The sequence below is a fragment of the Croceicoccus sp. genome (genome assembly GCF_983967925.1).
Genome location: NZ_CFETID010000001.1, coordinates 55396 through 113066, shown reverse-complemented (window position 1 = coordinate 113066; position 57671 = coordinate 55396). Strand labels below are relative to the sequence as shown.

The following is a 57671-nucleotide window of genomic DNA, read 5'->3' as shown; positions in this document are numbered from 1 at the left end:
TCCGGTCAACTTCGCGGATACCCCCGAAGGCGCGTCGGAGCGTTACGAGTTCCCCAACTTCTTCCGCGGCAAGGTACCCGGACCTCCGGGCGCCTATTACTACAGCGGCGATCTGATCGACGATTACGACGGTTCGGTCGACTTCTTCCAATCGATCCAGGACATCACGCGCGAACGCGGCGGTTCGCCCACCTGGAACCCGCTGGCGGCGCGTGCTGGTGCGATTGACGGAACGCCCTATCTGCCGTCGGATATCCAGACCGTTAAGCAGGACGATTATGCCCTCTACGGCATGCTGGTGTTCGGCTCTGACGATCTGTTCGGCGGGGTCCGCATGTCGGGTAACATCGGTGTTCGCTATGTCCGTACCGACCTGCTTTCTGCAAGTTCGCGCGGTCCCGGCGACGTCGGCAGCCTGAACATTGCCGATCCCTATGACGTGCGCTGCGCAGCGCAGGCGCGTCCGCCGGCAGCGGGCGGCGGTACGGCTCGGCCCGGCGGCATCTGTAACGTCGGTCCCGAGGCCTATGCCGAACTGCAGGATTTCGCAGACGGAAGCTTCACCTATACGCCGGTCAGGAACGACTACGATTATTTCCTGCCGAGCTTCAACTTGCGCCTGGGTCTGACCGATGATCTGATTTCGCGCTTCGCGGTGTCGAAGGTGCTGACGCGGCCCGATAACGGCTACATCCGCAACTACTTCACCTCCAGCATCGACGACTCGGGTAACTTCACGGGTACGGCGGGCAATCCGCTGCTTGTGCCCGCGACGGCCTGGCAGTTCGATGCCAGCCTCGAGTGGTACTTCTCGCGGGTCGGATCGTTGACCTTCAACGCCTTCTACAAGAGCATCGACAACTTCTTCTATCAGTCGGTGCGGCAGGAGACGATCAGCAACGGTTCGGGCGAAACGCGCGAGGTTACCGTTCGCGGCCCGGAGAATTTCGACGGAACGGGCAAGATCAAGGGCTTCGAAGTTGCCTATCAGCAGACCTTCGAATTCCTGCCGGCTCCGCTGGACGGTTTCGGTGTGCAGGCCAACTACACCTACATCGACAGCTCGGGTCTTCCGAACACGTTCCTGAATGGCGGGGAAGTGCCGAACGATTCGCCGGTGCCGCCTGGAAACCTGCCGCTTGAACAATTGTCCAAGCACAATGTGAACGTGGCGGGCTTCTATGAAAAGGGACCGATCTCGCTGCGCGCCGCGTATAACTGGCGTTCGCGTTTCCTGCTGACCGCGTCGGACGTGATCTTCCCGTATTACTCGATCTTCAACGAGGCGACGGGCCAGCTTGACGCTTCGCTGTTCGTGAATGTCAGCGACAATATCAAGGTCGGCGTCCAGGGTGTGAACCTGCTGAACGAAGTGACCGAGACGTCGCAGGCTTATACGGGCGATCCGTCCCTGTTGGCACCGCGCTCGTTCTTCATGAACGACCGCCGCTATTCCTTCATCATCCGAGGGAACTTCTAAACACGGTAATTACGTGCTTGCTCCAACTGGGCTGCCTCGATCCGATCGAGGCGGCCCATTTTTTTGTGAGGCAGGCCGGACAGGGATGCCAAGGCCGCACACCTTCACAGGCCATGGAAAAGGGCGCGGAAAACTCTTTCCCGCGCCCTTCTTATGCCGGTCCCTTGGCAGAACCGGGTGTTTTTCAACGCCCCGTCAGACGGCGGCCTGACGCAGCGATTCCGCGATCGCATCGCGCATCGGCTTCGCGCGATAATTGCTGTCATAGGGCGCGCCGCGCACTTCAAGACCATCCTCTCGCCGCGCCTGGTCAAAGCCCTGCAGCCAGTTGAAGCGGTCTACCATGCCCCAGACGAGGATGTCGTCGAGGTGGTCCGAATATTCCAGCATCACGTCGAAATAGCGGCGCGCAAAATCCGCAACGCGCGCATCGCGAACCGCGATGTCGGCCGGTAGCGCCTTGTCCTTGACGTCGAACTCCGTGATCAGCAGCCGATAACCCATGCCCGTCACCTCGTCGAGAAAGCGGCGCCATTCCCTGTCGTCATAGGGCCCGATGCCGGTCGCCGGGTCGATCTCGAACATCTCGATATGCGACTGGATGCCAAGCGCATCGACCGGCGTTCCTCGCTTGCGAAGACCTTCCAGCAAACGAAGCACGTCGGCGCGATGCTCGGCATGCTGCGGCTCCCAGCTCATGTAGTCGTTATAGACCAGCTGGGCCGTCGGCAGTTGTTCGCGCGCGGTATGGAAGGCCAGGTCGATGACCGCTTCCGGACTGCCCATCGCCTTGCTCAGGCTGGTTTCGATGGGGGCATTGGTGTCGTGGTCGATCGCCTCGTTCACCACGTCATAGCTGGTGATGACGCCGCGATAGCGGTCGGTCACGGCGCGAATATGCTCGGTCAGCAATCGCTCGGCTTCGACCACCGGATTGGCGCCGAAGTCGTAATCGTTCAGCCACTTGGGAAACCACTGCGGCCGGTGCCACAGCAAGGTGTGGCCGCGCATGTCGAGGTTCTGGGACTTTGCCCACGCCACCATCGCATCCATGCGGGAGAAATCGTAAGTGTCGCGGGAAGGGCGGATCGCCTGCCACTTCATTTCGTTTTCGGGGACGACCAATCCGCATTCGGCGGTGACGACGGCCGCATAGGACGGATTCTGAAACGATCCGGCGTCGACATTGCCGGGGGTCGAGGCCACCGCACTTCCGAAGCGCCGTCCGCCCATCATGGCGAGCTCGTCAAGCGATGGAGGTGCCGAAACCGGCGCGTCCAAACCGCCCATGCCGCCATTGGTACATCCTATCAGCGGCAGGGCAGCCATGCCCGCAAGAGCGCTGCGGCGATTTATGATCGGGCCGTTGGTCATGTTCAGACAATCTCCACTTCGATGGATTTGAGCGCGTTGCTGCCCGGTCCGCTCGATAGTGTGACCGGGCCGGGTTCGTTCACTTCCTTCATGTCGCGGTTCCAGAACGCGAGCTGCCGCGGCTCGATCGCGAACCGCAGGCTGCGGCTCTCGCCGGGTGCCAGCTCCACGCGTTCGAACGCCTTCAATTCGAGCACCGGGCGCGTGACGGATACGTCCTCGCGCGTGATGTAAAGCTGCACGACTTCGCTGCCTGCGCGCGTGCCGATGTTGGCGACGTCCACCGTCACCGGTATCGTTTCGTTGGCACCATAACGCGTCTTGGCGGTGCGAGGCTCGGACACGGAAAAGCGGGTGTATGACAGGCCGTGCCCGAACGGAAACAGAGGGCTTTCATCGTCGAACAGATAGCCGCGCCGCGCGCTGGGCTTGTGGTTATAGAAAGAGGGCACCTGACCGGCATTGCGAACGACCGTCACCGGCAGCTTCGCGCCCGGATTGATGTCGCCCAGCAGCGCTTCCGCCATGGCGATCCCGCCTTCCTGCCCGGGATACCAGCATTCCAGCATCGCATCGGCCCTGGCCACGACATTGGGCCAGCTTGGCGGGCGGCCGTTGATCGCGCACACGACCAGCGGCATGCCCAGCGCGGCCATCGCATCGACCAGCGCGTTTTGTTCGCCGACGATGTCGATATCGGTCCTGTCACCCAGATGGTTGGCCGCAAAGCCCTCGCGGCTCGTCTGTTCGGTATCGCCTATGGCGAGCACGATGACATCGGCCGATTTCGCCACTTCGACCGCTTCGGCGATCAGGCGCATGTTCTCTTCGCGGTCGGCCAGCGTGATCTCGTCCTGCGAGCGGTCTTCGCTGGTGGTGATGAAGACGCCCTGCGCCGTCACGAAATCGGCATCCGGGGCAATCGCCCGCAGCCCTTCGATCAGGCTGATCGCCTGTTTGGGCACCGAGGAATAGCCGCCGAGCCGCGCGATCGCGTGATTGGGTCCGATCACCGCCACCCGCCCCATCGCCGCGCGGTCGAGCGGCAAGACGCCCCCGTCATTCTTCAGCAGGCACATCGACTTGCGCGCCGCCTCCAAGGCGAGCGCGCGGGCTTCCTCGTTACCGGTGATCGCGGCGGCCAGCGCCGCATCGCCAAAGGGGTTTTCGAACAATCCGGCGCGCATCTTGAACGCCAGCATCCGCGCGCAGGCCGTGTCGATCAGGCTGACCGGAATACGGCCAGCCTCGACCGCGTCCTGCAGCGCGGCGAAGGCCATGCCTTCGGGCAGTTCGCTGTCGACGCCCGCGACCAGCGACTGGTGTGCGGCTTCTTCCAGATCGGCCGCGACATGATGCAGCGTATCGAGTTCGTGGACGCCGCCATAATCGCTGACCACCACGCCGTCGAAGCCCCATTCCCCGCGCAGCACGGTGCCCAGCAGCCAGGCATTGCCGTGGCTGGGCACGCCGTCGATCTCGTTATAGCTGGGCATCACCGCGCCGACCGACGTTCGGCGCACGATCTCGCGGAAAGGCGGAAAGAAATTGTCGCGCAATTCCCGCTCGGAAACCTCGGCGGGCGAGACATTATTGCCGCCTTCGGGCTGACCGTGGCCGGTCATGTGCTTCAGCGTCGCGAAAACCTTGCCCTCGCGCAGCTTCTCGAACTTGCCCGGTCCCTGCAGGCCTTCCACCGCGGCAACGCCCATTTCGCTGACGAGGTATGGATCCTCGCCCCACGTCTCCTCGATCCTGCCCCAGCGCGGGTCGCGCACGATGTCGACGACGGGGCTCAGCACCAGCGGCACACCGCGGGCACGGGTTTCGCGCGCTATGACCGACTGGATCCGCCGCATCAGATCGGTATCGAAGGTTCCCGCCAGCGCAATCGCCTGCGGGAACATGGTCGCCTCGGTCGCCATATAGCCGTGCAGCGATTCCTCGTGCAGCAGGACCGGAATGCCAAGGCGCGTGTCCTGTGTCGCCCAGCGTTGCAGCGCATTGATGAACTCGACCGTCTGGGCGGGCGTGCGCCAGCGCGCCGCGGTTCCGCCCGCCGCGCCCGCAACGCCCGGAACGCCGCGCTTGTCGGACGGGCGGGTGATGTGGCCGATATTGTCGGGAAAGGCGGCGCTGGCCCTGGCCGGGTCGAAGGCTAGCCCGTCGATCATCTCGCCCTTGCCCTGCCACGCGGTGCGGATCTGCTGGATCTTCTCGTCCAGTGTCATGCGCGCCATCAGGTCCGCGACGCGCGCCGGGATGGGCGCGCGCGCATCCTTGTAGAGCGGCGAGGCCTGCGCGAAAGCAGCCGGTGCCTGCGCACAGGCGAGGGCACCCATGCTGGTACCAGCAACGAGCCTGAGGGCCGTGCGGCGGTCCATCGTCATGGCACCACCTCTAGCGTGACGTCCTGAAGCTCGCTGGAGTTCGGGCCCACCATGATCGTGAAATCACCCGGTTCGACCACGCGCTTCATATCGCGGTTCCAGAGGGCAAAGGCATCGGCGCGGATGGGGATGTCGACATTGACCTCCTCGCCCGGTTGCAGCGTCACGCGGCGGAAACCGGCCAGTTCCTTGACCGGGCGCGTGACCGAGCTGACATTGTCGCGCAGATAGACCTGCACCACCTCGTCGCCGGCAATGGCGCCAATGTTGCGCACCGGAACGCGTACGGTGACGCCCTGTCCGGCACGGATGCTGGAAGCCGACACTTGCGGCGTGCCAAACGCGAAATCCGTATAGGAAAGTCCGAAGCCGAATGGATAAAGCGGGGTCACGTCGCTGAACAGATAGCCCCGCCGCGCGCTAGGCTTGTAATTGTAGAAGTTGGGCACCTGCCCGACATCGCGGGCCACGGTGACGGGCAGCTTGCCGCCCGGATTGATGCGCCCGAACAGCGCATCGGCGATCGCATTGCCCTGCTGTTCGCCCGCGTACCACGTCTCGACGATGGCATCGGCCCCTTCGGCAAGCGCCGGATAGCTGGGCGGCCTGCCATTGACGAGCACGGCGACGATGGGCTTGCCCAGAGCCTTCAGCGCCTCGAACAATGCGTTCTGCTCACCGACAAGGTCGAGGCTGGTCCGGTCGCCCAGATGCGCGTCGGCCCATGCCTCGCGGCTCGTCTGTTCGGTGTCGCCGACGAACAGCAGGATCGTGTCGGCGTCTTTTGCCGCCTCGACCGCCTGTGCGATCAGCGCCCGGTTGTCCTGCGGGTCGGCAAGCTGGACCTCATCCTCCCACCAGTCGTCGTTCAGCGTGATCCTGACGCCGGGCGCATGAACGATCTCGGCCCTGTCGCCCACCAGCGCGCGAATGCCTTCGAGCGGGCTGACGGTCTTTCGCGGAATGCCATAGTAACCGCCCAGACGCGCCACATCGGCATTGGGACCGATCACCGCGATCACGGGCCTTTCGCCCTCGGGCATGGCGAGCGGCAATATGCCATCATTCTTTAGCAGAATAAGCGACTTCCCGGCCGCCTTTCGGGCCAGAGCCACCCCTTCCGGACCGTTGGAGGCGAGGGCAGGGGCCATGTCGCTGACAAAGGGGTCCTCGAACAGACCTGCATTGAATTTCATCGTCAGGATGCGCGCGACCGCCGTATCGATCTGCTGCTGCGTGATAAGCCCCTGATCGAGCAGGTCGCCCAGATTGCGATAGGATACGCCGTCGGGAAAATCGACATCGACGCCCGCGTCGAGCGCCAGCTTCGCCGCGGCGGGCACGTCGCTGGCGATCCTGTGGCGCGAGACCAGTTCCTCGATCGCGAAATAGTCCGACACCACCGCCCCGTCATAGCCCCATTCGCCGCGCAGGATGTCATGTAGCAGCCAGCGGCTCGAATGGCTGGGGATGCCGTCGATCTCGTTATAGCTGGCCATAACCACGTCGATGGCGGTGCGGTCCACGACCTCCTTGAAGGGCGGAAAGAACATCTCGCGCAAGGTCCGTTCCGAGATCTGCGCCGGGCCGGTATTGGTGCCGCTTTCGGGCTGTCCATGGCCCGTCATGTGCTTGAGCGTGGCCAGCACCTGTCCTTCGCCCAGCTTGGGGTTCGTGCCGGTGCCCTGCAGGCCCTCGACCGCGGCGACGCCCATTTCGCTGACGAGATAGGGATCCTCGCCAAAGGTCTCCTCGATCCGGCCCCAGCGCGGATCGCGGGCGACATCGACCACGGGGGACAGCACCTGGTGCACTCCGCGTGCGCGAACTTCCGAAGCGATGTGGTCGTTGACCTCGCGCACCAGATCGGGATCCCACGTCGATGCCAGCCCGATCGACTGCGGAAAGCTGGTCGCATCCCGCGCGGCAAAACCGTGCAGCGATTCCTCGTGCATCAGGACCGGTATGCCAAGCCGCGTATTCTCGCGCGCCCAGCGCTGCACGGCATTGGCATATCCCACGCTTTCCTCGATCGAGCGCGGCGGGTTGATGCGGGGGCTGCCCGGACCCGCCCGGTCGGACGGGCGCGTGAAGAAACCGATGCCGTCGGGATAGAGTGCGCTGGCCTTCGCGGGATCGAAGCTGTCGCCATCGCTCTGTACATGGGCCTTCGTCGTCCAGAGGCTGATCATCTGCGCCAGCTTTTCCTCGACCGTCATCCGCGCCATCAGGTCGGCGACGCGGCGTTCGACGGGAAGCGATGCGTCCCAATAGGGCGCGTCGGCAACGGGCCGCGCGATGTCCTGCGACTTGGTCAGGTCCTGCGATTGGGCTGATGCGATCGGCGCGCCGACAGCCGAGAACGCGGCAAGCGCCGCGCCGGCGATCAGGGCGGCACGCAGGCTGTTCAACATCGAAAATACTCTCCCGAACGCCGCGGCTTGACAGCGCGGATCTTTGTGTTAGCGCTACCATGATGGGAGAGAACATGCTTGTCAACCGGCTGGCCGCGGCGCTGCTGGCGGCCCTTGGCGCGATTTCGCTGTCGCCCGTCGCGCATGGCGAAGACGGCTATGATCTGTGGCTGCGCTACCCGCAGCTGGAGGGTGCCGCCGCCGAAAAGTTGAATGCATTCAATCCCGTAATTGCTACTCCTTCGACGCGCGGCGAAACCGTCGATGTCGCGTTGGACGAGCTGGAGGCGGGCCTGTCCTCGCTGCTGGGCCGTCCGCTCGGCACGGGTAGCGGCGGGCGGATCACGCTCGATTGCGGCGCGCCCAATGCCGATCCCTCCGGCCGGTTCCGCGTTACCGGCAGCAGCGCGGAAATCCGCATCGTCGCCGACGAACCTGTCGGATGTCTCTATGGCAGTTTCGCGCTGCTTCGCGAATTGTCGCTGGGCAGGGCGCCCGATCAGATCGCGCTGGACGAGGCACCGGCGATGGATCTGCGCATGCTCAACCATTGGGACAATCCCGACGGCAGCGTGGAGCGCGGCTATGCCGGACGTTCCATCTTCGACTGGTGGCATCTGCCCCGGCGCGTCGATACGCGCATGATAGATTATGCGCGCGCGAACGCATCGCTGGGCATCAACGGCACGGTGGTGAACAATGTCAACGCCAGCCCGCTGTTTCTGACGCCGCGCTACCTTCCCAAGCTTGCCGCGCTGGCCGATGCGTGGCGGCCCTATGGCATCCGGATCTATATCTCCGCGCGGTTCAGCGCGCCGCGCGATGTCGGGGGGCTGGACACGGCCGATCCGCTGGACCCGCAGGTAAGGGCATGGTGGAAGGCCAAGGCGGATGAGATCTATGCCGCCATTCCCGATTTCGGCGGATTCCTTGTAAAGGCCAATTCGGAGGGCCAGCCCGGCCCGCAGGATTACGGCCGCACCCACGCCGACGGCGCCAACATGCTGGCGGACGCGGTGGGCGGGCGCGGAACGATCATCTGGCGCGCCTTCGTCTATTCCGCCGAGGACGAGACCGACCGCGCCAAGCAGGCCTATGAGGAGTTCGTTCCGCTGGACGGCCAGTTCGCGGATAATGTGATCGTGCAGGTCAAGAACGGCCCCATCGATTTCCAGCCGCGCGAGCCGTTTCACCCGATGTTCGGCGCAATGCCGAATACCAGGCTGATGCTGGAAGCGCAGCTGACCAAGGAATATCTCGGCTTTGCGAGCCATCTGGCGTTTCTGGCCCCGATGTGGACCGAAGTGCTGGATGCCGAAACGGGGCGGGGCGGGGACGTTGCCGATATCATCGCGCCTGCCGGCATGGCGGGCGTCGCCAATACCGGGTCGGATCGCAACTGGACCGGATCGGATTTCGATCAGGCGAACTGGTATGCGTTCGGCAGGCTTGCATGGGATCCGGCGCTGACGGCGGACGGCATCGCCCGCGAATGGGCGGCGCTGACCTTCAGCCGCGATCCCGCGTTTCTGCAGGCGGTCGTGCCGATGATGATGGAAAGCCGGCAGGCCGTCGTCGATTACATGACGCCGCTGGGCCTTGCCCATCTGATGGGTACGGGACACCATTATGGTCCCGCGCCGTGGGTCTGTGATCTGGCACGGCCTGAATGGAACCCATGCTATTATCACAAGGCGGATGCGCGGGGCATCGGCTTTGACCGCACCGCCGCCGGGACCGATGCGCTGGCGCAATACGCGCCCTCTGTCGCATCTGGCTGGTCCGATCCCCGCACCATGGATCAGGATTACCTGCTGTGGTTCCACCATGTGCCGTGGGATTTTCGGGTGCAGTCGGGCCGCACGCTGTGGCAGGAACTGGCCGCGCGCTATGACCGCGGCGTGGCAACCGTGTCGGATATGCGCGCGACATGGCGGACGCTTGCGCCATTCGTCGACCGGCAGCGTTTCAAGGCCGTTTCCGACATGCTGGAAATTCAGCAGGAAGAGGCGCAATGGTGGCGGGATGCATCGCTGGCCTATTGGCAGGATCTGAACGGCCTGGCCCTTCCGGCCGGTAGTGCGGCGCCCGCCATGACGCTGGACGAATATCGGGCCCTCGAATTTCCCGAGGCTCCGGGTGAATGAGCGTGCTTGCCGGAAAAGCTGAAGCGGGTCTATGTCAAGGCGATGAAGATGCAGGACAGTGACACGAAGCTTCCGCGCAGGCGCGCCGCACGTCGGGGTAATTCCGCGCCCACCATCGGCGACGTAGCGCGCGAGGCGGGCTGTTCGCCCATGACGGTCAGCCGCGTGATCAACGGCGAGGCGAATGTCCGCGAACAGACGCGCGAACTGGTGCTCGAGGCGATCCGCAAGCTGAACTATGCGCCGAACCGGGCTGCCCGCAGCCTCGCCGGGGGCGAGCAGTTGCGTATCGCGCTGATGTTCGACAACCCGTCGGCGTCCTATCTCAGCGAGTTCCTGATGGGCGCGCTGGAAGAAGCGAGCCGCAACGACATCCATCTGGAAGTGCAAAGGTGCGAGAGCGCCGAGGAAGCCCTGTCGATCATGGGCAAGCTGGCGAAGGAAGGCATCGACGGCTTCATCCTGCCGTCGCCGCTTTGCGACGACCAGAAAGTGCTCGATCTCGCCCGCGAACTGGATGCGGTTTCGATCGCGGTGGGCCCGGGCAAGGCAGAGGGGTTGCACGGCGCCGTCATGATCGACGAATTCCAGGCCGCCTATGACATGACCAAGCATATCATCGACCTGGGGCACGAGCGGGTCGGCTTTATCATCGGAAACCCGGAACAGATCGCCAGCGGCCGCAGGCTCAACGGTTTCCGCGCAGCCATGCTCGACGCTGGCCTGACACCGGATGAAGAGCTGATCGTGCAGGGCCGCTTTACCTATCGTTCGGGTATGGCCGGGGCGGAGAGATTGCTGTCCGTCCATCCGCAGCCGACCGCCATCTTCGCTTCCAACGACGACATGGCCGCCGCAACGGTCGCCGTCGCGCATCGCAAGCATCTCGACGTGCCCAACGACATCACCGTATGCGGTTTCGACGACACGGCCATGGCCAGCACGATCTGGCCCGAACTGACCACGATCCGCCAGCCCATTCGCGAGATGACGGCCTGGGCCGTGACCGCCATCGCGCGGATCATCCGGTCGAAACGCACCGACGGCAGGGCCAAGCCGCAGCAGAAGATCCTGCCCTATACGCTGGTGCGCCGCGAGTCCGACGCCGCGCCAAGCCTTGCGCGCGGGTCGGCGAACTCTCTGCTGAGCGATCGCTAAGGGCTGGCGTGTACCGTCAGGCGGCGGCGATTAACGCTCGACCTTGAGTTCAAAGCCCGGCACTGGCAGACCGCGACCGTCATAGAGATTGACGATGGGCGCGTCCGACCATGCATGGCGCACCCGCGTCACAGCCTGCCCGTCCGCCGCGATCAGCATGGCATCGCCTTGCAGGGCCGGAAGCACATAGCGGCAGCTTTCCTGCGTTTCGCCGCATAGTTCGACGCCCAGCGCATAAGGCCCGCCATGGGCCCGAAGGCCGCCTTCGATACCGGAAAAGCGGACGGTGACCGTCTCGCCCGCCAATGTCGCGGCCACCGGCATCGGCATGGGCGCACGCTCTGCGGCCATCGCAAGGCGCTTGCCCAGTACGTTCTTATTAGCCGGGTGGATATCGCTCGGCTCGCCAATGTCGATCGCCGTGACCAGCGCGGCATTGCCGTCCGCCGCCACGGCATCGAGCTGCTCCTGCCGCAACTGCGCCCATCCCGAAGCGGTCGGCTGCGACACTTCCTCGCCGTAATTGGCAAGCTGCACGACAATCATGCGCGCCTGATCGCCGAACTGCTTGCGCCATCCCTTGAAAAGCACGTCCAGCTTGCCGTCGTAATCAGGCTGGCCGACATCGGCTTCACCCTGATACCAGGCCACGCTGGCCAGCCTCATCGGCCCAAGTGGTGCGATCATGGCATTGTGCATCACGCCCATGCCGGCATTGGCATCCCATGGCGCACGCGGCGGCACACCGTCGATATCGGAAATCGAATAGCGCCAGCCGCTCCCCATCGGAATCGTCGCACCGCCGCCCGTTTCGAAGAAAAGGCGGTCCGGACCGGCGAAAAACCCGCCCATGTCCCACATATTGTTTGCGGCGATGAGGATCTCGTTCTTCCCCTCGCGCAGATATTCCGCCGGAATGCGATAGTGCCGCTCGACACCCCAGCCGAAGGTATAGCCGACCGGATGGCCGTTGACCCACGTCATGTCGAGGTCGTCGATCGCCCCGATCGAAAGCGTGCCGTCCTGTCCGGCCTGTTCGGCGGAAAGCGTCAGATCCTGCCTCAGCCAGACATTGGCGATCGGATCCGTGTCCAGCCCGGTGCCCTTCCATTCGTTCCAGAAGGAAACTTGCGGCACGTCGGTCCATTCCAGCATGTCCGGATCGGTCCAGGGTTCGCGGTTCGTGTCGTTCTGGCGGTACCAGTCATACCATTGCGGCGCGAAACTCTGTGCGGCGGCCATCGGATCGCGGTCGTAGAGCATGAGCTGCGCGACCGCGTCCTTGCCAAAGCGCGCCTCCACGCCCTGCGGATCGAACCATGCGCGCGCGGCGCTGCCGCCCCAGTTCGAATGGATAAGGCCGACCGGCACGTCTGGCCGTTCTTCGCGCAGCTGCTTCGCCATGAAATAGCAGGCAGCCGAAAAATCCGCGACGCTGTCGCTGTCCGCAGCCTTCCAATCGACCGGCGCGGCAAAGGAGTCCTGCTCGGTCGAGGCGGTCGCTTGCGGGATCATCAGCAGGCGCATCGCTTCGTCGCCGGCCTGACGCAGTTCGTTGAAGGTGTTCAAGGCGCGCGTGACCGACAGTTCCATGTTCGACTGTCCCGAACACAGAAAGACATCGCCGATCAGCAGGTCGTTCAAGGTCGCGGTTCCGGTAGGGCCGCTGACCGTCAGTTCCACGCCGTCGACGCTGGCCGAACGCGCCGGGAAGGTCAGGGTGAATGCGCCATCCTCCGCAGCCGTCGTTCGCGCGTTCGTTCCGCCAAACGTCCCTCTGACCTCTGCGCCAGGAGCAGCCTTGCCCGCGATCGTGACCGGCTCGCCCCGCTGCAGGACCATGCCATCGCCATAGGCCGGGCCGAGAACGGGCGCAGCATTGGCGGCGAAGGGAAGGGCGGCGCAGGAAGAAAGCGCGGCAATGGCGATCGCGCGGCGCATCACAGCTTTGCCCGTGCCTGTTCGAACCCTTTCACCGGGGCCTCGAAAGCCAGCAGGCTTCCCGCCAGCGGAAAATGCTTCATATCCTCATCCGTCATGTTTTTCGTGGCCGTCGTGACATAGGCGGTCGAAAGATCGCGTCCCCCGAATGCCATCTTGGTAATGTCGCGCGCAGGCATGTCGATCGTCGCCACCAGCCTGCCATCGGGTGAGAAACGCGCGACCTTCGCCCCCATGTAAAGACCCGTCCAGACGTGATCCTCGGCATCGACGACCGGCCCGTCCGGGAATGCATCGGGGAACAGCGCGGCGGTATCCGCAAAGGGCCGCGCTTCGCCAAGGCCGTCCTTGGACAGATCGGCGACCATGATCTTCTGGCCGCCGGTGTCGGTGAAATAGATCCGGTCGCCCTGCGCATTGACCGCGGGACCATTGGTGATCGTGATGCCCGAAGGCCCGGCGGGCGTGATCTCGCCGCGGTCGAACACGTAGAAACGGCCCGAACCCTGCCCCTCGGCATCGTCCATCGATCCGAACCATACGCGGCCCCGGGGATCGGTACACGCATCGTTCAGCCGGTTGTTTGCCGGTTCGCCCGGCACCTCGACCAGTCTTTCGAACTGTTCGCTATCGGGATCGAAGGTGAACAGCCCGGTTTTCAAACCGCACAGCAGCAGGCCTTCTTCTGCCGGGATGGCCCAGCCGATCTGGTCAGGCGCCTGTGCAAAGCCATTGTTTCCGCTGGCCGGGTCGTAATGCCACAGCCGGTGACGCTTGATGTCGACGAACCAGACCAGATCGCGCTGTGCATCCCACAACACGCCTTCGCCCAGCTTTGCGCGCGGATCGATGACGGCCCTGACGTCGACCTTTATCTCCATCCGGCATCGACCCAATAGTTGTGCGCGGTGCAGAAACGGGCATCGTCGGAGGCAAGGAACATCGCCATGGCCGCGATGTCGCACGGCTGGATCCGTCCGTCGAGGCACTGCGCCTCCACGATCTCCGCTTCGCCTTCGGGCGTGTACCAGCGCATCTGGCGGGGCGTCTGCACATTGCCGGGCAGGATCGTGTTGACCCTGATGCCGTCGCGGCCAAGTTCCCGGGCAAGGCTGCGGGTCATGCCTTCGATCGCGGCCTTTGCGGTCTGGTAGAGCGTAAGGTCGCGCAGCCCCAGATGCCAGCTGATCGAACCGAGATTGACGATGCTGCCGCCGCCGGCCTTCTTCATGGCGGGGACGACGGCCTGCGCGGCAAAGAACTGATGCTTCAGGTTCACCGCCATGCGGTCATCCCAATATTGCGAGGTGACGTCGGAAAGCGAATGACGATCGTCGCTGGCGGCATTGTTGATCAGGACGTCGCAGCCGCCCAGATCGCCCACGATGCCGTTCAGCTTCCCCATATAGCCGTCGATGTCGGTGATGTCGCAATGATGAAAACGCGGCGGAACCTTGGCATTGGCAAGCCGCTCGACCAGCGCCTCGCTTTCGGCCTTCTGCACGTCGACGAAAACCACGGCCGCGCCCTGCGACACGAACCCCTCGACAATTCCTTCCCCGATCCCCGACGCTCCGCCGCTGACGACTACCCGTTTGCCAGCGAGGCTCGGGTAGCTTGCCCGTTCTGCCAATGTCTCTTTTTCCCTAATCATGATGTCAGATCCGCTCGACCAGCCCGCGACCCGCGAGATTGCGAACGAATTCGCCGATGCCCATCGTCCAGGCCGGCGCGTCGCGCGAAGTGGTCACGCGATTGGAAAGACGACCGATCCTTACGGAACTGATCGTCACGATATCGCCTTCCTTGTGCGTGAAACCGGCGCCGGGTGTATCGCGATCCTGCGTCGGCGCAAACAGCGTGCCACAGAACAGCACGAAGCCGTCGGGATAATGATGCTCCGACAGGCACTGGCGTACCAGTTCCAGCGGATCGCGGCTGATCTCCGCCATCACGTTCTCGCCTTCCAGCAGATAGCCGTCGGCCCCCTCGATATTCAGTTCGATATGGGCGTTGCGCACGTCCTCTATGCCGAACCCGTCGTCGAACAGGCGGATGAACGGCCCGATCGAGCAGCTTGCGGTATTGTCCTTGGCCTTCGACAGCAGCAGGGCAGAGCGCCCCTCGAAATCGCGCAGGTTGACGTCATTGCCCAGCGTCGCACCGACGACCTCGCCATGCGCGTCGCAGACCAGCACGACTTCGGGTTCGGGATTGTTCCACGAGGAATCCGATCGCACGCCGATCGGTGCGTCATGCCCCACGGATGACAACACGGGCGACTTGGAGAAAATCTCCGCATCGGGGCCGATCGCCACTTCCAGATATTGCGACCACATGCCCTCTTCGATGAGGGCGGCCTTCAGCTCCTCGGCCTCTGCACTGCCGGGAACGACGGAGCGGATGCCGCTACCGACCTTTTCCTCGAGCTGGGCGCGAATCTCGGATGCCTTGGCGGCATCGCCGCGGGCGCGTTCCTCGATCACACGCTCGATCGCCGAGAGGGCGAAGGTCACCCCGCTCGCCTTGATGCATTGCAGATCGATCGGGGACAGCAGCGTCCACCCGTCGGGCAGGCCGTCATCGACCATGCCGATCTCGCGCCCGCCATCGAATGTCCGGCGCGCAATGGCGCCCGACATGCTGGCCGCGACATCGGTGATGTCGAACACACGCCCTTCGCGAATGGCGATTACCACGGGTCCGTCCGCCGTTTCGGCACGTCCCAGGAACTGACCCTGCGCGTGATCCGACGGCAGGATATCGATAAGTCTGAAAGCCATTTTCGGCTCTTGCCCTCCCAACTGATAGCGCTACCATAGGTACGACATTTAACGTGGGCAAGTATAAAGACATAAAGGGGAGAGCAATGGCAAAACGCCGGTTTGGCAAATATCTTATGGGCATCGGCATCGCGGCAGGCACACTGTCGGTTGCGGCCCATGCTGATCCCGTCGCGCGGTTCGATTTCGTGGAATATCGCGCGACCGGGGAAGAAACAGCCCTTTCCGAAAACGAGTATGCCAATCCGGTGGTGCCGGGCTTTCATCCCGACCCCTCGATCGTGCGCGTCGGCGACGACTTCTATCTCGTGAATTCGACGTTCAGCTGGTATCCCGGCCTGCCAATTCTCCACAGCACCGACCTCGTGAACTGGCGCCTGATCGGCAATGCCATCGACAGGCCCGGCATGGTGGATTTCTCGGGACTCGGCACGAACCGCGGGCTGTTCGCGCCGGCGATCACGCATCACGACGGCCGTTTCTGGATCGTGAATACCTGTATCGAATGCCGCGGCAATTTCGTCATCACGGCTGAGCGTCCCGAGGGGCCGTGGAGCGATCCGGTCTGGCTGGATTTCGGCGGCATCGATCCCTCGCTCTACTTCGCGGAAAACGGCGAGGCGTGGATCGTCTATAACGATGCCCCCAAGGGCCCGCCCCGTTACGAAGGGCACCGCGCCTTGTGGATGAAGCGGTTCGATCCGGTGTCGATGCAGGTGCAGGGCGAACCCATCCTGCTGGTCGATGGCGGCGTCGATCCCGCCGAGCAGCCCGTCTGGGCCGAAGGGCCGCATATCTACAAGGTCGGCGACTGGTATTACCTGCTGGCAGCCGAAGGCGGCACGGCGGAAGACCATTCGCAGACAGTGTATCGGTCGAAAACCGTGACGGGTCCCTACGAGCCGGGCCCGGTCAATCCGATCCTCACCCAGCGTGACTTGCCGGCGGACCGTCCGGATCGGGTCGAGGCGACCGGCCATGCCGACCTTGTCGAACTGGACGACGGCAGCTGGTGGGGCGTGTTCCTCGCGACCCGGCCCTTTGCCGGACAATCGACCCTGCTGGGACGTGAGACATTCCTGCTTCCGGTCGAATGGCGCGACGGCTGGCCACTGTTCCTCGACCAGGGGGCATCGGTTCCTCTTGTCGGACAAAAACCCGGCCTTGTCGCCTCTGAAAACGACCCATGGGACCGGTGGCGCGACGATTTCGATGGTCCTCTCTCCGCCGACTGGATCGGTATACGAACCCCGCAGGCGGTGCAGCGCATGATGGTCGGCGACGGCGAACTGACGTTGATCGGCGGGGCCGATGCGGCCGGATCGCTGGGCAAGCCTGCCTTCGTGGGGCGCCGGCTGCGGCATCACGACGCCGAGGTCATCACCCAGCTCTCGTTCGATCCCGCGGGCGAGGGGGATTTCGCGGGGCTGCTGGCGTTTATGGACGAAAGCCATTTCGTGGCCTTTGGCCGCGAGGGCGACAGGCTGACGGTCCGGATGCGCCAATCGGCGGATCAGGGTGACCGCGGAGAGGTCGTGGGCAGCAGGCCGATCACGCAGGACGGCGACATCCAGCTTCGGATCCGCCTGAATGGCGGCTCTGCCGACTTCGCGTGGCGCCCTGAGGGATCCGGCGACTGGCAAGCGGTTGCCGAGCAAGTGAATGTCGAACCGCTCGCCTCGGTGCATGCGGGGCTTTTCACCGGTGTGGTGATCGGCCCCTATGCGGTGTCGGGCTCCTAGCTTTCGTCGAGGCCGATGGCTGCCCGCAGGCCGGGCAGCCATTGCTCGCTTTCGCGGTCCCAGAACGGGAAGGTGTTGGCATAGGCCCAGGTGCACATGCCGATGCCGGTCGGTGCGAACGCATCGTGGACCGCGCGGTGATAGGCGGCCCGTTCCTCGGTCGAGATATGCGCGTCATAGGCACCGGTTTCGCCCATGAAGGGCACCTTGCCGGTCCGCTCGATGAACGCTTCCACCTTGGCGACGTCGTCCCTCAGCCGCTGCCTGTCTTCCTCGGTGCCGTATTTGCGGCCCACCGGCGGAACATCGGGTGCCGTCCACTGCGCGCCTTGGTGGGTGAAGTCGAACGGGTCGTAATAGTGAAAGGTCGGATAGATGTTCGCATCGTCCGGCATCGGCAGGGTCGCAAGCGAATCCACCCCGCTCCAGTCTTCGCCGCCGATGATGACGGGCCGCGTCGGATTGCTGGCGCGCACCGCCTCCAGTGCGGGGGTCAGCGTCGCGATCAGGTTCGTATGATCGAACTTGTCATGGGGTTCGTTTTCCAGTTCGAACCACAGCCGGTCCTGCGGCGCATCGGCGAAACGCTCCGCGATCTGCTTCCACACCGCGCCGTGCCACTGCGCCGTGCCCGCCGGATCCGCGTAGATCGGATCGAAGTGATGGCTGTTCAGAATGACGTTCAGATCGTTTGCCAGCGCCCAGTCGACCACCTGCTCGACGCGCGCCATCCATGCCGGATCCACGGTGTAGGGCGCCTCTTCCATGCTCTTGTTGTGCCAGCGCACAGGTATGCGGACGGTGTCGAAACCGGCCGCCTTGATACGGGCGAAATCGGCATTTTCGATCTTGCCGCCGCCCCACGCGCCTTCCTGCTCGGGCTCCAGCATATTGCCCATGTTGATGCAGGTGCCCACGGGCAGCGAAGCGACCTCCTTCGCAGGAGGCTGGTCCTCCGCCTCTGCAGCGCAGGCCGCAAGAGCCAGGGCCGCCGCGGTGGCGGCCAGTATCGAGATTTTTCGCATTGTCATCCTCCCCAGTTTTTTCTCACGCGATTAGCAGCCGCCGTTCAAGAACAGGGCAGATCGACCTCCGCATCGGTGCCCAGCCTGACCTCGCCGATCGCGTAATCGGCGCTGCCCTGCGTCTCGATAATGAAGGGCAGGGTGAGCGCGGTCATGTCCGCCCCCTGCGACCGCAGGCATTTCAGCGGAATGCCGTAACGCGTCCAGCCATCGGTCGCGGCCATCGCAAAGCCGGTGCTCGCCCGCGCTGTATCGCTCCCCATGGCGATGCGCGCCGCGTCGGGCGCGTCCCACACTTTCATGGTGAAGAGCAGCTTGATGTCGCCATTGGTCTCGCGGTCGAGGTCGAGCGCTTCGAAATTGCGCAGCTGGACCGATGCATCGCCGTCCGAAATGGTGAAACGCCGTCCGCCTTCCTGCACCAGATAATCGGTCGCGGTCACGCGGACCCGGCCGCGCAGCGCTTCGGCGGGGACGGTGGTCACGCGCGTCTGCGCGCCGCCGTCGCTTCCCTCGACCAGCAGCGACCAGCCCGAAGCGGGGCGTCCTGCGGTGAACCACAACCGGCCATCGCTCGCCTCCTGCGCGGCCACTTCGGGCAGCGGCGTCCATGCGGGCGCAGCCGCGCCATAGGTCAGGCCGTAACCGAACGGGAAGAGGACGCCGTCCTCCATCGCAGGCGTGCGCGGCCATGCGGCGGGCAGCTTGCCGTTGATCGGAAAGCGCGGATTGCCCGCGCTATCGCCGACCAGCACGTCGGCAATGCCGCCGCCTTCGCTGCCGGGCAGCCATGCCACGACGAACGCATCGGCGGTATTGAGCGCCGGGTTCACATAAAGCGGCCTGCCGGTCAGCATCACCGCCACGACCGGAATGCCCTGCTCCTGCAACTTGCGCATCGTGGCATAGGGCCCCGTCAGCTCGCCATCGAGCGCCAACGTCGCGCGGTCGCCCTGGAATTCGGCATAGGGCTTCTCGCCGAACACGACGATGGCGGCATCGGGCTTGCTGTCAAAGCTGCCGTCGGGCGACAGCTGCGCGCTGCCCCCTGCGGATTCGACCGCCTGCTTGAGGCCCGACCAGATAGAGGTGGCACCCGGAAAGTGGCTGTTGTCGATGCCGGTGCCCTGCCACGACAGCGTCCAGCCGCCGGACTGGCGCGCGATATCGTCCGCACCATCGCCGGCCACCAGCAAGCGGCCGCCGGGCTTCAGCGGAAGCACGCCCTCGTTCTTCAGCATGACGAGGGATTCGCGCACGGCCTGACGCGCCACCGCGCGATGTTCGGCCGCGCCCAGCAAGTCGTAGTCGCCCGCCAGCGGCCGGTCCGAAGGCTTGCCCGCGTCGAACAGGCCCAGCCGTCCCTTGACCCTAAGAATGCGCGCGACGGCTTCGTCGATGCGGGCAATGGGTATTTCGCCCGATTGCGCGCGCGCCAGCAGATCCTCGTACAGCGGTTTCCACGTGTCGGGCGCCATGTACATGTCGATGCCGGCTTCCAGCGCGCGGGGACAGCTTTCGTTGGTGCAGCCCTCCACCTGACCATGCGCATTCCAGTCCGAAACGACGAAGCCGCCGAAATCCATCCTGTCCTTCAGCACGCCGGTGACCAAGCTCTTGTTGCCGGTCATCTTGCGGCCCTGCCATGATGAGAAGCTGACCATCACGGTCGCGACGCCTTCGCCGATGGCGGGGCCATAGGGCAGGCCGTGAATGTCGCGCAGCGCGGTCTCGTCGATGGAGGAATTGCCCTGGTCGACACCATTGTCGGTGCCGCCGTCGGCAAGGAAATGCTTGGTCGATGCGATGACGTGGGGGCCGGCCAGAATATCGTCATTGCCTGGCGGGCCCTGCAGGCCGCGCACCATGGCACCGACATAGGATGCGACCAGCTCGGGGTCGGAGGAATAGCCTTCGTATGCGCGGCCCCAGCGGAAATCCTGCGGCACCGCGACGGTGGGCGCAAAGGTCCATTCCTGCCCGGTGACGCGGATTTCCTTCGCGGTCACCTCGCCAATCTTCTCGACCAGATCGGGATCGCGCATCGCGCCAAGGCCGATATTGTGCGGAAAGATGGTCGCGCCGATGATGTTCGAATGTCCATGCACCGCATCGGTGCCCCAGACGAGCGGAATGCCGACGCCGCCGTCCGACGTGTCGACCGACGCGAGATAGAAATCGTCCGCCGCCTTCAGCCATTCGGGGGCAGGGGCAAGATCGTTGCCGCCGGGCCCGCTGTTGCCGCCGACGAGGATCGATCCCAGATTATAGTTCTTCACATCCTCGGGCGTGACGCAGCAAAGATCCGCCTGCAGGATCTGGCCGATCTTTTCCTTCAGCGTCATGCGGGCGAGCAGGTCCGCAATGCGGCGCTCATCCTCGGGGTTCTGGGCGACGGGATAGTCATAGGCGGGCCAGATCGCGGGATTGGCGGTTGCCGGTCCGTCACCCGGATTCGCGGCGGCAGAGGCCTGCGTATCCGTTGCCACCGGCACAGTGGCGCAACCCGCCAGCAAGGCCGCCGTCATGGCGACCGACATCGTTCCGAACTTGATCATCAACCCCTCCCGTGCCGACCCATCGGCGTATTCTTCTTGCTGGGAGCGCTATCATTGCGTGGCTTTCCCTCGCTGTCCATGCCAATTTTGAACGGGGAGGGGAGACTGCCGGATTTTTCCCGAGGATGATCGGGATATCGTTCGTCGACCGAATATCGGGCGATGCGCCGACGGCTTGCCCGACCCGGATACGCGCCATATGGTAGCGCTATCAGATAAAAAGGGGAGATGGGGTTTGGCATCGCTGCTCCAGTTGGCAAGGCCCGCGGGCCGTTACAGATGGGGCATCTGCGCGCTCCTGTTCGCGGTCATCACCGTCAACTATATCGACCGCCAGATCATCGGCGTGCTTAAGCCGGTCATCGAAGAGGACATGGGCTGGTCGGAAATCGACTATGGCAACATCGTCACGGCCTTTCAGGCAAGCTATGGCATCGGGCTGCTGGTCGTCGGGCGCTGGCTGGACAAGGTCGGCACGCGCAAGGGCATGGCCATCGCCATCACGGTCTGGAGCCTTGCGGCCTGTTTCCATGCCGCGGCCCGCAGCGTGCTGCAATTCATCTTCGCGCGTGTGGTGCTGGGCCTTGCCGAAAGCGCGGCCTATCCCGGCGCGGTGAAATCCATCGCGGAATGGTTTCCCAAGCGCGAGCGGGCGCTGGGTGTCGGTCTGCTCAATGCCGGCGCGAATGTCGGCGTGCTGCTGACGCCGATCATCGCCATCGCAATTGCCGGCCTGTTCGGATGGCGCGCGGCATTCGTCGCGACGGGCCTTGTCGGTCTTGTGGTGCTGTGGCTGTGGCTCCGCCTGTTCCAGTCGCCGCAGCAACATCCCGCGGTCACGCCGCAAGAGCGCGCCTGGATCGATCAGGACGGAGAGGATGAGACGGGCGAGCCCCTCGGCTGGAAGGCAGCGATCCGGCAGCGGCAGGCATGGTTCTTCATGTGCGCCAAGTTCTTCACCGATCCGGTCTGGTTCCTTTTCCTGTTCTGGCTGCCCGACCTGCTGTCGAAGACGCAGGGGATGGAGCTGTTTCCCAAGGGCGACAGTGGCATACTGGCCACCATCGGGCCTGCGCTGATCGGCGTCTACCTGCTGGCCGACATCGGTTCGATCGCGGGCGGCTGGTTTTCGTCGCGCCTCATCTCGCATGGATGGAGCATCAACCGGGCGCGCAAGACGACGCTTGCCTGCGCCGCAGCGCTGGCGTTGCCGCTGGTGACGGTCGCCAATGCCTCAAGCCCGCTGGTCGCGGTGCTGCTGATCGGCCTTGGCACGGCAGCGCATCAGGCGTTCAGTTCGAATATCTACACGATGGTCGCCGACCTCTATCCCCGTCGGGCGGTGGCGACCGTGACGGGCATGGGCGGCGCGGCAGGCGCCATCGGCGGGATTCTGATGTCTCAGGCGACCGGCTGGACGCTGGAACTGACCGGTTCCTACGTGCCGATCGTGCTCTATGCAGGCTGTGCCTATGCGGCGGCCCTGTTGGCGATCCATCTGCTCGTTCCGCGCATGGAGCCTGTTGCGCTGCCTTAGTCGGGGCGCAATCGGCACATAGTGTTCCTGCTCTACTGGTCGCCCGTGAGGACCGGTTCGTCCTTTCGTCCCAAGGTGAAGGCGAAGTTTCGGAAACACCGCCCCGCTCAGGCATTGGGGCGGCAAGGAGACGATCTTGCCCATCACCGTGAACGACCGAACCCATGACCTGCCGGACGATCCGCGGGTCAGCCTGCTCGATTTCCTGCGCGGACATCTTGGACTGACCGGAACGAAGAAAGGCTGCGACCACGGCCAGTGCGGCGCATGCACCGTTCTTGTGAACGGGATGCGGATCAACAGCTGCCTGTCGCTGGCCGCGCTGCACGATGGCGATGCGGTCACCACGATCGAGGGCATCGGCACGCCGGAAGACCCTTCCGCCCTGCAGCAAGCCTTTGTCGAGCATGACGGTTTCCAGTGCGGCTATTGCACGCCCGGCCAGATCTGCTCGGCCACCGCGATGATGGACGAGATCGCAAACGGCTGGCCCAGCGATGCCAGCGCCGAACTGACCGGTGAGATCAAGCCCACGCCCGAGGAAATCCGCGAGCGGATGAGCGGCAATCTCTGCCGATGCGGTGCCTATTCGAATATCGTGCAGGCCATACTCGCCACGCAGGAGGCGCAGTCGTGAAGCCTTTCGATCTCCAGCGGGCGGACAGCCTCACCCATGCCTCGCAGCTTTGCAGCGAGCGCAATGCGAAACCCATCGGCGGCGGGACGAATCTCGTCGATCTCCTCAAGCTAGAGGTCGAGAGACCCGACCGCTTGGTGGACATCAATCGCCTGCCCATAGCGGGTATCGAAAGGATGGACGACGGCGGTCTTCGCATAGGCGCGCTGGCCAGCAACACCGCCGTCGCCGTGGATGACGACGTGCGCAGCCAATGGCCGGTCCTGTCGCGCGCCATTCTGGCCGGGGCGACGCAGCAATTGCGCAACCGCGCCACCACGGGCGGCAATCTGTGCCAGCGCACGCGCTGCTATTATTTCACCAATATCGACCAGCCATGCAACAAGCGCGCGCCCGGTTCGGGTTGCGGCGCGATCGACGGCGTCGCGCGGCTGCATGCGGTGCTGGGCACCAGCGATCAGTGCATCGCCACCTATCCAGGCGACATGGCGGTGGCGCTCTCGGCGCTGGACGCGCAGGTCGAGATTGCCTCTGCAAATGACCGCCACAGGACCGTCCCTGTCCGCGAATTTCACCGTCTGCCCGGCGATACGCCGTGGAAGGACAACGTGCTCGAACAGGGCGAGGTCATCACCGCGGTTACGCTGCCGAAACCGGTTTCGGGCCGGCAGATCTATCGCAAGGTACGGGAGCGATCGTCCTATGCCTTCGCGCTCGTATCGGTCGCCGCCATCATCGACATGGCGGATGGCCTGATAACGCGGGCGGACCTTGCCTTTGGCGGCCTTGCGCACAAGCCATGGCACGATCCGCGCATAGCCGAGGCGCTCATCGGCAAGTCGCCCCACGAAGCCTTGTTCGACAAGGCCGCCGACATCCTACTCGAAGACGCGCAGGGATATGGCGAGAACGATTTCAAGATACCGCTGGCGCTCCGCACGTTGAAGGCGGTGCTTGCCGAAGCGACAGGGGTTCAATTGTGACAGTGCACTTCAAACAGGACGAACCGGATACGCGCAACCTGCTGGACCAGGGGTCGCAAGGCGTCATCGGAACCGCCATGTCGCGGCCCGAGGGGCTGGCCAAGGTAACCGGCACCGCGCCCTATTCGGCCGAGTATCGGTTCGACGATTGTCTTGTGGGCGTGCTCGTGACCGCTCCGTTCACCAAGGGCCGCATCACCGGCATCGACAAAGAAACCGCGCTGGCCATGGACGGCGTCGTCGCGGTGATCGACGACAGCCGCATGACCGCGCGCCCTGCACAGGGCGGAGCGGGGGAGGCGCCCCAGCAATCCCCGCGCCAGATCTGCTATTACGGTCAGCCGTTCGCGCTGGTCGTCGCCACCAGCTTTGAAAAGGCGCGCCACGCGGCCAAGCATCTGCCGTTCAGCTATGAAGCCGACGATGTCTCCGACATTCCTCTCGATCCGGAAACCGCGGAAACCGAAGCGGGCGATGGCGGCATGCAGGCGGGCGATCTGGCGCATGCGATGGCCACTGCGGAGCACGCTGTCGACGTGTCCTATACCACGATGGGCCATGCCAGCGCCGCGATGGAGCCGCATGCGGCGATTGCGCAGTGGGATGGCGGCAGGCTGACGGTGCATGCCTCGCTGCAGATGCCGAACTACAATATCTCGGAATTGGCCGACGCGCTCGATCTGACAGAGGACAAGGTCCGCATCGTGTCCCGCTATGTCGGCGGTGGATTCGGTTCGAAGCTGGGGCTGAGCGAAGAGACCACAGCCGCCGCGCTGGCCGCGATGGAACTGGGTAAGCCGGTCAAGGTGGTGATGAGCCGCCAGCAGGTCTTCCAGTCGATCATGCGGCGTTCGGAATCGAGCCAGCGAGTCCGGCTCGCCGTCGATGCGGAAGGGCGTCTGACAGGCTTTGGCCACGAAGCGCGTGTCTCGAACCTGCCGGGCGAGGAATTTGCCGAACCCGTCCTGCAATCCAGCGCCTTTCTTTATGCGGGCGAGAACCGCCTGCTTGCGCTCGACGTGGCCCGGATCCACCAGATGACCGCCGGTTCGGTCCGTGCACCGGGCGAGGCCATCGGCATGCCTGTGCTCGAGGCGGCGATGGACTGTCTTGCGGAAGAGGCCGGTATCGACCCCGTCGAACTGCGCCTGCGCAATATCCCCGAGAAAGACCCCGGCAAGGGGCTTCCCTTCACGACCCATGAGCTGGCGGATTGCCTGAAGAAGGGCGCCGAGGCATTCGGCTGGGACAGCGGACCGCGCAAGCCGCGCCAGAACCGCGATGGCGAGTGGTGGATCGGAACCGGCATGGCCAGCGCCGCGCGCGTCCACAATGTGGCAGAGGCCAAGGCCCGCGTCACGCTGAACGCCGACGGCACGGCCCGCGTCCAGAGCGACATGACCGACATCGGAACCGGCACCTATGCGATCCTGACGCAGATCGCCGCCGAAATGCTGGGTCTGGACCCCGCGAATGTCATGGTGGAGCTGGGCGATACCGATTTTCCGCGCGGACCGGGTTCCGGCGGCAGCTGGGGTGCGGTTTCGATCGGCTCCGCCGTCGTGATCGCCTGCGACGCCATTCGCCAGTCGCTTGCCAAGAAAGCCGGCATCGACGCCGACGACCTCAAGCTGAAGGACGGAAAGTTGCAGGGCAGCCAGCCGCGCAGCCTGTCAGAGTTGCTGGATGGCGGCAACATGTCGGAAGAAGGGCATTACGAGCCCGGCGATATTTCGGACGATTACACCTCATCCAGCTTTGGCGCGTTTTTCGCGCAGGTGCGGGTCAACCGGCATACCGGGGAAACGCGTGTAGACCGCATGCTGGGCGCATTCGGTTTCGGCAGGGTGCTGAACGAGAAGACCGCGCGCTCGCAATGTTTGGGCGGCATGGTCTGGTGCATCGGCAGCGCCTTGACCGAGGCGCTCCATTTCGATCCGGTCGACGGTCACCTCGTCAATTGCGATCTGGCCGAATATCACGTGCCCGTGCACCGCGACGTTCCCGATCTGGAAGTCATGCTGGTCGAATCGCGCGACCCCGCCGCAAGCGCGGTTCAGGGCAAGGGCGTCGGGGAACTCGGCATGTGCGGCGGGGCGGGTGCGATCGCGAATGCGGTCTATAACGCCTGCGGTGCACGCCTGTTCGAATTTCCGATGACGCCGGACAAAGTGCTGGCGGCCATGCCGGACTGATCGGGCCGGACTAATGGCGCCGGACAAAAGGTAGAACTCAGGCTGAGACGCCGCGCCTCAGAACGCGAACACGTTCCCCGACGGCGGCGTGTTCACATCGCCCAGATTTCGCAGATCGGTCATGAACTGCTCTTTCCACGCCGACAGGCTGGAGCGCGAGATCGTCTCGTCCAGCGCTTTCCAGCGTTCGATCCGCTCGGCGCGCGGCATGTCGAGCGCCTGCGCGATGGCATCGGCGCATTGTTCCTTGTCGTGAGGATTGATCAGCAGCGCTTCGGTCATCTGCTCTGCCGCCCCGGCAAAGCGTGAGAGCAGCAGTACACCCGGATCGTCCGGGTCCTGCGCGGCGACGAATTCCTTGGCCACAAGGTTCATCCCGTCGCGCAGCGGCGTCACCAGGCAGGCATGCGCCGCGCGGTAGATACCGGCCAGCGCATCGCGCCCGTATGACTGGGTGTGATAGCTGAGCGGCGTCCAGTCGAGCCGCCCGAACCGCCCGTTGATGCGGCCAGCCTCGGCAATCAGATCCTCGCCCAGATCCTGATATTCGGCGACAAGATCGCGGCTGGGCTGTCCGATCTGCAGCAGCGTGGCCGTCCCCCGCCGGTCGGGAAATTCTTCAAGAAAACGGTTATAGGCGGCGAACTTGTGCAGCAGCCCCTTTGAATAATCGATCCGGTCCACGCCCAGCAGGATTTTGCGCCCCGCATTCACCTTGCGAATCCGGCGATAGCTGGAGGACGCTTCCTCGGTCTGGCTGAGATCGACCATTTCCGACGGGTTGATGCTGATCGGATAGCTCTTGGCCAGCAGGCGGCGGCCGAACATGTCGATCAGCCCTTCCTCGTTCGGATGGGCGTTCAGCTCGGTATGGAAATAGTCGCGAAACGCCGCGAGATCCTTGTCGGTCTGAAAGCCGACGAGGTCATAGCCGAACAGCGACCAGACAAGGTCGGCATGCTGCGGCAGGGTGACGAAAAGCTCGCGCGCGGGCCAGGGGATATGCAGGAAGAACCCGATGCGGTTGTCCACGCCCAGCGCGCGCAATTCGCGGCCCAGCGGGATCAGGTGATAATCCTGCACCCAGATGACATCGTCGGGCTTTACGAACGAGCGGATAGCCCGCGCAAAGGTACGATTGACGTCGAGATAGGAATCGCGAAACGACTGTTCGTAGGCTGTCAGGTCGGTGCGGTGATGGAACAGCGGCCACAAGGTGCGATTGGCATAACCGTTGTAATATTCCTCGACATGCTGGCGCGACAGGTCGATCCGGGCGAGGGTGACATTGTCGCGGGTCGAGAATTCCGGCTCGCCGTCGCCATTGTCGGTGGCATTGCCGCTCCAGCCCAGCCAGACGCCGCCTTCCTCTTTCAGCGCGCCCGCCATCGCCATGGCAAGCCCGCCCGAACTGGCGGAGCCGGTCGAGTGAATGTCCGCGACGCGATTTGAAACGACGATCAGTCTTGGCATTTCGCTACCTCCCACCTTGCAACGGGTCGGCGGCGAGATGGTTTCGAGATTTATGCCGGGATTTTCGCGGAATTCCGCGGATTTCGTCCGTTTTGCGCTGCCGTGCCGGTCAGCCCGCGATGCTCCAGCGCAATTGCTCGCCCGCGTGGAACGGCACGACGCGCGTTTCGCCTTCACCCAGCGTCTCCGGAACCGCGACCGCGCGCTTTTCCAGCGTCACGGTCCCCTGATTCACCGGCAGGCCGTAGAACGCAGGCCCGTTGAGCGATGCGAACGCCTCCAGCCTGTCCAGCGCGTCTTCCTCTTCGAACACCTGCGCATAGCTTTCCATCGCAAAAGGCGCGTTGAAGATACCCGCACATCCGCAGACGCTTTCCTTGCGGCCGATTTCATGCGGGGCGCTGTCGGTGCCCAGGAAGAACTTGGGCGATCTCGACACGCCCGCCTTGCGCACCGCCAGCCGGTGCTGCTCGCGCTTGGCGATGGGCAGGCAATAGTTGTGCGGGCGTATGCCGCCGACAAGGATGTGGTTGCGATTGATGATCATGTGCTGCGGCGTGATCGTCGCGGCGACCTGCGGGCCGCTGGCCTCGACGAAATCCACCGCGTCTGACGTGGTGATATGCTCCAGCACGATTTTAAGCGCGGGATAGTCTCGCACCAGCGGCGTTAGCGTGCGTTCGATGAACACCGCCTCGCGATCGAAGATGTCGACATCGCTGTCGGTGACCTCGCCGTGGATCAGCAGCGGCATGCCGATGCGCTGCAAGGTTTCCAGAACCGGGGTGAGCCCCCGGATATCGGTCACGCCATGCGCGGAATTGGTCGTCGCATTGGCGGGGTACAGCTTGCACGCGGTGAACACGCCCTCTTCGAACCCGCGCGCGATCTCCGCCGGATCGGCATCGTCGGTCAGATAGCAGGTCATCAGCGGCGTGAAGTCCAGTTCCGACGGCACCGCGTCAAGAATGCGCGCGCGATAGGCCTCTGCCGCCGTGACCGTCGTTACCGGGGGCGTCAGGTTCGGCATGATGATCGCGCGGCCGAACTGCCTGGCGGTATGCACGGCGACCGCCTTCAGCATCGCGCCATCGCGGAGGTGTACGTGCCAGTCGTCGGGGCGGCGGATCGTAAGCTGCGTCGTCATGCCAGTGCCCTTAACCAACTGGCCCGCGCCCGTCGATGGCCGATTGCGCGCATCCCCCGGGCCTGCTGCGGCACGCCTGAGGAACCCTTGGGCGCACCCGGCGATTTACCATGTGAAAGGGGATCAAGCGATGGCGGCAAGGGCATATTGGCAGGGGCAGATCCGGCTCGCATTGGTGAGCATTCCGGTGGAAATCTACACGGCGACCAAGACCGGCGCGAAGATCAGCTTCAACCAGATACACGAACCCAGCGGCAAGCGCATCAGCTATGAAAAGGTGGTGCCCGGCATCGGCCCCATCGACCGGGACGAGATCGTCAAGGGATACGAGGTGTCGAAGGGCAATTACGTCCTGCTTGACGACGAGGAGATCGAGGCGGTCAAGATCGAGAGCAAGCGCACGCTGGAGCTGGTCCAGTTCGTCGATGCGCACGAGATCGATCCGCTCTATTTCGAAAAGCCCTATTACGTCGCCCCCGCCGACGATCTGGCCGAGGAAGCCTTCGTCGTCCTGCGTGACGCCTTGCGGCAGGCAGGCAAGGTCGGGCTGGGCCAGCTGTCGATGCGCGGACAGGAAAAGCTGGTCGCGATCAAGCCCTGCGGCAAGGGCTTGCTGATGGAAACGCTGCGCTATGCGGACGAGGTGCGCAACGGCCAGTCGTTCTTTGCCGATATCGAGGCGGACGAGCCTGACAAGGAACTGCTCGACCTTGCGACCAGCCTGATCGAGAAGAAGACCGCGCCCTTCGACGCCTCTGAGTTCGAGAACCGCTATGTCGAGGCGCTGCGCAAGCTGATCGACAAGAAGGCGAAAGCCAAGGGCGGCGCCAAGATCATCGAGGATGTCGAGGAACCCGCGGGCAAGAGCGGGTCCAATGTGATCGACCTGATGGCCGCGCTGAAGAAATCGGTCGACGACGAGGCACCCAAGAAATCCGCGTCCAAGGGCAAGTCGACCGGCGGGCGCAAGAAGTCGGCCTGACGCCATGGAACTCAACGACGCGATACCGCTGCAATGGCCCGGCCTCGACCTGGTGCTGCGTATCGGGGCCGCATCGGTGCTGGGCCTGCTGCTGGGGCTGGACCGCGAATGGCGCGGGCATGCCGCCGGGATGCGCACCCACGGGCTGATCTGCGTCTCGGCCGCCGCGACGGTCGTATCGGTCATGGGCATATATCATCAGCTCGACAGCCCGCGCATGGACCCGCTGCGCCTGTTCGAGGCGGCGGCGGCGTTCATCGGTATCATCGGCGCGGGCCTGATCGTGTTCAGCCGCGGTCGGCTCCACAATCTGACGACGGCGGCGCATCTGTGGCTGACCACGGTGGTCGGCATCGCCTGCGGGGCGGGGCAATGGCCGCTGGTCGCGTTTCTGACCGTGATAAGCCTTGCGATGGTGACCCTGCTGAGAGTCGTCGAAAGCCATTTTGGGCGCGAAGACCGCAGGCTGGAGAAAGACGCCGATGGCTAAACGCACCGATCCTCTGGCCGAATACAACGCCAAGCGCGATTTCGAGAAAACGCCCGAACCCAAGGGCGAGGCGGCGAAATCCGGCGACAAGGCCAAATTCGTCGTCCAGAAACACGACGCGACCCGGCTGCACTGGGACCTGCGGCTGGAGATCGACGGCGTGTACAAGAGCTGGGCGGTGACCAAGGGGCCGTCGCCCGATCCCGACATCAAGCGGCTGGCGGTGCGCACCGAGGATCACCCGATGTCCTATGGCACGTTCGAGGGCACCATCCCCAAGGGCGAATATGGCGGCGGCACGGTCATGCTGTGGGACCGCGGCACATGGGCACCGATCGAAGGCAAGAGTGCCAGGGACATCGACAAGGGCCATCTTCACTTCACGCTGGATGGAGAGCGGATGAAGGGCGAATGGCTGTTGATAAGGCTGAAGAAAAAGCCGGGAGAAAAGCGGGAAAACTGGCTGCTGCGCAAGATCGATGACGAATATGTCGAGGATGGCGATGCGCTGGTGAATCGCGAACTGACCAGCGTCCTGACAGGCCGCCCGATGGCCGAGATCGCGGCGGACAAGGACGGCAAATTCGAACTGGAGGGCAAGAGCGGCAAGGCCTTCAAGGCGCAGATGGAAAAAGCGTCCGAGCATAATGCCAAGAAGTCAAAATCCGCACCCAAGTCCACGGCGAAACTGCCCGGATTTCGCAAACCGCAACTGGCGACTCTGGTCGACGACGTGCCGGCGGGCAATGGCTGGATGCACGAGATCAAGTTCGACGGCTATCGCGCGATGATCGCCGCCAAGGGAGACGAAGTGCACGTCTATACCCGCAGCGGCAAGGACTGGACCGACAAGTTCGTGCCGCTGGTCCGCGCCATCGCGGACATGGACCTGCCGCCCTGCCTGATCGACGGCGAGATCGTTGCGACCGACGCGAAGGGCAATCCGGATTTTTCCACCCTGCAACAGGTTCTGAAACGCGGGCACGGCGAACAGGGCGAAGGCGACGCGCTGCAATTCCATGCCTTCGACCTGCTTGAGCTGAACGGTCAGGATCTTGCCCCGCTCACCAATATCGAACGCAAGGAGCGGCTGGAGGCGCTGCTTGCCGATGCGAAGGCACCGGTGCACGTGGCCGACCACGTCATCGGGGCAGGGGAGAAGCTGTACCGCGCGATGTGCGATGCCGGGCAGGAAGGGATCATTTCCAAGAAGATCGACGCGAAATACCGCCATTCCCGCAGCAAGGGCTGGGTGAAAGTCAAATGCACGCGGCGGCAGGAATTCGTCGTGATCGGCTGGAAGAAAAGTTCTGCCAAGGGGCGGCCCTTCGCCTCGCTGCTGCTGGCGCAGCACGAAGGGGACAAGCTGGTCTACAAGGGCAATGTCGGCACCGGCTTTTCCGCCGATGATCTGGACATGCTCGCGTCGAAGATGAAGCGGCTGGAGCGCAAGACGCCGCCCGCCGAAGTGGACCGCGCATCCTCGCGCGGCGTAACCTGGCTCACCCCGAACCTCGTCGCCGAGATCGCCTTTGCCGAATTCACCGCCGACGGGAACGTGCGCCACGGCAGCTTTCTGGGCCTGCGATCGGACAAGGACGCACAGGATGTCTCGCCCGAAAAACCCGCCGGTGCGCCTTCACCCGAAGCAGTGGTCGAAATTTCGAGCAGGGACCGCGTCGTCTTCCCAGACTCCGGCCAGACCAAGGGCGAGCTTGCGGATTACTACGCCAAGGTCGCGGGCATCATGCTGCCCTTCGCGGCGCAGCGTCCGATCAGCCTTGTCCGGTGCCCGCAGGGCCGCGCCAAGAAATGCTTTTTCCAGAAGCACGATTCCGGCGGTTTCGGCGACGGGGTCCGCCGCGTCCCCATTGCCGAAAAAGACGGCGGCACCGAGGATTACCTCTATGTCGAGGATGCGCGCGGCATCCTGCAATGCGTCCAGATGGGCACGATCGAGTTTCACGGCTGGGGCAGCCGCAGCACCGATGTCGAGGCTCCCGACCGCATGATCTTCGACCTAGATCCCGACGAGGGGCTGGATTTCGGAGACGTGAAATCGGCCGCGAGCGACATCAGGGCGCGATTGGCCGATATCGGGCTGGTAAGCTTTGCGATGGTATCGGGAGGGAAGGGCATCCATGTCATCGTCCCGCTGAATACGGGTCATGACTGGGCGGCGCACAAGGATTTTTCGCGCCGCTTTGCCGAGGCGCTGAGCACGGCGGAACCCGACCGCTTTACCGCGACGATGAGCAAGGCGAAGCGAAAGGGGCGCATCTTTATCGACTGGCTGCGCAATCAGCGCGGCAGTACTGCGGTGCTGCCTTTTTCGGCACGGGCCCGCGCGAACGCGCCGGTGGCGGCGCCGATCGGCTGGGACGAACTGGACGATCTTGGAAACGCGCATCCATGGTCTATCGACGATGCGGATACGCTGGTGGAACGATCGACCGGCAAGGCGCTGGCGGGATGGGGTTTCGCCGACCAGGCCCTGCCGAATATTTAAGCGGGATGTTTGATCGCCTAGGTCAGCCGTTGACGATGATTCCGCCATTGGGATGCAGGACCTGCCCGCTCATATAGCTTGAATCCTCGCAGGCCAGGAACAGGAAGGCCGGCGCCACCTCGTTCGGCTCGCCCGGTCGTCCCATCGGTGTGCTTTCGCCGAAATGCTCCAGCTTTTCCTTGTCCGCGCCGCCGCAGGGGTTGAGCGGGGTCCAGATCGGCCCGGGCGCCACCGCGTTGACGCGAATGCCATCGGAGACAAGGTTTTCGCTCAGCGAGCGGGTAAAGGCCGTGATCGCGCCCTTGGTTGAGCTGTAGTCGAGCAGCGACGAGCTGCCCTTGTACATGGTGACGCTGGTGCAATTGACGATGGCCGACCCTTCTTTCAGATGCGGCCGCACCGCCTGGATCAGAAAGAACATGCCGAAGATATTCGTCTGGAACGTGCGGCGCAGCTGTTCCTCGGTAATGTCGGTGATGTCGTCGTCGGGATGCTGCTCTCCGGCATTGTTCACCAATATGTCGATCCGGCCAAAGCGGTCGATGACGTCCTTCACAATGCGCTCGCACATCTTGGTCGATCCGATATCGGCCTTGATGCAGATCGCTTCGCTGCCTTCGTCCTCGACGATGGAGCGGGTCTTTTCGGCGTCGTCATCCTCAAGCAGATAGACGATGGCGACCTTCGCTCCCTCGCGCGCATAGAGCGCCGCGACCGCGCGGCCGATGCCGCTGTCGGCGCCGGTCACGATGGCGACCTTTCCATCCAGCCGGCCCGAACCGGGATAGCGCGGCTGCCACTGCGGCTTGCGATCCAGAGCGGATTCGTGGCCCGGCAGATTGTCCTCGTGAATCATTTCAACGGTGTCGTTCATGATGAATCTCCTTCATGACACCAATGAAGCGGCGCGGATCGAGTTCGGCGCAAACAGGCCTTGGCCGGTTCGGGCGTTCATCACGCCGGTCGAGACGTTCAATGCGGCATCGGCCAGCCCCGCATTGGCCAGCGCCTAACCGCCGCCGCCTGCAAGCGCGATCCCGGTGCCCAGCGCGGCCACGGTCAGGACGCCCGCAATCAGCATCAGCAGCCCGTCGCGTACGATCAGTGCCAGACCGAACGCCGCTATGGCCGCCATCGGCGCGGTGCTGGCGAACGGTATGAATTCCAGCGGCGGCACCGTCATGGCGAGGGCGATCACGCAGGCGGCGGCGATGCGCGGGAAGGGGCCGCTGGCGAACCGCTTCATCCGGCCATGGAACCAGCGATCCATCCATTCGGCGATTGGGCGCAGGCGGTCCACCGCCTTCAGCACCTTCTCGCTCTTGGCCGACCGGTTGCGGACAAAGCCCGGCAGCCACAGATGATCGCGGCCAAACAGCAATTGCGCGGCGGTGATGGCTATCACCAGCGCGAGGAATGTCGGCACGCCCGGAACCGCGCCCAAAGGCGAAATCTCGATCAGCGCGGGCAGCATGATGAACGGGCCGAAACTGCGCGCGCCCATGGCCTCGACCACGTCGCCGATAGGAACCTGTTCTTCGTCATTCGCCACGTCGCGCAGGCGGTCCAGTATGTCGGAAGCGCTGTGAATGTCGCCATTTTGTGCTGCTGTTGCCAAGGCTTGGGCTCCGTTGCTGTCAGATCAGTTGAAATAGGCCGACATCAAGAGCAGCAGGACGAAACCGGCGGCAAAGGACGGGCTCGAAATCTTGCGCGGCGCGCCGGGCTGGTCCGCCTCGGGCACCAGATCCTCTATCGTGGCCGTAATCAGCAGCCCGGCGAAAATGGCGAGGACGAAGCCGGTCAGGCCCGCGCTCGCACCATTTAGGGCGAGGAAACCGGCGACCGCCCCGACCAGCGGTGCCAGCGGATAGGAAAGCGCTGCCTTCAGCCTTGTCTTGCGGCTGAATCCTGCATGGCGGAACCCCGCCGTGATGGCGAAACCGCCAGGCAGATTGCCGACGATCTGCGACGCGGCCAGCAATGCGCCCAGATTGCCCTCTACCGCGCCGCCGCCGCCGGTCATCAACCCGTCGCTGAACAGATCGATTGCGATCGCGGTATAGGCGCCCCAGATCAGCGTGCCGCCCTTTTTCCCCTGTATCCGGTTGGACAGGCGGTAGAACATGACCGACACGCCCGCGCCCAACAGGACCGCGAGCGCAAGCACCCATGTGTCGGTCCGGTCCTGCGCGCGGGGCAGCAGTTCCATGGCGGCAACCGCCGTCGCAAGACCCGCGGCCATGTGCAAGGCGCCGCCCGTGAGCCATTCGGGCGGTTTGCGCCATTCCGCCAGCAACACGCCCAGTACCGTGCCCAGCGTCGGCAACAGCGCCAGCAGTAGCACGTCGAAAAGGCTGAGGGTATCGCCCGTCAACGCGCAGGCCGTTCGTCACGGGTGTTCTCGCTGTGATCGGGGGTCGACGATTGTCGCAACGGGGGGATGCCTCCGGATCGGTTGGAAATGGTCATTGCCTGCGGCGTCCGAGTTCGATGCAAAGGCGGGACCGCTAGACGCCTCGCGCCGCGGTCCCGCCACTTGTATCCTTGAGGGATCAGCCTCTCTGCTGGCTCGACCCGCGGGTTTCCGGTTCGCTTCCGCGCGCAAGATCGGTGTTCTTAGGCGTATGCCCGCTGCGCTGCTTGACGTTGCCGTTCTGCATTCCGGTCTGGTTTGCCGGCTTCTGGTCTTCGCGAAGTCCGTCGTCGTTCGTTTCGGCTGGGTTATCGGCCATTGTCATCCTCCTGGTCTGTAGTGCTTATCCAACCGACGTTTGGCGCGCCCATGCGTTCCATCATTTCGCTTTCCCGGGCACGCGGCGCACACGCGACCCCGGGACCGACCTGTGCCTTCATGCGTTGCAAAACCGGGCGGTCATAAAAACAACACAGCGGAGAGCGATGATGTTCGTTGCAGCCTATTGGTGGGAAGTTCATCCCGGCAAGGAAGAGCAGTTTCGCAAGGCTTGGCGCCGCGGGACCGAGTTGATCCGGCAGCGTTACGGCAGCCTGGGATCGCGATTGCACCGCGAGGACAGGAACGGCCGCACACGCTTTGTCGGCATCGCCGAATGGCCCGACAAGGACACCTGGCAGGCCGCCTTCGATAACAAGATGGTCTATGACGAACCCGAAACCCGCAGGGCCTTTGTCGAGGCGATCAGCGATGCGGGCGAAATGCCGCTGTTGCTGATGGAAGTGACCGACGATTTATATTTCGAGGAGAATGCCTGTTGACCCAAGCGACCATGCGGCAGGAAACCGACAGCATCGGGGCCATCGACGTGCCCGCAGACGCCTATTGGGGGGCGCAGACCCAGCGAAGCATCGCCAATTTCCCTTTCGGCCAGCGCGAACAGATGCCGCTGCCGATCGTCCATGCGCTCGCCATGGTGAAACTGGCCGCCGCCCGGATCAACCGCCGCCACGGCCTGCCTGACGATATCGCCGATGCCATCGAACAGGCCGCGCAGGAAATCATCGCGGGCCGGCATGACGATCAGTTTCCGCTGGTCATCTGGCAGACCGGAAGCGGCACGCAGACCAATATGAACGTCAACGAGGTGATCGCGGGCCGCGCAAACGAGATCATGACCGGCACGCGAGGCGGCAAGTCGCCCGTCCACCCCAACGATCACGTCAACAAGGGCCAGTCCTCGAACGACAGCTTTCCCACGGCGCTGCATGTCGCCGCCGTGCTAGAACTGCGCAGCCGCCTTGTCCCTGCGCTGGGCCGGTTGGCCGACGCGCTGGAGGCAAAGGCGCAGGAGTGGAGCGACATCGTCAAGATCGGGCGCACCCATCTGCAGGATGCGACGCCCCTGACGCTGGGGCAGGAATTCTCCGCCTATGTTCAGCAATTGCGTGCTGGGCACAGCCGTATCCAGCAGGCGATGGGCGATCTGCGCCAGCTTGCGCAAGGCGGAACGGCGGTGGGCACCGGCCTCAACGCCCCTGACGGTTTCGCGCAGGACATGGCGGACGAAATCTCGCGGATCGCCGAATGCGTGTTCCGGCCTGCCGAGAACAGTTTCGAGGCGCTCGCCTCCAACGACCCGCTGGTGCAGATGTCGGGCACGCTGTCGACGCTGGCCGTATCGCTGACCAAGATCGCGAACGACATAAGGTGGCTTGGGTCCGGGCCCCGGTCGGGTCTGGGCGAATTGTCACTGCCCGCGAACGAGCCGGGCAGTTCGATCATGCCGGGCAAGGTCAATCCGACGCAGTGCGAGATGCTGACGATGGTCGGAGCGCAGGTCATCGGAAACCACCAGGCCGTCACGGTGGGCGGGCTGCAGGGCGCGTTCGAACTCAACGTGTTCAAGCCGCTGATCGGGGCAGGGGTGCTGCGTTCGATCGATCTGCTGGCCACCGGCATGGACAGCTTTGCCGAGCGCTGCGTCGATGGCCTTCAGCCCGAGCGCGAACGCATCGCCAATCTGGTCGACAGGTCGCTGATGCTGGTCACCGCCCTCGCGCCCGAGGTCGGCTATGACAATGCCGCCAAGATCGCCAAGCATGCGCATGGAACCGGGCAGAGCCTGCGCGAATCCGCGCTGGAACTGGAACTGGTGGACGCGGAAGTTTTCGACCGATTGGTCAGGCCGCGCGACATGACCTGAGGCGGCGCAATGCCAGTGAATGTGCTGGTTTGCGCCAGGCTGTTTTTGAGCCGCGCCGGAGTGGGGACAGGTGAGACGCTTCGCGCGTTTCATAAGCACAGGGTCCGAAAAACGGGCCAAGGCAGGGATTTGAACACCCCGCCGATTGCAACAACCGAACATTCCGGAGAGAATCATGGACGACCGCAACGACTATCGCAGCCAGCAATATGACGACGACCATCGCATGTCGCAGCACGAGCAATGGGACGACCGTTCCTACAGGGGCGGCAACTTCTCGCAGGATCAGGACGACCGCGTCCGCTGGCGCGGCGGCAACCGCGAGCGCAGCTATAACCGCAGCGGGAACGGAGGCGGATCGCGCGAATTCGATATGGCCGACCGCGACCGGGTCCGTATCCAGGACGATTATCAGGGCAAGCGCAGCTCCGGCATGCGCCGCAGCTATGGCTCGAACAATTACGGTCCGGAGCAGGATCGCGGCTATGGCCGGTTTACGTCCGAAAGCTATGGCGGACGGGATTTCGCCGATAGCGCGCGGGCACCCTATTACGGCTATGCCGCTGGAACCGGCGGCCCGGGTCGCGGCGGTGCCTACCCGTCGCCCTACGACTATGACAGCGGTCGCCACGGTTACGACCGCGACGATTATCGCGGCAGCCACGACCGGGGCTTCTTCGAACGCGCCGGTGACGAGATTGCCAGCTGGTTCGGCGACGACGACGCGGCAAGGCGCCGCGAGATGGACCACCGCGGCAATGGACCGCAGGGCTATCAGCGTTCCGACGAGCGTATCCTTGAGGATGTGTGCGACCGCCTGACCGAGGACCGCTATCTTGATGCGCGTGAAATTACGGTCAGCGTTCAGGACGGCGAGGTGACCCTCAGCGGCACCGTCCCGATGAAGCGCGCCAAGCGCCGCGCCGAGGATTGCGCCGACGATGTATCGGGTGTCGGCCATGTGCAGAACAATCTGCGCGTGCAGGAGCGTAGCGATGATAATCTTCGCTCGCAGGAGCGTAACGACACGCTCTGATCCATGTACCGAACTTGGAAGAAGGGGGTCCTTGCGGGCCCCCTTTTTCTTGCCGCCCTTATCCGATCAGGGGCGACAGCGTGCTGAAGGCGATGGCACCCGCCGCAATCAGGACGGACAGGCTCGATACCGAGGCTAGCGTCTTGTCCTGTCGCCGCCGCCACAGCCACCACAGGCCCCCGAACGCCGCCAGCGTGACCGGCAACGCCAGCCACCGCCCTGCCGCCATGCCCGGAAACGCGATGCTGATGGACCACACGATCATGAAATGGGCGAACCACACGCTGAAGGCCAGCGCCAGCGTGATCCAGTCCTGCCGTGTGTGAAAATCGCCTGCCATCGCCTAGCTCCCCGGAAACAGCCGCGTCAGAATGGCGAACCCCATTCCCTGCACCGCGACATAGGCAATGAAGCGCGCCACGATGTCCAGCGTCACGCTGGCAGGCGCCAGCACCAGACCCCGGCCACTGCGATAGCCGAGATAGGCCGCCATCAGCAGTCCGATCGCCACGGTGCACCCTTGCAGCGAAAGCAGACCCGCGACGATGGCTCCGTGACCGGTCAGCACCGGGTCGAGGCCCGCCTGCTGCCATCCCGTTATATCCCAATAGAGCGCGCCCGCCGTGAGAATGGCGGCCAGCGCGGACATGATCCATGGCCCTTGTCCAGCAAAGGTTCCTGCCTGCCGCGCAGCAAGCCATCGGCGTGACCCCCAGCTTGCCACCAGCGCCAGCGCCAGCAGGGCGACGATCCCGGCTGTCTGCGGCACGGGCGGCGGGTCGATCCAGACCTCGGGGTGTATGCCAAACAGATAGAGATAGCCGAACACCGCCATGATCGCGATCATGCCCATCACCACCATCAGCGTGTTGAGTGCCCACCAGCCGTGGCTCGACGGGCCGGTGATCGCAATGGGAACGGTGATCCCGGCGCCGATGTCGGCAGTCGTCTGAGCGACCGGGCGATCCGTCTCCCACAGCCATCGCAGCGTGCAGGCCACCGCGATTACCCCGCTGGCCGCCGCGAACAGATAGCCCTGCACCGTCAGCGAGAGGAAAAACGACGCGGTGAAGAATGCCGCCGCCAGCGGCCAGGCCGACGGGCCGGGCATCAGTTGCAGATATTGCGGCTCCGCATTGATCGGGCTGGTGATGATCGTCTCGCGCAGGCCGGTCGCGCTGTTCGGCAGGAAATAGCGTCCCTCCGCCACGTCGTCGCAAATGTCGGGATCGTCCCACAGCGGCTCGCGCGTGCGCACCAGCGGGATGGAGCGGGTCGAATACATGCCGGTGGGCAGCCATTCCAGCGTGCCCCCGCCATAAACATTGCCCGCGTCCTCGTCCGTGGTGAAGCGGAAGCGGCGCGCAAGATCCACCAGGAACAGCAGCACGCCCGTCGCCAATACAAACGCGCCCACGGTCGATATCAGGTTCAGCACATCGAAACCGCGACCCGGCAGATAGGTATAGACCCGCCGCGGCATGCCCATGAATCCAGTCAGGTGCATCGGCAGGAAGGTGATGTGCAGCCCGGTGAACATCAGCCAGAAGATCCAGCGCCCCAGCCGTTCCGACAGCGCGTTCTTCGACGTCATGCCGTTCCAGTAATAGAACGCGGCGAACATCGGGAACACCATCCCGCCGATCAGCACGTAATGCAGATGGGCGACAATGAAATAGCTGTCGTGCACCTGCCAGTCGAACGGGACCATGCCGACCATCACGCCGGTCAGCCCGCCCATGGTGAACACCACGATGCTGCCCACGATGAACAGTGCCGGGGTCGACCAGCGGATCTTGCCCGCGGCCAGCGTCGCGATCCAACAGAACACCTGTATCCCGGCGGGCAGCGACACCGCCATGCTGGCCGCGCTGAAATAGCCGGTGGAGACGCGCGGCATGCCGGTCGCGAACATGTGATGCGCCCACACGCCAAAGCTGATGAAACCGGTCGCCACCAGCGCCAGCACGTTGAGCCGGTAACCCACCAGCGGCGTGCGCGCGACGGTCGAGACCATCATGCTCATCAATCCCGCCGCGGGCAGGAAGATGATATAGACCTCAGGGTGGCCGAAGAACCAGAACAGGTGCTGCCACAACAGCGGATCGCCGCCGCGCGTGGGATCGAAGAACGGCCAGTTGAACGCGCGCTCCATCTCCAGCAGCAGTGTGCACAGGATCACGCTGGGGAACGCCACGATGATCATCACCGCGAACACCAGCATGGCCCATGCGAACATCGGCATGCGGTCCAGCGTCATGCCCGGCGCGCGGGTGCGCAGCACGCCCACGATGATCTCGATCGCCCCGGCAATCGCCGAAATCTCGATGAAGCCGATGCCCAGCAGCCAGAAATCTGCATTGATCTCGGGGCTGAAGGCGATGGAGGTGAGGGGCGGGTACATGAACCAGCCGCCCTCTGGCGCCAGACCCACGAACAGCGAGGCGAAGAACGACAGCCCGCCGACGAAATAGGCCCAGAACGCAAAGGCAGACAGGCGCGGGAAGGGCAGGTCACGTGCCGCCAGCATCTGCGGCAGCAGCATCACGCCCAGCGCCTCCACCATCGGCACGGCAAACAGGAACATCATCACCGTGCCATGCATGGTGAAGAACTGGTTGTAGGTATCCTGCGGCAGCACCTCCAGCAGCGGGGCCGCCAGCTGCACGCGCATGCCCAGCGCCAGAATGCCCGCCAGCAGGAAGAACAGGAACGCGGTCGCGACGTAGAAAAAGCCGATGTAGTTGTTGTTGACGACCGTCAGCAGGCCCCAGCCCTTGGGGTTTTCCCAGATCCGCTCCAGTTCTTCGACCTCGCCTTCGGGGCGGGGGCGGTGGGTCGGAAACAGGCGGTATAGATCGTGGTCGAACCCCGTTTCCGATTTCATTTCTGCTGCTCCAGCCAGACGGCGATCTGCTGAAGCTCGGCCGGGGACAGCATGGCATATCCGGGCATGCGGTTGCCGGGCTTGATCGATTGCGCATCGCCGATCCAGCCCATCAGAGTGCCGCGATTATTGGGCAATATGCCCGCGCCCAGCGTGATGCGGCTGCCGACATGCGTCAGGTCCGGCCCGGCAAGGCCGTTCGCGGGCGTCCCGGCGACCCGGTGGCACGCGCCGCAGCCGCTTTCCATGAACAGTTGCCTGCCCGGATCGTTTGCCGCACCGCGTGCGGGTCCCGCCGCCGCGATCTGCCGCGCGTTCATCCATTGCCGCCATTCGCGCGGCGGCGTGGCCACCGTGGCGAACCCCATCAACGCATGCGGCCCGCCGCAAAATTCGGCGCAGATGCCGCCGAACTGGCCCGCCCGGTCGGCCTGTATGCGCAGCAGATTGGTGCGGCCGGGGACCATGTCCTTCTTGCCCGACAGATGCGGCACCCAAAAGCTGTGGATCACATCCGCGCTGCGCAGCTCCAGCACGACGGGCACGCCGACCGGCAGATGCAGCTCGTTCGCATCTTCCAGCACCACATTGCCCGCCTCGTCCAGATACTGCACCCGGAACCACCACATCTCGCCCGTAATTCGCACGCGCATTTCCTGTCCGGTGATGTCGCGCGACAGCGATGCGGTCAGCGTCAGGCCCCATACCAGCAGCACCGTCAGCACCACGCCCGGAAAGGCGATGCCGCCGATCCAGATCGCCCGTTCGCCGCCCAGCCTGGACTTCAGCCCGGCCGGGCCTTTCACCGCGATCCACAGGGCCGCGATCACGATGCAGGTGACCACCACCGACATCGCCACCAGCGCCCATGTCAGCGTGGTGACGCTGCTGGCATAGGGTCCTGCCGGGTCGAGGACGGGAGGGGGCCAGCCCCATAACGCTTCAAACATCTGTGTCCTCGATCATCGGCTTTAATTATCAGGGCGCGAATAGAGATAGGCCGCGATATCGCGTGCCTCGCGTTCTGTCACGGGCATGGGGGGCATGGTCGATCCGGGGACGGCGGCGGGGGCATTGCGGATAAAGGCGGCCAGATTGGCCGGCGTATTGGGCAGAACCCCGGCGATGGGCGTCCTGTCGTCGAACCCCATCAGCGAAGGACCGGCGCGTCCGCGCGGCCAGTCGATCCCGGCTATCTCGTGACAGGCGCCGCATCCGGCCTGCCTGATCGCCGCCAGACCCCGCTCTTCCGCCGAAGCCTGGGTCGTGACCCGCTCGTCGGGCGGCTGCTTGCACGCGCAAAGAACCGCCACGCCAAGCAAGAGCACGGCGGTGCGGGCAGCTTTCGCCGCTTTCTGACGGTATTCCCCCTTCATTCCATGGGGAACCAGCCTATGCTGGCGAATGTTCCCGTCAAACATGCCCCATTTGAAACGCAGCTTCATCGCCGTGACCGCGGCCTTCGCCCTTGCGGCGTGTTCGGAGAGCGAACCGCGAACCGATCGTTTCGAGCAGACCGGCAAGCTGCTGGCGCTCAGCGGCGGCGATGCGGGGGCCGAGGGGGCGTGCATCAACTGTCACGGCCTGCAGGGCGAGGGGAACGGCGGAGACGCGCCGCGGCTTGCCGGGCTGAACAGCGGCTATATCGTGCGGCAGATGGATTATTTCTCGACCGGCCTGCGCCGCCATCCCAAGATGGTCTGGATCGCGGATCACGTCGACCGGCCCCAGCGCCTGCGCCTCGGCGAATATTACCAGTCGCTACCGGTGCCCCGCGATGTCCCCGGCGCCGGTCCGATCTCGGACGCGGCCTGCGATCCGCGGATCGCGCGCCTCTATCATCAGGGCGATGCGGATCGCGGCATTCCGTCATGCGCGTCGTGCCATGGTGCAAACGGACAGGGCGACATGGCGAACCCGCCGCTCGCGGGGCAGCCCGCGCCCTATCTGGAATTGCAATTGCGGCACTGGCGAAACGGAGAGCGATACGGAAATCCTCAAAGCGGAATGCTGGATATCAGCCGGCTTTTGGCGGACGGGGAATTGCAGGCGCTGGCGGGCTATAGCGCGGCCCTCCGGGATGCGAATGCGTATCCGGCACTTCCGGCAGCATGCCTTCCAGAACGTCGTCCCGATCCCAGAAATGATGCTTGATCGCCGCCAGCGCATGGGCCGGAACGAGTAGCGTCATCACGACGACGCAGGCGACATGGATATTCATCGCGATACCCATCGCCCATTCCGCCATTTCGGGTGAGAAGTCCTGAAAAGGCATGTTGGGGATCGGAATGAAACCAAGCAGATAGAGCTGCTGCGACGGCTGGACCGCCGACCACAGCGCCCAGCCCGACAGGGGCAGCACCACGAACAGCGCATAGAACACCGCGTGGATCATATGCGCTATGGTCGATGCCGCACCGGGCGCGTCGGCATCGTTGATCGGACCCGGCACCATCAGCCGCCAGACCAGCCGGCCTCCGCCCAGCAGCAGTACGGCAAGACCCAGCTGGCTGTGAAACGCATAGGCGGACAGCTTGTCCGCGCCGACGGTCAGGCGCTGCATGTACCAGCCGGACAGCAATTGCGTGATGATCATCGCGGCCATGATCCAGTGGAACGCGACCCCGACGGGGGTGTATTTCCCGCGCGAACGATAGCGGTCCGCCCAGTTCCGCAGCGGCTCGATCATGGACGCGCCGCCATGGCCTCGTCACGGCCCATCCAGCGATAGAGCAGCACCATCGCCGTCAAAAGATAGATCGCCGAAGCGGGCGCCCACATGATGATCCCGGCGATCTGCTGGTCCTGCAGCGGCGTCAGGCCCCATGGCTGCGTCGTCAGCCAGTGCGGCGCGTAAAGCGGGCGGCCCGCAAAGGTGATCAGCGCGCCTAATATGCCCATCAGCACCATCGCGCCCAGCAGGGCCGCGACAGCCGCGGCGGTCGGCGCCTGCTTCAGCTTTGCCCACCAGATGGCGGCGGAAAGCGTGACGCTGAACTGCATCAGCCAGAACACGGCGTCGCTCGACAGCGCGGCCTCGTAAAAGGGCGGCGCGTGCCATGCCCAGAACACCAGTGCCTGAAGCGCGGTCCAGACGGTCAGCGTGAGGGGGATGCGCTGCCCCAGACGGGGGATTGCAGCCGCCAGCAAGGGCGCAAGCACGGTCGCCAGAAGCACGTGATGCACGACCCGCGCCATGAACAGCGCCGAGGACAAGGCGCAGAACGGGCTAATGAACAGAAACGCAAAGACCGCCGCCGCATAGCGTATCGCAGGGCGTGATCCGGTGGGTATCCGGCCCGAAAACGCGAGCGTAAGCGCCAGCACCGCCAGCAGCCACGGGTCGAAATTCCACCGCATCAGCCAGTCATCGGGCAAAGGCGCGATGCCGCAATAGGGCGCCCATCCGTTCACGATTCCAGCCTCAGCGATCGGAGCCTCCCTTTTTGCGCGTCCTGCATCCGGAAAGGCGACGCGCCCGTTTGGTTCCTGCCCGACGCGCTCATCGGGCCCGCTCCGCCTTCGGGCCTTCGCCCTTGGTGGGCTGCGCGACGGCCAGTTCGCGGTCGATCTCCTGCTGCAATTGCTTCGCCTCGGCGTCGGCTTTTTCGAAGCGTTCGTCGAAGCTCGGCTCGCTCTGGCAGGCGCCCGCCATCAGGCAGAAGAGCGCGACCGGAAGGGCTGCGGACCGGCGCATCAGTAATCCTTCCGGTACTGCACCGACACGTCGACCGCCGACGAACCGCCCGCCTGGCTCAGCACCGACAGCGCCGGGGTCAGCGCGATTTCCAGCTGCGTGGCGGTGAAGCCGCGCGCATCGGTGATCAGCTCGACGTAAATGTCGTCGGTCAGATATTGCCCCGCCGCCAGCGCCGTGCCGCGCCCGGTGGCGTCGTCTCCGCCAAGGATGCGCAGCCGGTCCACCCCGGTCGCCGAACGCAAGGTGCCCAGCGGATTGAGCCCGCCGCCCGAACTGCGCAGCGAATTGAGCGAAGCGGCCAGCTGCACGGCCTGAATGGTCGAGAGATTGCCCACCGAATTGCCGAACAGAATGCGCGACAGGATCTCGTCCTGCGGCAGGCCCGGCGTGCTGCTGAAGGCGATCTGCGGATCCATCGCGCGGCCCGTGACATTCACGCGAACGGTCACGTCCTCGATCTCCTCGCTGGCGGCGATATTGATCATCGGGTCGATCGTGTTGCCCCCGGTGAAATCGACCTCACCGTTCTCCAGCTCGAACGAACGCCCTGCAAAGCCCAGCGTGCCGCGGATCAGTTCGACGCTGCCCGCAAGGCTGGGCGAAGCGCTGGTGCCCGACAGGTTGAGGTCGGCGCTCCATTCGCTTTCCAGACCCATGCCCGAAACATACAGCCGCTCCGGCGCGGTCACCGACAGGTCGAGCCGGACCTGGTCGAACAGGCCGGGCTGATCCTCCACCGGCTCATCGCCCGTGATCCGTACGGGACCGCGCGGCGGCTTGAAGCGAACGCCGGTCAGCGTCGGCACCTCGGCAGCAGCCTGCGTCACGATCTGATAGCGGGTTTCGGGCAGGTTGATGTCGCCCGACAGCAATGCGGTCTGTCCGGCCTGCTTGGTCAGCGACAAGGTTCCGGTCGCCGTGGCCGCCAGCGAATTGCTGTCGGCCAGTTGCGCCTGATCCATGGTGACGTCGAAGTTCATCGGATAACCGGCATCGGCGGCAAGGCTGACGAAGCCATTGGCCGACACCGTGCCGTCGCCTGCGCGTGCATCGAAGCTTTCCAGTTCGAACCGGCTGCCGGAAAAACGGCCACTCAGATCCATGCGCGTCAGGCGGGTGCCGTAGGTCTGGTTTTCATAGGTCAGCCCCTTTCCGCGCACGATGCCCGCCAGCTGCGGCTGCTGCACCCGGCCCGAGAAATCGGCGGCCACGGCCAGCGGCCCCGACAGCGTCTGATCCGGCTGGCCCGCGAAGGAGAACAGCGTCCCGGCAGGCCCGTTATAGCGGAATCCCCCGCCCAGAGGCGCCGCCAGCAGCCGCGTCGTCCAGTCCCCCGCTCCCGGCGGCAGGGGCCGGAGCGAGGCGATGAGACGGCCGATGACCGTTCCGCTGCGGCGAAGCACGGCGCGGGCCTCGCCCCCGTCGGCGAGCAGCTTGCCGACGAAATTGATGTCGACGGGCTGGCTGACCGCGGCGGCGGTGGTGCGGGTGAAATCGTCGATCCGGATGCGCGCATCGGCGCGGGGGAAGGCGCCCGGCGATGTCTGCTGAAAATCGAAACTGCCATTGGCCTTGCCGCCCACGCCCAGTCCGGGCGAGAACGCATTGGCGAGCGAGATGTCTATGCCCTCCATCCGGCTCTGCAACTTGATCCCGTCGCCGTAATTGCCGGCAAGGCGGACATTGCCGCCCCCGACATTGATCCGGCTTGGCAACAGTTCATAGCTGCCGTCCTTCGGCACGATACGGGCGGGGCTGGCGGTGGCGAAATCGATACCGCGCGCACGGCCCTTGGCGGCGATGCGCCACAAGTTCGGCTGCAGATCGGCATTGGCGGACACTTTGAAGGGCACGCCCGCGACGCCTTCGGCCAGCAATTGCGCATTGCCGCGCCCGTCGCGGTAGTCGACCTTTACGCGCCCCGCCGCAAGCCGCGTGGTGCCATAGGTGAACCCGGCCAGCTGCGCATCCGCCTGCACCAGCGGCTGATCGTAGAGGATCACGCGCGCATCGACGATCGCGGACCCGACCGACAGATTGCCCGGGCCGGGAAGCTGTGTGTCCTTGGCGCGCAGATTGATCAGCGCCTGCTGATACTCGCCTGCCGCCGACAGGCGCACGATGCCGCCTAACCCCTGTCCATCGGCAGTCAGCCTGCCCGCGAACGGACCCGCAGGCGTCTGCCGCAGCGATCCGGCGAAATCGATGCCGCCCAGATTGGCGCGCGTGATGTCCAGCGTGGTGACATCGCCGGTGCCCAGAACGACATCGGCGGTCAGCGGGCCGTAATCGGTATCGCCATCGGCGACCAGCCGGTATCCGCCGCTCGCGCCGGTGACGCGGGCGTTCAGATTGGCAAGGCCGATGCCAAGGCCGGGACGTTCGGCAGTGATGCGCGCATCGGGATTGCTGACCGTTCCGGCCACCCGCACGCCGACCGCGCCATAGGCATCCGTCACCGCATCGGCATTGAGCGCGATCTGGCCGTCGGGCGAATAAGAGCCATAGCCGCCGGTAATTCGCGCCGAAGGCGCCTCAAGCCGCAGGTTGCGGAACCGCAGCGTGCCGTCGCCGCCATAGCGTATGTCGGCCCCCGCCACCGCTTGGCCTCCAAGGAAATCGGCCAGGCTCTCGTTATCGATCCGCTGCGAGCGCACCCCGACGCGGCCTGCCAGCGCGTAATCGCCGTTGGGCTCGGTCATCAGGTCGATATCGGTGCTGAGGTCGAAAATGCCGACACTCTCGATCCGGTAATTGTCGAGCCTGCCATCGACCGCGCCGGTATAGATCCCGGTCGAAGTATCGGCGAGCAGCGTCAGATCGGCATTCAGACGGTCCGAACGGATCGTCATGTTGTCCGACAGGATGCGCGGCCCCTGTATCGCGATGTCGCCCGCAAGGCGCACGTTCTGAAGGCTGCCGCCCGCAACGGTGTCGACGCCGGTGATGCGGGCCACGCTGGCGTTCACGGGGATCAGGATCTGGTCCGCCTTGACCGTTGCATTGCCCTGCGCGCGCAGGTTCTCGATCCCCATGTCGTTCATCGCGATCCGCGCGGCGGTGATGTCGTAATCGACCGCGGGCGTCGCGAACTCGCCGTCCAGCGACAGCTTTGCGTTGATCCCGCGCCCGGCAAGGTTCTCCGCGAGTGCCGAGGGCTGGAACAGCACGAAACTGACGCCAAGATCGTCGAAACTATTGTCCGAAAGGTCGATCCCGCCATCGGTATCGAGCCGGAATGCATCGCTATTGACGCCGCCCGCCAATTGCGCGCGGCGTTCGTCCAGCGCGGCGGTCAGGTCGATGTTCAGCACCGGCCCCAGCAGGGCGGCGGTCGGCCCCTCGAACAGGCGGGCCACGCGGGTGGGTCCCTCGACCGTGAAGGTGCCGTCGCGGGCCGTCAGGTCAAGCCGCGCGAACTCCGTCCCGGCAAGATCGGCATTGAGGTCGCCCGCCCAGCTTTGCCAGTCGCCTTCGCCGTCGAGCCGCACGGTCAGCGGTTCGGTCAGCCCCGCCATGGTGGCCACCACGCCGTCGCCCGGCGCGTCCAGCATCAGTTCGATGTCCAGCCGGTTATCCTCGGGCACCGCGTCGAGCAGCAGGGCCAGCCGGTCGCCGCCCGGTGCATCCGAACCGCGCTCGCGCAGCGTGTTGGCGTCAAAGCGGACCTGTGCGCGGCCATCGGCGATATGCACTTCGCCCGCCATGTCCACCACCCGGCGCTCGCCCGTCACCGGCGCTTCGGCGACGAAGCGGTCCACGCGCAGCTCGTTCACATCGATGTCGAGATCGGGCAGCAGCGGATCGTCGCTGGGCGGGGTCTCGTTGAATTCGGGCAGGCGCTGCAGCGTGATCAGCGGACTGGTCAGCGAACGCACGTCGACATGGTTGTTCACGAAGGCGAACGGCCGCCAGTCGACCGCGATCTCGGGCGAGGTCAGGAACACACCCTTGGGATCGCGCACCTCAAGATCGCGGATTACCATCGCGCCATAGATCGACCCGTCGATCGCGCCGATGCCGATCTCCATGCCGTTCTCGAACTCCATCCCCTCAAGCTGGCCGATGATGAAGCGCTTGCCCGGTCCGGTGTTGAGCAGCAGAAGCACCGCCGCGATCACCAGCAGCAGCGCCGCGAGCGCGATGCCGACCCATTTCAAAATTTTGCGACCGCGATGCCGGGGCTCCGGCTCGGGCGTGTCGTGGACGGGGGCGGCGGGATCGCTGGCCATGGTCGCTTCCTCTGCCATCAGAACGCCTGCCCGATCGAGATATAGACGCCGAACCTGCTTTCGCCCTGCCGCCGCCCCAGCGGCATGGCGACATCAAGCCGCACCGGCCCGAAATTGGTGTAATATCGCCCGCCGATGCCCACGCCATAGCGCAGGTCCGAGAACTGGGGCGTCGTCTCTTCATAGACCTGCCCCGCATCGACGAAGCCGACCACGCCGTAATTGCCGAAGCGATAACGAACTTCGACCGATGCCTCGTTCAGGCTCCGCCCGCCGATCGGATTGAATTCGAATGGATCGGCATCGTTGTCGGGATCGTCGGGGTCGAAATCGGGATTGGGTTCGCGCGACTGCGGACCCAACTGCTGGAACCCGTAACCGCGCACGGAACCGCCGCCGCCCGAATAGAACCGCCGCGAAGGCGCCAGATCGTTGCGCGCGATCCCCTGTATCGAACCCAGCGCGATGCGGCCCGCCAGCACGATGGCATCGGTGGCTTGAAAATAGGTCGAACCGTCGATGCGGGTGCGGACATAGGGGGTGAAACCGTCCTGCAGCGATCCCTCGGGCTCGACCAGCGCGGTCACGCGGAAACCCTCTGTCGCGTTCAGCAGGTCGTCGGTCGTGTCCAGCCCGATCTGGCCCGTCAGCCCGCCGATGAAATAGGTGCGGCGCACCCGGTCCATCACGACCGGGTCCCACGCTTCCTCGACCGTGCCGATGATCTGCGCGCCATAGGCATAGCTCAGCCGCTTTTGCCACAGCGGGGTGGAGCCATAGCTCCAGTTGATCCCCAGCCGCCCGGTAAACGCCTCGAACGCGTCATAGTTGGAATGCAGCGCATTGGCCGAAAGCTGGAAGGTGCGGTCGCGCCGCCCCGCGTTCGAGCGCGTGAAGCTGGCCCCGACGCCCTGTTCGTTGGTGCCGAGGATACCGTTGAAGCCCAGCGCGCCTTCGGGCGGGAACATGTTGCGGTTGGTCCAGCTGCCCTGCACTCGGAAACCCTGATCGGTCCCGTAACCCGCACCGCCCGCCAGGGTGCGGAACGGGCCCGCGTCCTGTTCGACCAGGATGGTCGCGTATTCGGCAGGGCCGGTCGCCCCGTCCGGACCCTCGACCATGCCCGCGTCCTCGCCGGTCTGCTGCGGCGTGACCGAGACGGTGTTGAACAGCCCGGTCGCGACCAGCGCCTTGCGCAGATCGTCGACATCGTCGCTGTCGTAAAGCTCGCCCCGCTCGAACCGGGCGAGCGTTTCGACATGCTCGGCATCGAAGGCGAGATTGCCGGTCGTCTCGATTCCGCCGAACACCGCGCGCGGTCCCGTGTCGATCGGCAGCGTATAGGCCCCGGTCCCTTCGTACTGGTCGAGCAATATGTCGCGCTGCCCGATACTGGCGAACGGATAGCCGTTCTGCGGCAGGGTGACGGCCAGACCGGCCTCTGCGCCCTGGACCCGCGCGGCGATAATGGGTTCGCCGATCTGCAACGGGAAGTTCTCGGTCAGAAGGTTTTCGGGCACCACCGGCGGCGCGTCGAGGGTGATGTCGGAAAAGGTAAAACGCTGCCCGGGCGCGACGTCCAGCACTGCGGTCAGCTCCTCCTCGGTGCGGTCCAGCCGCGTCGTCACCTCCGCCTCGTACCAGCCTTCGGATGCCAGGATCTGCTCCAGTAGCGCGCTGTCCTCGGTCAGGCGGGCCGAGACCTGCGCCGTATTGGCCGCTTCCCGCCCGTCCTCGCGCAGCGCGGCAAGGCTGTTGAACATGCCGTCGAGATCGGTCTCTGTTTCCTCGTCCGCCTGCTCCAGCCCGTTGATCTGGATGTCATAGGCGATCTCGACCGGCTCGTCGGGGTCAGACGTGTCCTCGGCCAGTTCCACGGGTTCGACGTCGAAGGTTGACAGCGGGGGCAGGGGGGCGGCCAGCTCTGCGTCTCGGACAGGCGCGTCGCCGATTTCCTCGACCGGGTCCTCATCGGCCAGCGCCGGATCCCCCAGCGGGGGCGACTGGCCTTCGCTCGTGGTTTCGCCGCCCGTGGTTTCGGCCTCGCTCACCTGTTCGCCCGCGTCGCCCGCTTCCTCCTCGATCCGGCGTTCGAACGCCTCGATCGATTCCAGGGGGCCGTCCATCGCGGGATCGTCCGTTTCCAGGTCGGGGACGGTGCTTTCGAATTCCTCGTCGGTGATGACCGGCTCGACTTCGGGCAATGTGACGCCCGGCGGCGGCGCGGGGATGCCGCTGTCGTCCTGCGGGGCCTGCATGGCCTGTGTGTCCTGAGGGCGGGATGCGTCCTGCGCGCGGGCCTCCATCGGCATGGCAAGACCCGCCGCAAGCGCGCCCGCGGCCACGCAAGCCGACAGAAAGGGGCGGGTTTTCGCGCTGGCCGATCCGCTGTAGGCACAAATACGGCCCGGCGCCGTTAGGAATTCAGGTGGTGGAAATATCGCGGCACGCTGCCGCGACCAGATCAGGTGAGATGCATTGGATACAGCCAAGACTACCCCTCGCGACAGCATGGAGCCGGTAGAGACGGCCCGTGTCGATCCCCAAGCACCCAATCATGAACGATCCCAAAGCTCCGGTGAAGTGCCGGGTGCGACGGCAAGCTCCCCATTGGAACTTCCGCGCAAGGCGTGGAAGCAGATTGGTAAACGCGTATACACCATGTGGGGTTTCCACAATCTGTCGCTTCTTGGGGCGGGGGTCGCATTTTTCACCTTTCTGGCCATCACGCCGCTGCTGGCCGCGACCGTCATGGTCTATGGGCTGATCGGCGACGTGTCGACCGTGCAGCGGCAGATGAGCACTTTGTTCGACGTCATGCCCGCCGATGCGGCGACCATGATCGAACGCCAGATGATGGCCGCCGTCACGACCAGTTCGGGCGTGACCGGGGTGGCGCTGGCGATCGCGCTGTTCTTTGCGATCTATGGTGCGACCCGTGCGGCCAAGGGGTTCATCATCGCGCTCAACGTCATCAACGAAGAGCATGAGAGCCGCAATTTCATCAAGCTGACCCTGCGCGGCCTGCTGCTGACGCTGGCGGCCATCGGCATCGCCATCACCGGCGTGGTCAGCGGCGGCGTGTTCGCCTGGCTGCAGCGCCATTCCGAAGCGTTTCTCGGCGAGAGCACGGGTCTTCTGATCAAGATACTGGCCTGGGTCGCCGCGATATCGCTGGGCAGCCTCGGCTTTGCGGTGATGATGCGTTACGGCCCCGACCGCCGCCCGGCACGCTGGCGCTGGCTGGCGCCCGGGGCATTGGGCGCGACGCTGATCTGGCTGTTGATCTCCTTCGGCTTCTCGCTCTATGTCGCCTATGTCAGCGACTATAACGCGACCTATGGCTCGCTCTCCGCGATCGTCGTGTTCCTGATGTGGCTGTTCCTGTCGGCCTATGGCGTTCTGGCCGGGGCGCTGATCAATGCCGAGATCGAGCGCCAGGTGAAATGCGATACCACCGTCGGCCCCGACCGCCCCATGGGCGAGCGCGGCGCGACCCTTGCGGATGTCGAAGAAGGCGGCCTGTCCATCGACGAATGGCTGGAACAGACGCAAAGGCGCACGCTGCAGCACCGCGCGCGCAAGATGCGGAAGGACGAGGCGAAGAAGGCCTAGTGTCTTATGGCCGGGCGACGAAAGGCGGATTACGCCGCGCCTTCGTCCGACCTCTTGTCGCGGAACGGGCATTCCCATTTGTCGCTCACCAGACGCCCGGAATATTGCAGCGCCTCGCTCGTCTCGCCGTGGCGGGCGAGCATCGGGTTGACCGACCCCGCCAGCTGCTTGTCGCGCTGCAGGATGGTCTCGCGGATACGCTCGTACCGGTTCTGGGCGCGCAGCTTTTCGAACTGGTCGTGCAGGTTGAACACCAGCACCGGCCGGTCGAAACGGCGTGCGGGGCGGCTCGCGCGCGGATGCATGCCGACGACGAAGAACGCCTCCCCGCCAAAGCTCAGCGAGAAATGCGGATCTTCGGGATCGGGGCTGACGCGCTTGTCATAGGGCTGTTCCAGCCAGGCATCCTTGTCGGACAGCGACTGGATGCGTTCCCACATCGCGGCCTCGAATTCCTGTTCGTCCAGACCCTCGTCCTCTTCGAACACGAAGGCGAGCGAACGGAACAGGCCGGGATTGTCCTGATAGGCATAGGCCCAGTCCAGCAATTCGCGGTGCATGCGCACATCGTCCCACGCGCTGGTGATGGTGCGGCACACGACGATGTTCAGCGTCCCGCGCGACAAGGCGCTCTTCGCGCCGACGCAGGGGAAGCCGTGCGAACGGATGAAATCCTCGAACTCCTCGGCGATGTTGTCCTGTGTATCCGCGACCTTGTCCATCGTTAACGATCCTTTCGCGCATAATCCCATTGATCGCGCGTTGACCCCTTAACCTTTCGAACGGACTTTGTTTCCATTTCATGCGGCCAGCTGTGGGACCGGCGATATAGAGTCCGGGCATATAATCGATTGGGCATATAAGTGATTGGGCCGGCGCCGCCTCGCTGCTATGGGGCCGGCCATGCTTACGATCGACGGCCTTACCGTCCGGCTTGGCGGCCGGCCCATTCTCGAACGCGCCAGCGCGTCCATCCCGCTTGGCGCGCGCGTCGGGCTGATCGGCCGCAACGGCGCGGGCAAGTCGACGCTGATGAAGGCCATCATCGGCGAGATCGAGCCGGATGAGGGCGACATCGCCAAGCCTTCGCGCGCGCGCATCGGCTATATTGCGCAGGACGCGCCCAGCGGAACGGTCACGCCCGAAGAGGTCGTGCTGGCCGCCGATACCGAACGCGCAAAGCTGCTGGCCGAGGCGGAAAGCTCGACCGATCCCGACCGTCTGGGCGAGGTGCACGACCGGCTGCTCGCCATCGACGCCTATAGCGCACCCGCACGGGCGGCGAAGATCCTGAATGGTCTGGGTTTCGACGAGGAGATGCAGAAGCGCCCGCTCGACAGCTTTTCGGGCGGGTGGAAGATGCGCGTCGCGCTGGGCGCGCTGCTGTTCTCTCAGCCCGACGTGCTGCTGCTGGACGAGCCTTCGAACCACCTCGATCTCGAAGCGACGCTCTGGCTCGAGAATTTCCTCAAGAGCTATCCGGCGACCCTGCTGGTCATCAGCCACGAGCGCGACCTGCTGAACAAGGTGGTCGATCATATCCTGCACCTGCAGGGCGGGCAGCTGGCGCTTTATTCGGGCGGATACGATTCGTTCGAACGGCAGCGCGCCGAACGCGCGGCCCAGCTTGCGGCGGCCAAGGCCAATCAGGACGCGCAGCGCGCGCGACTTGCCGATTATGTGGCGCGCAATTCGGCCCGCGCCTCGACCGCGAAGCAGGCCCAGTCGCGCGCCAAGATGCTGGCCAAGATGCAGCCCATCGCCGCGCTGGCCGAGGATCCCTCGCTGACGTTCGACTTTCCTTCGCCCGCCGAATTGCGATCGCCCATGATCACGCTCGACAGCGCGGCCGTGGGGTATGAGGAAGGCAAGCCCATCCTGCGCCGCCTTGGCATCCGCATCGACGCGGACGACCGGATCGCGCTGCTGGGCCGCAACGGCAATGGCAAGACGACCTTCGCCCGCCTGCTGGCCGCGCAACTGCAGCCGCAGGAAGGCGCGATGAACGCGTCGGCCAAGATGAAGGCAGGCTATTTCACCCAGTATCAGGTCGAGGAACTTGCCGCAGAGGAAACGCCGCTGCAACTGATGACCCGCGCGATGGAGGGCAAGACCCCCGCCGCGGTCCGCGCGCAGTTGGGCCGTTTCGGCTTTTCGGGTCCGCGCGCCGAGCAGAAGGTCGAGAAGCTGTCGGGCGGCGAACGCGCACGGCTTGCGCTGGCGCTGATCACCCGCGACGCGCCGCACCTGCTGATCCTGGACGAGCCGACCAACCACCTCGACGTCGACGCGCGCGAGGCGCTGATCCATGCGCTGAACGATTATTCGGGCGCGGTCATCCTGATCAGCCATGACCGCCACATGGTCGAACTCACCGCCGACCGGCTGGTGCTGGTCGATGACGGCACGGCGAGCGAATATGCGGGCAGCATGGACGATTACATCGATTTCGTGCTGGGCCGGAACCAGCCCAAGGAAAAGAAGCCGCAAGCCGCCAAACCCGCCAATTCGGCCAAGTCGCGCGCACAGGCCCGCTTCGTGAAGTCCGAGCTTTCCCGTGTCGAAAAGGCGATGGCCAAGCTGCAGGCGGACATCAGCGAGATCGACCGCGCCATGTACGAACCCGCCAACGCCGCCCCGAAATGGGCGGACAGGACAATGAGCGACCTGCTGGAACACCGCGCAAAGATCGCCGCCGAATTGGAAGGTGTCGAGGCGGAATGGCTGTCGCTTGGCGAAAGGCTGGAGGAAGCCGAAGCCGCCTAATTCTCCAGCGTGACGATCTCTGGCGAGAGGCCCAGTGCCGACAGGTCGTGCGCAATCTCGTCGCGGTAGACCGCGTTCATTACGATCACCAGATCGGGTCGGAACGAGGCCAGATCATGCGGCGACAGGATCGCATGGCCCGTCCCCGGCATCGCGTGGCCCTGCCGGTTGGGATTGATGTCGACCACCGCGCCGACCAGTTCCGGGCGGGGCTGGGCGGCAAGGAACGACACCGCCTTCGACCCGCTGCCCCAGATCGCCACCTTGCGGCCTGCCGTGATCGCCGCTTCGATCCGGTCGGCCCAAGCGGCCTGCTTGGTCGCTATGCGGTCCGCCAGACTCGCCGCAAGCCGAGCGATCTCCTCGCGGTCGTCGGCGGCTTTGAACACAGGCGCATCGCCGACCGTCGCCTCTATCGTCAGATACTGGTCGTCATACTGGTGCAGCACCCGCAGCGGCGCAAAACCGGCCTGTTCGAACAGCCGCGCGAGCGACCCCTCGGTGAAATAGGAGCAATGCTCGTAATAGATATCCTCATAGGCGGCATCCTGCAGGATGCGCATCGCATTGGGTATCTGGAAGAACACCAGCGGCCTGCTGCCCTCGACGATCCCCGCGCGTACGATGCGCAGGAAATCGAGCGTGGGCACGATATGCTCCAGCGTCATCTTGCACACGATGGCGTCGAATTGCTGCCGCGCCAGTTCGGGGGCGAAAAATTCCGGGATCAGCGTCACGCGCTCCGCCCCTTCGATGCCCTCGATCCGTTCGGGCAGGGCGCTGGGGTCGATGCCGGTGCAGCGGTTCTCGCCCAGCTGCGACAGCAACAGCAGGAACTCGCCCTTGCCGCAGCCGATCTCCAGCACCTCGCGCCCGCGCAGTTCGTGGCGCTCGATCAGCTCGCGCGCCAGCGCGGTGTGAAAGCCCGAGAAGGTGGGCGAAAAGCCCTGCGTTTCTTCGTAACGCTCGGAATACTCGCTCGCGCCCTGCCGGATCGCGGCGTTGAAGATAAAGCCGCATCCCTCGCAGTGGCACAGGCTGATGTCGCCGCGTTCGACCTGCCGCGCGCTGTCGGCATCGTCGAACAACAGGCAGGAACTCACCGGCACATCGTCCTGCGCATAGATCTGCGCCAGTGATCCGCCGCCGCACGACGGGCAGGCGGCGATCAATTGCCCGGCATCGGCCGCGACGGACGCGGCGATATTCATGCGGCGGCCTTTTGCGTCACCGGGCGGAAATCGGCATCAACGGTTCCATTCGCCAGCCGGTGCTTCATATGCGCGATCCGGTTGTAACGCTCGCCTTCGAACTCGGCCAATTTCAGGCCGAACGCCGCATAGGCCTCCAGCAATTGCTCGACCCCCAGCCTGCAGGTCCAGCGCGGCCGATAGGACGGCAGCACCCGGCGGATCAGGTCGCAGTCGACGCGGTAGTTGCGCTTGTCCGCCTCCGCGCCCGCGGCAAAGCCCAATGTCGATCCGGGGACCATGCGGTGCACGATCTCGGCAATGTCGCGGATGCGATAATTCTCGTCCGTCATGCCGATGTTGAACGCAGCGCCGTGCACCGCCTCGCGCGGGGCCTCGACGATGGCGACATAGGCGGCGGCGATATCCTCGACATGCACGATCGGACGCCACGCGGTGCCGTCGCTCTTCAGGTGAACCTCGCCCGTGGTGAAGGCCCATGCGGTCAGATTATTGACGACAAGATCGAACCTGATGCGCGGCGACAGGCCATAGGCCGTGCTGGCACGCAGGAAAGTGGGCGAGAAATTCTCGTCCGCCATCGGCCCGACCAGACGTTCGACTTTGGCCTTCGACTCGCCATAGGGCGTGACCGGAT

General features: G+C 64.6%; 44 protein-coding genes and 1 pseudogene (2 of these 45 only partly in view). 18 read left to right on the top strand and 27 right to left on the bottom strand.

Features of this window, described 5'->3' with window-relative positions:
- Positions 1 to 1480, top strand: the final stretch of a protein-coding gene (locus AC4FIJ_RS00525; protein ID WP_490334768.1) for a TonB-dependent receptor. It extends 1790 nt beyond the left edge of the window; 1480 of the gene's 3270 nt are visible here — the last part of the coding sequence; its start codon lies off the left edge, out of view; the stop codon is at positions 1478 to 1480.
- 195 nt (positions 1481 to 1675) lie between these two features.
- Here the strand turns inward: AC4FIJ_RS00525 and AC4FIJ_RS00520 are convergent, their stop codons facing one another.
- The 3 genes from AC4FIJ_RS00520 to AC4FIJ_RS00510 are packed head-to-tail and all read right to left on the bottom strand — an operon-like array spanning position 1676 to position 7658.
- A complete protein-coding gene (locus AC4FIJ_RS00520) occupies positions 1676 to 2854 on the bottom strand; it encodes an endo-1,4-beta-xylanase (protein WP_490334767.1) in 1179 nt (392 codons plus the stop codon).
- Between the two features lie 2 nt (positions 2855 to 2856).
- Positions 2857 to 5238, bottom strand: a complete 2382-nt coding sequence (locus AC4FIJ_RS00515; protein WP_490334934.1) for a glycoside hydrolase family 3 N-terminal domain-containing protein — start codon at positions 5236 to 5238, stop codon at positions 2857 to 2859.
- A gap of 2 nt (positions 5239 to 5240) precedes the next feature.
- On the bottom strand, positions 5241 to 7658 hold the full coding sequence (locus tag AC4FIJ_RS00510) for a glycoside hydrolase family 3 N-terminal domain-containing protein (protein WP_490334766.1): 2418 nt from the start codon (positions 7656 to 7658) through the stop codon (positions 5241 to 5243).
- 74 nt (positions 7659 to 7732) lie between these two features.
- On the opposite strand from AC4FIJ_RS00510, the gene AC4FIJ_RS00505 reads away from it, so the two are divergent.
- Both AC4FIJ_RS00505 and AC4FIJ_RS00500 read left to right on the top strand, forming a co-directional pair.
- Positions 7733 to 9805, top strand: coding sequence for an alpha-glucuronidase (locus tag AC4FIJ_RS00505; RefSeq protein WP_490334765.1), 2073 nt, complete (start codon positions 7733 to 7735; stop codon positions 9803 to 9805).
- 48 nt (positions 9806 to 9853) lie between these two features.
- The gene (locus AC4FIJ_RS00500; RefSeq protein ID WP_490334933.1) at positions 9854 to 10963 is read left to right on the top strand and encodes a LacI family DNA-binding transcriptional regulator; all 1110 of its coding nucleotides are present in this window, start codon (positions 9854 to 9856) and stop codon (positions 10961 to 10963) included.
- Positions 10964 to 10993: 30 nt separating this feature from the next.
- On the opposite strand, the gene AC4FIJ_RS00495 is transcribed toward AC4FIJ_RS00500, so the two are convergent.
- The 4 genes from AC4FIJ_RS00495 to AC4FIJ_RS00480 are packed head-to-tail and all read right to left on the bottom strand — an operon-like array spanning position 10994 to position 15687.
- Positions 10994 to 12904 carry a sialate O-acetylesterase gene (locus tag AC4FIJ_RS00495; protein WP_490334764.1) on the bottom strand — a complete coding sequence of 637 codons (1911 nt, stop codon included), beginning with the start codon at positions 12902 to 12904 and terminating at the stop codon, positions 10994 to 10996.
- Positions 12904 to 13785, bottom strand: coding sequence for an SMP-30/gluconolactonase/LRE family protein (locus AC4FIJ_RS00490; protein ID WP_490334763.1), 882 nt, complete (start codon positions 13783 to 13785; stop codon positions 12904 to 12906). Before AC4FIJ_RS00490 ends, AC4FIJ_RS00495 begins: the two co-directional genes overlap by 1 nt.
- Complete coding sequence (gene xylB, locus AC4FIJ_RS00485) at positions 13776 to 14558, bottom strand: D-xylose 1-dehydrogenase (RefSeq protein ID WP_490334762.1); 783 nt, start codon at positions 14556 to 14558, stop codon at positions 13776 to 13778. The genes AC4FIJ_RS00490 and xylB overlap by 10 nt, the downstream gene beginning before the upstream one ends.
- A 4-nt stretch (positions 14559 to 14562) precedes the next feature.
- Positions 14563 to 15687 carry a fumarylacetoacetate hydrolase family protein gene (locus AC4FIJ_RS00480; RefSeq protein WP_490334761.1) on the bottom strand — a complete coding sequence of 375 codons (1125 nt, stop codon included), beginning with the start codon at positions 15685 to 15687 and terminating at the stop codon, positions 14563 to 14565.
- 86 nt (positions 15688 to 15773) lie between these two features.
- Here AC4FIJ_RS00480 and AC4FIJ_RS00475 point away from each other — a divergent pair, with 86 nt between their 5' ends.
- Positions 15774 to 17429, top strand: a complete 1656-nt coding sequence (locus AC4FIJ_RS00475) for a glycoside hydrolase family 43 protein (RefSeq protein WP_490334760.1) — start codon at positions 15774 to 15776, stop codon at positions 17427 to 17429.
- Here AC4FIJ_RS00475 and AC4FIJ_RS00470 read toward each other — a convergent pair.
- Positions 17426 to 18454 carry a glycoside hydrolase family 5 protein gene (locus AC4FIJ_RS00470; RefSeq protein WP_490334759.1) on the bottom strand — a complete coding sequence of 343 codons (1029 nt, stop codon included), beginning with the start codon at positions 18452 to 18454 and terminating at the stop codon, positions 17426 to 17428. The genes AC4FIJ_RS00475 and AC4FIJ_RS00470 overlap by 4 nt on opposite strands.
- A 44-nt stretch (positions 18455 to 18498) precedes the next feature.
- A complete protein-coding gene (locus AC4FIJ_RS00465) occupies positions 18499 to 21012 on the bottom strand; it encodes a glycoside hydrolase family 3 protein (RefSeq protein ID WP_490334758.1) in 2514 nt (837 codons plus the stop codon).
- Positions 21013 to 21247: 235 nt separating this feature from the next.
- On the opposite strand from AC4FIJ_RS00465, the gene AC4FIJ_RS00460 reads away from it, so the two are divergent.
- The 4 genes from AC4FIJ_RS00460 (at position 21248) to AC4FIJ_RS00445 (ending at position 26364) form a co-directional block, all read left to right on the top strand.
- Positions 21248 to 22549, top strand: coding sequence for an MFS transporter (locus tag AC4FIJ_RS00460; protein ID WP_490334757.1), 1302 nt, complete (start codon positions 21248 to 21250; stop codon positions 22547 to 22549).
- A gap of 136 nt (positions 22550 to 22685) precedes the next feature.
- Positions 22686 to 23186: a 2Fe-2S iron-sulfur cluster-binding protein gene (locus AC4FIJ_RS00455; RefSeq protein WP_490334756.1), complete on the top strand. Its 501-nt coding sequence runs from the start codon at positions 22686 to 22688 to the stop codon at positions 23184 to 23186.
- Complete coding sequence (locus tag AC4FIJ_RS00450) at positions 23183 to 24169, top strand: FAD binding domain-containing protein (RefSeq protein ID WP_490334755.1); 987 nt, start codon at positions 23183 to 23185, stop codon at positions 24167 to 24169. Before AC4FIJ_RS00455 ends, AC4FIJ_RS00450 begins: the two co-directional genes overlap by 4 nt.
- Positions 24166 to 26364 carry a xanthine dehydrogenase family protein molybdopterin-binding subunit gene (locus AC4FIJ_RS00445; RefSeq protein WP_490334754.1) on the top strand — a complete coding sequence of 733 codons (2199 nt, stop codon included), beginning with the start codon at positions 24166 to 24168 and terminating at the stop codon, positions 26362 to 26364. Before AC4FIJ_RS00450 ends, AC4FIJ_RS00445 begins: the two co-directional genes overlap by 4 nt.
- Positions 26365 to 26421: 57 nt before the next feature.
- Here AC4FIJ_RS00445 and AC4FIJ_RS00440 read toward each other — a convergent pair whose 3' ends face one another.
- Both AC4FIJ_RS00440 and pyrC read right to left on the bottom strand, forming a co-directional pair.
- Complete coding sequence (locus AC4FIJ_RS00440; RefSeq protein WP_490334753.1) at positions 26422 to 27837, bottom strand: alpha,alpha-trehalose-phosphate synthase (UDP-forming); 1416 nt, start codon at positions 27835 to 27837, stop codon at positions 26422 to 26424.
- A 109-nt stretch (positions 27838 to 27946) separates the two neighbouring features.
- Positions 27947 to 28984, bottom strand: coding sequence for a dihydroorotase (gene pyrC / locus AC4FIJ_RS00435; RefSeq protein WP_490334752.1), 1038 nt, complete (start codon positions 28982 to 28984; stop codon positions 27947 to 27949).
- Positions 28985 to 29114: 130 nt separating this feature from the next.
- Here pyrC and ku point away from each other — a divergent pair, with 130 nt between their 5' ends.
- Genes ku through ligD form a run of 3 tightly spaced genes read left to right on the top strand, consistent with a single transcriptional unit; the run spans position 29115 to position 32965 of the window.
- Positions 29115 to 29966, top strand: coding sequence for a non-homologous end joining protein Ku (ku, locus tag AC4FIJ_RS00430; RefSeq protein ID WP_490334751.1), 852 nt, complete (start codon positions 29115 to 29117; stop codon positions 29964 to 29966).
- Between the two features lie 4 nt (positions 29967 to 29970).
- Positions 29971 to 30456, top strand: a complete 486-nt coding sequence (locus AC4FIJ_RS00425) for an MgtC/SapB family protein (protein ID WP_490334750.1) — start codon at positions 29971 to 29973, stop codon at positions 30454 to 30456.
- Entirely contained in the window at positions 30449 to 32965 is a 2517-nt protein-coding gene (gene ligD, locus AC4FIJ_RS00420; RefSeq protein ID WP_490334749.1) for a DNA ligase D, read from the top strand. The genes AC4FIJ_RS00425 and ligD overlap by 8 nt, the downstream gene beginning before the upstream one ends.
- A gap of 22 nt (positions 32966 to 32987) precedes the next feature.
- On the opposite strand, the gene AC4FIJ_RS00415 is transcribed toward ligD, so the two are convergent.
- The gene (locus AC4FIJ_RS00415) at positions 32988 to 33839 is read right to left on the bottom strand and encodes an SDR family oxidoreductase (RefSeq protein ID WP_490334748.1); all 852 of its coding nucleotides are present in this window, start codon (positions 33837 to 33839) and stop codon (positions 32988 to 32990) included.
- Between AC4FIJ_RS00415 and AC4FIJ_RS00410 the strand changes: the two genes are divergently transcribed.
- On the top strand, positions 33838 to 33978 hold the full coding sequence (locus tag AC4FIJ_RS00410) for a hypothetical protein (RefSeq protein WP_490334747.1): 141 nt from the start codon (positions 33838 to 33840) through the stop codon (positions 33976 to 33978). The two genes, AC4FIJ_RS00415 and AC4FIJ_RS00410, sit on opposite strands and share 2 nt — an antisense overlap.
- Here AC4FIJ_RS00410 and AC4FIJ_RS00405 read toward each other — a convergent pair.
- From AC4FIJ_RS00405 to AC4FIJ_RS00395, 3 genes are all read right to left on the bottom strand, one after another.
- Entirely contained in the window at positions 33975 to 34583 is a 609-nt protein-coding gene (locus tag AC4FIJ_RS00405) for an exopolysaccharide biosynthesis protein (RefSeq protein ID WP_490334746.1), read from the bottom strand. The two genes, AC4FIJ_RS00410 and AC4FIJ_RS00405, sit on opposite strands and share 4 nt — an antisense overlap.
- A 24-nt stretch (positions 34584 to 34607) precedes the next feature.
- Positions 34608 to 35342, bottom strand: coding sequence for a ZIP family metal transporter (locus AC4FIJ_RS00400; RefSeq protein ID WP_490334745.1), 735 nt, complete (start codon positions 35340 to 35342; stop codon positions 34608 to 34610).
- Between the two features lie 178 nt (positions 35343 to 35520).
- Complete coding sequence (locus AC4FIJ_RS00395) at positions 35521 to 35700, bottom strand: hypothetical protein (protein ID WP_490334744.1); 180 nt, start codon at positions 35698 to 35700, stop codon at positions 35521 to 35523.
- Between the two features lie 169 nt (positions 35701 to 35869).
- Here AC4FIJ_RS00395 and AC4FIJ_RS00390 point away from each other — a divergent pair, with 169 nt between their 5' ends.
- The 3 genes from AC4FIJ_RS00390 to AC4FIJ_RS00380 all read left to right on the top strand — a co-directional run bounded on the left by AC4FIJ_RS00390 (position 35870) and on the right by AC4FIJ_RS00380 (position 38623).
- Positions 35870 to 36202 (top strand): antibiotic biosynthesis monooxygenase family protein, encoded by a 333-nt coding sequence (locus tag AC4FIJ_RS00390; RefSeq protein ID WP_490334932.1) that lies wholly within the window; start codon positions 35870 to 35872, stop codon positions 36200 to 36202.
- An 11-nt stretch (positions 36203 to 36213) separates the two neighbouring features.
- Positions 36214 to 37587, top strand: coding sequence for a class II fumarate hydratase (gene fumC / locus AC4FIJ_RS00385; RefSeq protein WP_490334931.1), 1374 nt, complete (start codon positions 36214 to 36216; stop codon positions 37585 to 37587).
- Positions 37588 to 37762: 175 nt separating this feature from the next.
- Entirely contained in the window at positions 37763 to 38623 is an 861-nt protein-coding gene (locus AC4FIJ_RS00380; protein WP_490334743.1) for a BON domain-containing protein, read from the top strand.
- Between the two features lie 58 nt (positions 38624 to 38681).
- On the opposite strand, the gene AC4FIJ_RS00375 is transcribed toward AC4FIJ_RS00380, so the two are convergent.
- Genes AC4FIJ_RS00375 through AC4FIJ_RS00360 form a run of 4 tightly spaced genes read right to left on the bottom strand, consistent with a single transcriptional unit; the run spans position 38682 to position 42886 of the window.
- On the bottom strand, positions 38682 to 38963 hold the full coding sequence (locus tag AC4FIJ_RS00375) for a hypothetical protein (RefSeq protein WP_490334742.1): 282 nt from the start codon (positions 38961 to 38963) through the stop codon (positions 38682 to 38684).
- A 3-nt stretch (positions 38964 to 38966) separates the two neighbouring features.
- Complete coding sequence (locus tag AC4FIJ_RS00370; RefSeq protein WP_490334741.1) at positions 38967 to 41510, bottom strand: cbb3-type cytochrome c oxidase subunit I; 2544 nt, start codon at positions 41508 to 41510, stop codon at positions 38967 to 38969.
- Positions 41507 to 42460, bottom strand: a complete 954-nt coding sequence (locus AC4FIJ_RS00365; protein WP_490334740.1) for a cytochrome c oxidase subunit II — start codon at positions 42458 to 42460, stop codon at positions 41507 to 41509. Before AC4FIJ_RS00365 ends, AC4FIJ_RS00370 begins: the two co-directional genes overlap by 4 nt.
- A gap of 21 nt (positions 42461 to 42481) precedes the next feature.
- Positions 42482 to 42886, bottom strand: coding sequence for a c-type cytochrome (locus AC4FIJ_RS00360; protein WP_490334739.1), 405 nt, complete (start codon positions 42884 to 42886; stop codon positions 42482 to 42484).
- Between the two features lie 28 nt (positions 42887 to 42914).
- On the opposite strand from AC4FIJ_RS00360, the pseudogene AC4FIJ_RS00355 reads away from it, so the two are divergent.
- A pseudogene (locus tag AC4FIJ_RS00355) lies at positions 42915 to 43514 on the top strand (c-type cytochrome); the annotation flags it as partial.
- Positions 43515 to 43527: 13 nt separating this feature from the next.
- Here the strand turns inward: AC4FIJ_RS00355 and AC4FIJ_RS00350 are convergent.
- From AC4FIJ_RS00350 to AC4FIJ_RS00330, 5 genes are all read right to left on the bottom strand, one after another.
- Entirely contained in the window at positions 43528 to 44199 is a 672-nt protein-coding gene (locus tag AC4FIJ_RS00350; protein ID WP_490334738.1) for a cytochrome b, read from the bottom strand.
- Positions 44196 to 44924: a cytochrome c oxidase assembly protein gene (locus tag AC4FIJ_RS00345; protein ID WP_490334737.1), complete on the bottom strand. Its 729-nt coding sequence runs from the start codon at positions 44922 to 44924 to the stop codon at positions 44196 to 44198. Before AC4FIJ_RS00345 ends, AC4FIJ_RS00350 begins: the two co-directional genes overlap by 4 nt.
- A gap of 88 nt (positions 44925 to 45012) precedes the next feature.
- Positions 45013 to 45207, bottom strand: coding sequence for a hypothetical protein (locus AC4FIJ_RS00340; protein ID WP_490334736.1), 195 nt, complete (start codon positions 45205 to 45207; stop codon positions 45013 to 45015).
- A complete protein-coding gene (locus AC4FIJ_RS00335; RefSeq protein WP_490334735.1) occupies positions 45207 to 49460 on the bottom strand; it encodes a translocation/assembly module TamB domain-containing protein in 4254 nt (1417 codons plus the stop codon). The genes AC4FIJ_RS00340 and AC4FIJ_RS00335 overlap by 1 nt, the downstream gene beginning before the upstream one ends.
- Positions 49460 to 51787 (bottom strand): autotransporter assembly complex protein TamA, encoded by a 2328-nt coding sequence (locus tag AC4FIJ_RS00330; protein WP_490334734.1) that lies wholly within the window; start codon positions 51785 to 51787, stop codon positions 49460 to 49462. Before AC4FIJ_RS00330 ends, AC4FIJ_RS00335 begins: the two co-directional genes overlap by 1 nt.
- Positions 51788 to 52103: 316 nt before the next feature.
- Between AC4FIJ_RS00330 and AC4FIJ_RS00325 the strand changes: the two genes are divergently transcribed.
- Positions 52104 to 53057, top strand: coding sequence for a YihY/virulence factor BrkB family protein (locus AC4FIJ_RS00325; protein WP_490334733.1), 954 nt, complete (start codon positions 52104 to 52106; stop codon positions 53055 to 53057).
- A 29-nt stretch (positions 53058 to 53086) separates the two neighbouring features.
- On the opposite strand, the gene gntA is transcribed toward AC4FIJ_RS00325, so the two are convergent.
- A complete protein-coding gene (gene gntA / locus AC4FIJ_RS00320) occupies positions 53087 to 53779 on the bottom strand; it encodes a guanitoxin biosynthesis heme-dependent pre-guanitoxin N-hydroxylase GntA (protein WP_490334732.1) in 693 nt (230 codons plus the stop codon).
- 181 nt (positions 53780 to 53960) lie between these two features.
- Between gntA and AC4FIJ_RS00315 the strand changes: the two genes are divergently transcribed.
- The gene (locus AC4FIJ_RS00315) at positions 53961 to 55823 is read left to right on the top strand and encodes an ABC-F family ATP-binding cassette domain-containing protein (protein WP_490334731.1); all 1863 of its coding nucleotides are present in this window, start codon (positions 53961 to 53963) and stop codon (positions 55821 to 55823) included.
- On the opposite strand, the gene AC4FIJ_RS00310 is transcribed toward AC4FIJ_RS00315, so the two are convergent.
- Positions 55820 to 57034, bottom strand: coding sequence for a class I SAM-dependent methyltransferase (locus AC4FIJ_RS00310; protein WP_490334730.1), 1215 nt, complete (start codon positions 57032 to 57034; stop codon positions 55820 to 55822). The genes AC4FIJ_RS00315 and AC4FIJ_RS00310 overlap by 4 nt on opposite strands.
- Positions 57031 to 57671, bottom strand: the 3' portion of a protein-coding gene (locus AC4FIJ_RS00305) for an NAD-dependent epimerase/dehydratase family protein (protein WP_490334729.1). Its footprint extends 415 nt past the window's final position; only the last 641 of its 1056 coding nucleotides appear in the window; its start codon lies off the right edge, out of view; it ends in the stop codon at positions 57031 to 57033. Before AC4FIJ_RS00305 ends, AC4FIJ_RS00310 begins: the two co-directional genes overlap by 4 nt.

Coding starts and splice junctions, on each gene's coding strand:
- AC4FIJ_RS00395 (WP_490334744.1), bottom strand. CDS start 35,700: ATGGCCGATAACCCAGCCGAAACGAACGACGACGGACTTCGCGAAGAC.
- AC4FIJ_RS00340 (WP_490334736.1), bottom strand. CDS start 45,207: ATGCGCCGGTCCGCAGCCCTTCCGGTCGCGCTCTTCTGCCTGATGGCG.
- AC4FIJ_RS00315 (WP_490334731.1), top strand. CDS start 53,961: ATGCTTACGATCGACGGCCTTACCGTCCGGCTTGGCGGCCGGCCCATT.
- AC4FIJ_RS00365 (WP_490334740.1), bottom strand. CDS start 42,460: ATGTTTGAAGCGTTATGGGGCTGGCCCCCTCCCGTCCTCGACCCGGCA.
- ku (WP_490334751.1), top strand. CDS start 29,115: ATGGCGGCAAGGGCATATTGGCAGGGGCAGATCCGGCTCGCATTGGTG.
- AC4FIJ_RS00505 (WP_490334765.1), top strand. CDS start 7,733: ATGCTTGTCAACCGGCTGGCCGCGGCGCTGCTGGCGGCCCTTGGCGCG.
- AC4FIJ_RS00475 (WP_490334760.1), top strand. CDS start 15,774: ATGGCAAAACGCCGGTTTGGCAAATATCTTATGGGCATCGGCATCGCG.
- AC4FIJ_RS00495 (WP_490334764.1), bottom strand. CDS start 12,904: ATGCGCCGCGCGATCGCCATTGCCGCGCTTTCTTCCTGCGCCGCCCTT.
- AC4FIJ_RS00500 (WP_490334933.1), top strand. CDS start 9,854: ATGCAGGACAGTGACACGAAGCTTCCGCGCAGGCGCGCCGCACGTCGG.
- AC4FIJ_RS00490 (WP_490334763.1), bottom strand. CDS start 13,785: ATGGAGATAAAGGTCGACGTCAGGGCCGTCATCGATCCGCGCGCAAAG.
- AC4FIJ_RS00470 (WP_490334759.1), bottom strand. CDS start 18,454: ATGCGAAAAATCTCGATACTGGCCGCCACCGCGGCGGCCCTGGCTCTT.
- AC4FIJ_RS00370 (WP_490334741.1), bottom strand. CDS start 41,510: ATGAAATCGGAAACGGGGTTCGACCACGATCTATACCGCCTGTTTCCG.
- AC4FIJ_RS00515 (WP_490334934.1), bottom strand. CDS start 5,238: ATGGACCGCCGCACGGCCCTCAGGCTCGTTGCTGGTACCAGCATGGGT.
- AC4FIJ_RS00390 (WP_490334932.1), top strand. CDS start 35,870: ATGTTCGTTGCAGCCTATTGGTGGGAAGTTCATCCCGGCAAGGAAGAG.
- AC4FIJ_RS00510 (WP_490334766.1), bottom strand. CDS start 7,658: ATGTTGAACAGCCTGCGTGCCGCCCTGATCGCCGGCGCGGCGCTTGCC.
- AC4FIJ_RS00415 (WP_490334748.1), bottom strand. CDS start 33,839: ATGAACGACACCGTTGAAATGATTCACGAGGACAATCTGCCGGGCCAC.
- AC4FIJ_RS00520 (WP_490334767.1), bottom strand. CDS start 2,854: ATGACCAACGGCCCGATCATAAATCGCCGCAGCGCTCTTGCGGGCATG.
- AC4FIJ_RS00375 (WP_490334742.1), bottom strand. CDS start 38,963: ATGGCAGGCGATTTTCACACACGGCAGGACTGGATCACGCTGGCGCTG.
- AC4FIJ_RS00480 (WP_490334761.1), bottom strand. CDS start 15,687: ATGGCTTTCAGACTTATCGATATCCTGCCGTCGGATCACGCGCAGGGT.
- pyrC (WP_490334752.1), bottom strand. CDS start 28,984: ATGACGACGCAGCTTACGATCCGCCGCCCCGACGACTGGCACGTACAC.
- AC4FIJ_RS00310 (WP_490334730.1), bottom strand. CDS start 57,034: ATGAATATCGCCGCGTCCGTCGCGGCCGATGCCGGGCAATTGATCGCC.
- AC4FIJ_RS00335 (WP_490334735.1), bottom strand. CDS start 49,460: ATGGCAGAGGAAGCGACCATGGCCAGCGATCCCGCCGCCCCCGTCCAC.
- AC4FIJ_RS00325 (WP_490334733.1), top strand. CDS start 52,104: ATGTGGGGTTTCCACAATCTGTCGCTTCTTGGGGCGGGGGTCGCATTT.
- AC4FIJ_RS00410 (WP_490334747.1), top strand. CDS start 33,838: ATGATGAATCTCCTTCATGACACCAATGAAGCGGCGCGGATCGAGTTC.
- AC4FIJ_RS00440 (WP_490334753.1), bottom strand. CDS start 27,837: ATGCCAAGACTGATCGTCGTTTCAAATCGCGTCGCGGACATTCACTCG.
- AC4FIJ_RS00380 (WP_490334743.1), top strand. CDS start 37,763: ATGGACGACCGCAACGACTATCGCAGCCAGCAATATGACGACGACCAT.
- AC4FIJ_RS00465 (WP_490334758.1), bottom strand. CDS start 21,012: ATGATCAAGTTCGGAACGATGTCGGTCGCCATGACGGCGGCCTTGCTG.
- gntA (WP_490334732.1), bottom strand. CDS start 53,779: ATGGACAAGGTCGCGGATACACAGGACAACATCGCCGAGGAGTTCGAG.
- AC4FIJ_RS00425 (WP_490334750.1), top strand. CDS start 29,971: ATGGAACTCAACGACGCGATACCGCTGCAATGGCCCGGCCTCGACCTG.
- AC4FIJ_RS00360 (WP_490334739.1), bottom strand. CDS start 42,886: ATGAAGGGGGAATACCGTCAGAAAGCGGCGAAAGCTGCCCGCACCGCC.
- fumC (WP_490334931.1), top strand. CDS start 36,214: ATGCGGCAGGAAACCGACAGCATCGGGGCCATCGACGTGCCCGCAGAC.
- ligD (WP_490334749.1), top strand. CDS start 30,449: ATGGCTAAACGCACCGATCCTCTGGCCGAATACAACGCCAAGCGCGAT.
- xylB (WP_490334762.1), bottom strand. CDS start 14,558: ATGATTAGGGAAAAAGAGACATTGGCAGAACGGGCAAGCTACCCGAGC.
- AC4FIJ_RS00350 (WP_490334738.1), bottom strand. CDS start 44,199: ATGATCGAGCCGCTGCGGAACTGGGCGGACCGCTATCGTTCGCGCGGG.